We start from the raw sequence: 57671 nt of genomic DNA on the forward strand, positions 1-57671 counted from the left end.
CCGACAAAGACACCCCTCTTCAAATTGAGCATATCGACCCAAAAGCCAACGGTGGCTCGAACCGGATCAGCAACCTGACATTGGCGTGCCGGCCATGCAATCAGGAGAAAGGCAGGCAGCCACTTGCTGATTTCTTTGCATCGTTCAAGCGGCTGAAAAACCACCAGGCCAGGCTGGATCGCATTCTAAAACAGTGCAAAAAGCCCTTAAGAGACGCTTCAGCGGTCAACTCCACCCGGTGGGCACTGCATCAGGCACTGAAGCAGACAGGCCTGCCGGTTGAAGTAAGCACTGGCGGCCGCACGAAATTCAATCGGCATCGACTGGGCATTCCTAAGACTCACGCGCTGGACGCTGCTTGCGTCGGAGAAGTCGAGATCGTAGAAGGTTGGGACGTTCCAACCTTGGCGATCAAAGCCACCGGGCGCGGCGGCTATAAGCGCACACGCTTAACAAAGCACGGCTTCCCCCGAGGCTATCTGATGCGCCAAAAGCAAGTACAGGGGTTTCAGACCGGCGACATGGTGCGCGCCGTAGTGCCGACAGGCACAAAAACCGGAACCTGGTTGGGCCGGGTCGCCGTTCGCAAGACCGGCAGTTTCAATATTCAGACAAACAGCGGTGTCATCCAGGGAATCTCCCATCGCCACTGTGTTTTAACCCAGCGAGCGGATGGCTACGGCTATCACATCCAACCTAACCAACCAAAGGAGGAGGGAGACAGGAAAAACGAGTCGCGCTGACGCACGACGCGCCATCCCTCCCCGACCTGAAGGACGGGGTATCCCGCGCAAAATGATGAAACTTGCCCAACGCACTCTTCATGCTTTACCGATGCAGGCCCTCGTTATGGCCTTCTGTTTTGCCGCTTCCGGTTGGGCTTTTGCGCAGCAGACGCCGACCAGTACCATAGCCGATCCCCACGCGGGCATTGATATGCCGGCCGAACGCGAGCAGCTACCGCTGGACGACCTGCGTAAATTTACCGCCGTGTTCAGTCGCATCAAAGACGCTTACGTGGAGGAAGTCACTGACAGCCAGCTGCTTGAAAGCGCCATAAAAGGCATGCTGTCAGAGCTGGATCCGCATTCCGCCTACTTGGCTCCAAAAGATTATGAAGACCTGGAAGAAAGCACCAGCGGTGCCTTCGGTGGCTTGGGCATCGAAGTGAGCATGGAAAACGGCTTTATTAAGGTCATTACTCCCATAGACGACACGCCCGCTCAAAAGGCAGGCGTGCAAGCCGCCGACGTGATCATAAAACTGGGTGAGCAACCGGTAAAAGGCATGTCTCTGCAAGACGCGGTAGAGCTGATGCGCGGCGAACCCGGCAGCATTCTGCAACTGACGATTATCCGCGACGGCGAAACAGGGCCGCTGGTCATTCCGGTGGAGCGCGCCATCATCAAGGTCACCAGCGTGAAATCCCGTATGCTGGATGACGGTTACGGCTATGTACGCATCACCCAGTTCCAGGCCGAAACAGGCAGCCAGTTCCGCAACGCTCTGAAGGCCCTGAAAAAAGACGCCGGTGGTGCGCTAAAAGGTGTCATTCTGGATGTACGCAACAACCCGGGCGGCGTGCTGCAGGCCGCAGTAGACACCGTTGACGCCGTGCTAGACGAAGGCCTGGTGGTCTATACCGAAGGCCGCATACAGAGCTCACGCCTGCGCTTCAGCGCCACAGAAGGCGACATACTGGCCGATACGCCCATGGTGGTTCTGATTAACGGCGGTTCCGCGTCTGCATCAGAAATTGTCGCGGGCGCCTTGCAGGACCATCGCCGCGCCGTGGTGATGGGCACCCAGTCATTCGGAAAAGGCAGCGTACAAACCGTGATTCCGCTGGATGAAACCCACGCCATAAAAATGACCACAGCCCGCTACTACACCCCGGACGGCCGTTCCATTCAGGCCACCGGCATAAAACCGGATATCGAAGTCAAACCGGCAGAGCTGAAAGAACTGGACAGCCAGCCGATGTTTACTGAAGCTGATTTAAGCGGTCACCTGGAAGGCAAGAACGAAGCCGAAAACCGTAAAAACGAAGCTCAGAATGAAAGCGCTAAGGATGTAAGCGATAACACCAAGGAATCCGCTGAAGCGGTTCTGGATCGTGACTACCAGTTGCGCTCAGCACTGAACCTGCTGAAGGGGCTGAACATCATCAGCCGCACCGGCACATCCAGCAGTGCTCAGGAATAAGTTGCTTTCCATGAGGCACTTTCCAAGGGGCGCTTTCCATGAGGCACTCCCCAAGAAGCACTTTGTGAAACCGCGGCTATCGAATACTTCGATTCGCATGTTGCTGACCATGCTTCTGGGCATGGTCAGCAACATAGCGCAGGCAGGGCCACCACCCACCATCGCCATCATCATTGATGACATGGGCCACAACCGGCTGGAAGGGGAACGCCTGGCGCGGCTGGAGCAGCCTCTCACCCTGTCGTTTCTGCCCTACCGCCGCCATACCGTAGAGCTGGCCAAATTGTCACACAGCCTGAATAAAGAAATCATGCTGCACGCGCCCATGGCCAATACCCAGCATTTCGGCCTGGGACCAGGCGGCCTGACCGAAGATATGGACCAAGCCCAACTTACCCGCACATTGCGGCGGGCTTTGCAGTCGGTGCCTCACGTTCAGGGTGTCAATAACCACATGGGCAGCTTGCTAACGCAGCGCCTGCAACCCATGGATTGGGTGATGACAGAACTGGGCCAGTACCCGCTGTACTTCGTTGATAGCCGCACCATCGCAAGCTCGATAGCCGGTGATGTCGCCCGTGCCCACCGCATCCCCAGCTTTACCCGCGATGTGTTTCTGGACCACGAACAAACCGAAGAATTTATTGACCGGCAATTCAAACTGTTGATTCAACGTGCGCGGCAACAGGGCACGGCCATCGCCATCGGCCACCCCCACAAGATCACTGTAGATTATCTGGAAAAGCACCTACCCCTGCTGGATGAGCAAGGCATTGCAATAGCAACTGTCAGCGGCGTTTGGGCCATTCGCAACGACAACAGAACCATGTTTGCAAACGAAAAAAAGCAGGCCATCGTGCCTGCTTACGCGAGAAAACCGGAATCGGACAGCAGCGCTGCCCAATTGTAATTGCTTGGCAGGCTAATCCCGCACTTCAATTCCCTGGGCTTTCATGAACGCTTTTGCCTCTGGAATGGTGTGCTCGCCGAAGTGAAATATCGACGCCGCCAGAACCGCATCCGCGCCACCGATGGTTACGCCATCGGCCAGGTGCTGCAACTCGCCTACCCCGCCAGACGCAATCACCGGCACCGTTACCGCATCGCTGATGGCGCGGGTAAGGCCCAGGTCAAAGCCAATTTTGGTGCCGTCGCGGTCCATACTGGTTAGTAGCAATTCGCCGGCACCCAGCGCCACCATCTTCTGCGCCCATTCCACCGCATCCAAACCTGTTGGCTTGCGGCCACCATGGGTAAAAATCTCCCACCTGGGTTCTTCGCCCTCGGCACTCACCCGCTTGGCATCAATCGCCACCACAATGCACTGGCTGCCAAAACGCTCGGCCGCGGTTCTTACAAATTCAGGATCAAACACCGCCGCGGTATTGATGGCCACCTTATCGGCACCGGCATTCAGCAGTTTGCGAATGTCTTCCACCGTGCGCACACCGCCGCCGACGGTCAAGGGAATAAACACTTCCGCCGCCATTCGCTCAACGGTTTCATAGGTGGTGTCACGGCTTTCGTGGCTGGCGGTAATATCCAGAAAGGTAATTTCATCGGCGCCCTGCTCGTTGTAACGGCGGGCCACTTCCACCGGGTCGCCAGCGTCGCGGATATGCACAAAGTTCACGCCTTTCACTACCCTGCCCTTGTCCACATCCAGACAGGGAATAATGCGCTTGGCCAGTGCCATGGAAATGCTCCGTTCAGTCAAAAAATCACAGTATCAGAAGATCAAAAAATCAGGCGTTCAGGCTGTCGCAGTAAGCCTGAGCTTCGGCTACATCCAGGGTGCCTTCGTAAATCGCACGGCCGGTGATAGCGCCCAGAATGCCCTGATCGGCCACAGCGCCCAGGCGCTTCAAGTCGTCCATATTGGTCACGCCGCCAGAAGCAATCACCGGTATGCCGCAAGCCTTGGCCAGCGCCGCGGTGGCTTCTACGTTCACGCCCTGCATCATGCCGTCGCGGGCAATGTCGGTGTACACAATGGAATCTACGCCGTCGTTCGCAAAACGCTGGGCCAGATCGGTTGCCATAACCTCAGACACTTCGGCCCAGCCGTCGGTGGCCACGTGGCCGTCTTTGGCGTCCAGGCCCACAATAATGTGGCCGGGGAAACGTTTGCACATTGCGGTTACAAATTCGGGTTCTTTCACCGCTTTGGTGCCAATAATCACCCACTGCACACCGGCCTGCAGGTAGGTTTCAATAATCTCTGCGGAGCGGATACCACCGCCAATCTGAATCGGTAAATCCGGATACTTGCACGCGATGGCCTTCACAATTTCACCGTTAACCGGCTCACCGGCAAACGCACCGTTCAAATCCACTAAGTGAAGGCGCCGCGCACCGGCCTCTACCCAGCGGGTTGCCATATCAACCGGATCGCCGCCGAACACGGTGGAATCGTCCATCCGGCCCTGGCGTAGGCGTACACATTTGCCATCTTTCAGATCGATAGCGGGGATAATCAGCATAGCGTTAGTTTTTCCTGAATATTTTAAATAGTTTGCCGGTGATAACGGGGTAGTTTGGGTGCTGCGGTTTCTGCCGACTTAAGCTCCGGTCCAGCTCACAAAATTCTTAAGCAATTGCAGGCCTGCATCGGCACTCTTTTCCGGGTGGAACTGCACCGCAAAAATATTGCCTTTGGCGACCGCCGCCGCAAGGTCAACACCGTAACGGGTGCGGCCGGCTATGTCGGCGTTATCTTCGGCTTCGGCGTAATAACTGTGCACAAAGTAAAAGCGCTCATCGTCAGCGATTTTGTGCCACATGGGGTGATCTTGTACCTGCTGCACCTGATTCCAGCCCATGTGCGGCACTTTTAGTCGTTTGCCATTTTCGGTCAGCTCATGGCCGAAAAAGCGAACGTGAGCGGGGAATACATCAATGCAGTCAACGCCCCCGTTTTCTTCGCTGTGGGACATCAGCGCCTGCATGCCTACGCACACACCCAGCAAAGGGCGATCGCGGGAGACTTCTTTCACCAGTTCATCCACGCCCAACCGACGGATTTCCGCCATGCAATCGCGAATCGCGCCCACACCGGGGAATATCACCCGGTCGGCGCTGCGGATAAGGTCGGCGTTGTCGGTCACCAGCACCCGGGTATTCGGGGCTACGTGTTCTACGGCTTTGCTCACGGAATGCAGGTTGCCCATACCGTAATCAATGATGGCAACGGTTTTCATAAATTCATCAGTCCAGCAGTTGGGAACAGTCTCGGGCGCCTCGGATCAGAGCGTGCCTTTGGTGGAGGGCATAATACCGGCCATGCGGTCGTCCAGCTCAATGGCCATGCGCAGCGCGCGGCCAAAGGCTTTGAATACCGTTTCAATTTGGTGGTGGGTATTTTTGCCCTTCAGGTTGTCGATATGCAGGGTAATCAGCGCATGGTTCACAAAGCCCTGAAAAAACTCGGCGAACAGGTCTACATCAAAGCCACCCACGGTTGCCCGGGTGAAAGGAACATCCATATGCAAGCCGGGGCGACCGGACAGGTCCAGCACTACCCGCGACAAAGCTTCGTCCAGCGGCACGTAGGCGTGGCCGTAGCGGCGGATGCCTTTTTTGTCGCCCACCGCTTTAGCGAACGCCTGGCCCATGGTAATGCCCACATCTTCTACGGTGTGGTGGTCGTCAATATGCAAATCGCCATCACACACCACATCCAGGTCTACCATGCCGTGGCGGGCAATCTGATCCATCATATGGTCCAGAAATGGCACGCCGGTCTGAAAGTTGGTTTTACCGGTGCCATCAAGATTTACTTCAACACTGATCTGGGTTTCAAGGGTATTGCGTTCAACCCGAGCCTTGCGTTCGACCATGTGAACTCCGTAACTAACTGTTTAAAATAATTTTAAAAAATTTTCGGTTTCAAAGACGCCAATGAATAATTGCGCCAAGTATACCGCTTATTCGTACCGGAGTCCTGCCGGTGGATTCATCGCAACCATTGCCCTGCGCTATGCAAACACTTTCTTCAGATTGCGCATGTACTGGTCTACCAGCGAGTTGAACTCGTGCTTGATAATCGGGCTGATGGCCAGTTTCAGCAGGCTCGGCAGCGGCAGCGTCAATTTTGCATTGGTCTTGAACTTCAGGGTGGACATGGTATCGCCCTTGGCGGTTATAACCCAAGACCCGCTCACCACGCCATTGCCCTGGCCCGTAACAGGCTCCCAGCGAATGGTGCCGGCATCGCGGTCAGACACATAATGGCAGGCGTACGCCGTTTGGATGGAGTACTTGTCAACGCCTACCTTCTCCATTTCCCAGAGGTAGCTGTTATCGCCCAGGTCAGTCAACTTATGCACTTTCGGAAAGTGGCTGACAGACCGGGGCACATCCGCCAGCAGGTCAAACACTTCGTCGTAACTGCCGTCAATTTCCAGCTCGCGGCTGAGTTCTATTGATACGTTGATGGCCATTGCCAACTCCTTGTTGTCATTATTAGAGGCTCTTGTTCTCATTACTAGAGACTAAGATCGTCACAGAAATACGGCGGTATTTTGGCCTAACACTACGGCATTGTCATACACTCACGCTGTTAATTTGCTAACCCTGCGTTATCCTTTGAACTATCGCACACTGATCTGAACGAAGATCTGAACGAACAGGACTCACCCAATGAAAGCACTACGTTACCTGCTCCTTACTATTGTGGCACTGATTTTACTGGCCGTAGCGGCAATAGCCGTCGCCATGCTGGTGATTGATCCCAACACCTACAAACCGCAAATTGAGCAGGCCGTAGAAAAGCAAACCAATCTCGACCTGATTCTAGACGGCGACATCAGCTGGTCGTTCATTCCCATCGGCCTGGAGCTGAATAACGTTGAAGCCAAACTCGACGGCGAACGCTTCATCGCGCTCGATCGCCTGGTCGCAGAGATCGATTTCTGGTCATTGGTCGCCATGTCGCCCCAAGTGAACAACTTTGTACTGAACGGCCTGGATGCGCATCTAAGCGTTAACAAAGAAGGCCAGGCAAACTGGCCCCGCATATTGCCGGAGAAAGACGCGCAGCAAGCCGCCCCCAGCGAACCGGCTCCGGACGCGACTGCTACAGAAACAGCGAGTGAGGGCTCGTCAGAACCACTGAACTTCAACGTCAGCAACGTCGAAATCGCCAACGCCCGGGTGCACTACACCGACGCCACCACCGGCCAGGAAATTACTCTGGAAGATTTCACTCTAGGCGCCAGCAACATCACTCTGGGTTCCGAGTTTCCGTTAGACATTAGCTTCCGGGTAGAAACCGCCGAGCCGAAAATGAGCGTAACCGGCAGCATTGCAGCCCGCCTGTCGGCCAACCAGGCGTTAGATGCATTTAGCGCATCGGGCCTGGACGCAAGCTTCGACATAGGAGGCGATGCATTCGCCGGTAAAACCGTCACCGCTAAAATCAGCGGATCACTGGCCGCCAATCTGGCTAACAAAACCGCGAAGTTCAAAGACATCAGCTTCAGCTTTGCCAACCTGAGCGCCAACACCAATCTGAATGTAGAAGGCTTTGGCGACAAACCAAAATTGGCGGGCAACATCGCCATCAACGAATTTTCATTGAAAAAACTGCTGGAGAACCTGGGCCAACCCGCTATTGAAACCAGTGACGGCGACGTGCTCACCGCCCTGGCCTTCAGTACTAACATTGGCGGAGCAGCGGGCAAGCCGGAGCTAACCGACTTAACCCTGAAACTGGACGACACCACGTTCAACGGTTCAGGCAGTTATAACCTGGCCAGCTCCGCGCTTGTTTTTCGCCTGGCCGGTGACGAGCTAAACGCCGATCGCTACCTGCCGCCACCATCGGACACCCCGGCGACTGAAAGCGGCACTGGTTCTAATTCTGGCTCTAGCACTGCGGCAGCTCAAGCAGACCCGGACTCGAAATTGCTGCCCCTGGACACCCTGCGTGCGCTGTTATTAGACATTGATTTGGGACTGAACAAGCTAACCGTCAGCAATCTCCAGATTAATGAGGTAAAAGCTAGCGCCCTGGCCAAAAACGGCCTGCTGGAAATCGATGACTTCAGCGGCAAACTCTACTACGGCAGCTTTAACGCCAATGCCAGCATCGATGCCCGCTCCGACACTCCGAAATGGAGCATAAACACCGACGTGGCAGACGTACAAACCCTGCCGCTGCTGAACGACCTGGCGGAAGTAGACATGCTCTCTGGCGGAGCAAACCTCAAAATAACCGCCAAATCCACCGGCAACACCATGGCCGCATTGCGCGGTAACGCCGATGGCAAAATTACCTTTAACCTGGCAGAAGGCGAGTTCCGCCGTATGAACCTGACCCGCCTGGCATGTCAGGGCATTGCGCTGGTGAATCAGGAAACCCTGGGTACGACCGACTGGGGCACTACCACACCGTTTAATGACATGCGCGGTACCCTGGACATTAACGGCAACACGCTGAACAACACCGAACTGCTGGCGTCGCTTGCCGGTATGCAGCTGGAAGGCCAGGGCAGCGTAGACATGCAGCAAACCCTTGTCGACTACGAACTCGGCCTGCGTATTGTGGGCGAAATCCACCGCGACCCAGCCTGCCGGGTAACCGACATTGTGAGAAACGTGGTTATACCTCTGGAGTGCCGCGGCAACCTGAGCGATGACCCAGCAGGGCTCTGCTCCTTCGACGGTTCGCGCTTCCGCGACAGCCTGCAAGACATCGCCAAAAACGCAGCCAAGGCCAAAGCAGAGCAAGAAATAGACCGCGCAAAAACCAAAGCAGAAGACAAAGTAAAAGAGAAGCTGCAGGAAAAACTGGGTGAAGGCGCCGGCGACAAAGTGAAAGACGCACTCAAAGGTTTCTTTAACTGATGACTGACAGCTTTGCCCCAGCCCTTTTGAAGTGGTTTGATGAACACGGCAGGCACAACCTGCCGTGGCACCACAACCGCACCGCATACCGGGTGTGGGTGTCGGAAATTATGCTGCAACAAACCCAGGTAGCCACGGTTATACCTTACTACCAGGCGTTTATGCAGCGTTTTCCAGACGTTCACTCACTGGCGTTAGCCCCTACAGACGACGTGCTCAGCCACTGGTCCGGCCTGGGTTATTACGCCCGCGCCCGCAACCTGCGAAAAGCCGCGCAAGCCGTGGTGCAGGAACACAACGGCGAATTCCCCCGCGACCAGCAACAACTGGAAGCCCTAAGCGGCATCGGCCGTTCAACCGCCGCCGCTATTCTGGCCCAGTCCTGGGATATAAAAGCCGCCATACTGGACGGCAACGTCAAGCGGGTGCTGGCGCGCTACCACGTTGTAGCCGGCTGGCCAGGGCAGACTGCTGTGCTACAGAAACTTTGGCAATTCGCCGAACAGCACACGCCCAACGAGCGTATTCGCGACTATACCCAAGCCATTATGGACCTGGGCGCACTGGTATGTACCCGCAGCCGCCCAGGCTGCGAACGCTGCCCGGTGCAGCAAAACTGCCTGGCCTACGCCAACAGTGAAACCGCACTTTACCCCGGCTCGAAACCGAAAAAAGCCAAGCCCGAAAAAACCACCTGGATGCTGATACTGGAAGACAGCGACGGCCGCATACTGCTTCAGCGCCGGCCACCCAGTGGCATCTGGGGCGGCCTATGGAGCCTGCCAGAGCTTGACCCAGCATTGGGTGAAGACGAACTGCAGCAGGCCTGCGAACAACAGCTAGGCCTAAGCTGTGGTGATCCACAACGCATCAGCGGCTTTCGGCACACCTTCAGCCATTACCACCTGCACATACAGCCAGCGCGAATGAGCGCCGAACCCCAGAGCCGCGTTGCCGACGACAATCACCGCTGGCTGCACCGTGATCAAGCATTGAGCCTGGGCTTGCCAGCCCCCATACGCACACTGCTGACAGACCCCGAACAGACCACGCTGCTGTAGCAGCCCGGCAGCCTTATTACTGATATGATGCGTAAAATCTGATTTCCCGCTAAACATACTAAAATCCCCACAGGAGCCCCCATGAGCCGTAACATTTTCTGCCGTAAACACCAGAAAGAAATGGAAGGTCTGAACAACCCGCCCATGCCCGGCGCCCGCGGCCAGGACATCTACGACAACATATCCAAAGCCGCCTGGGACGAATGGCAAAGCCAGCAAACCATGCTGATTAATGAAAAACACCTGAGCCTGATGGACCCGAACACCCGCAAATACCTACAGGCGCAGATGGAACGCTTCTTTAACAACGAACCCTTCGACAAAGCCGAAGGCTACGTACCACCTGAGAAGTAACCCCTAAACGCGGCCTAACGGGCAGCACTGAAAACTTTAACAAATTTTCAAAAGCCCTCTTGACTCAGTGCAGCCAAACCGGTTTAATAGCGCCCCGTTGCAGAGCAGTATTGCAACATGCCCGGATAGCTCAGTCGGTAGAGCAGAGGATTGAAAATCCTCGTGTCGGTGGTTCGATTCCGCCTCCGGGCACCATTAAGAATTCAGATGAAACCCGCCTAGTGCGGGTTTTGTTTTTTCTAAAACCTGAAATGTAAGCAATATGTAAGCAGATTTGGTGAATACCCATCAGGTGCAAACCGCTGTTGCCTCCCTGAACCTCGATAACGAAAAACATTAACAGCCGCTATACACTACACGGGGTTTTGGGTCCTTTCCACCGGGTCTAGCCACCGGGGGAAGCGCGGAGCGCGGTATTTGGCTGTTTTCAAAATCTCTATAGCACCACAATTCGAGTTTTATCACCGGTGGGGTTTAGTACGATACGGCAGTACGGTGCATCCTTGGATTCATAGAATAAGAACAGCGATTAATGGTGCTGGTATTTTCTTACTCATAGGCAACCCGTATCAAGAAGTAATGATAACGCTAAAATAACAGCGATCCGACAGGGACGCCCGGTGGAGGCTCGGAGAGGCGAAACGGATTTAATAGCTTTTTATGTTCTACGGCAAACCCCAACACCTTGGGGCCTTCTGCGCTATTTTCTGGTTCGAAAAAATTAGTTACCTGCAAAGACACAAACTCGGCATTGAACGCGGTTCTATTCCGTCATTGGCGGCCACTGCCTAGCCGCGTGAAGGACACGTAGCACGCGCACCAGATCCCCGAGCAAGTCATAGATCAGGATATAGTTCTGATGTGCAACCAGCTCGCGGGTATCGGCTAAACGGCCAGGCGACCAAGGTTTGGATGATCGACCAAGCTCAACGCTCTCTCCGACAACAGCTCATCAAGAGTTAAAGCGCCGACTGGATTGTCGGCCTCGATGTAATCATAAATATCGTCGCGGTCTTTTATCGCCTCTGGAGTCCAGAACAATTCCATCATTCAGATGCGTCAAGTCTAAGGCGCGTTGCAGTTCGCCGGGCTGCAAATTTGGCCTCTACCTCGGCGGCGGGGATCAAGTTGCCGGCATTAGCCGAATCCAGACCATTTTTCACTTGGCGACGAAACCAAACGTCATGCCCAGCGGCTTCCTCTTGCTGACGCACAAAGTCACGCATGAAGTCGCGCAAAAGTTGCGCCCCGGTGCGGTCGCGGGACTTGGCAGCTGTGGCGAACTCGGCTTTTAGACCTTCATCCACCCGGAAGGTGAAGGTTGCTGTTGCTTCAGTCATGGTTGAGCCCTTTTGTGTTACAAGAAAAGTACATAGTAACACTCGGAGGATAAAACTCAAGAGATCTCGTTTTGTCGCGTAAGCCCAAAGGTATGGAACTCCCTCTGTAAGCTATCGCCTGCCAGATTTTTGCCTGTATAAACGTAATTCTCGAAGCTCACCATCAGCTTCCTTCGCTTCGGAAGCAACTGGCCCCGCTTGAATGCAGTTCGGGCTGATGACGTGTCGAACCTCGACAGTGCAAGCTTCAAAACATGGCCCTCGACGTGTGCTTCTTCAATCGCGAAATCCTTAAATGCCGTACGCATCCCATGAGCGGTGGCCATACGCCCGGATTTCGGATCAACAAACCCTGGGCCACCGTTTCTCAGGTCTGCGTGGTGGATCTCTTTCACAGTCAGGTTGAGCGCATTCTCGCTCATCATTTCCTTGCCACGAACCCAGCTAATTCGCCATTCCGACCAATTAGCCGCAGTTCGGCATAATTTTTAATGCTTTTCCGAATTCACAATTGCAGAGACATACTTCTCAAAGCTGTTCATGAGCTTCCGACGCTTAGGAATCAGCTGCGCTCGCTTGTATGCCCCTCGGGCCGACGATGTTTCGAGGTGCGACAGCGCAAGCTCCGAAACATAGTCATCAACATGACCTTCTTCAGTAGAGAAGTCCTTAAAGGCGGATCGCATGCCGTGGGCAGTGCCTGCTTTGTCGGACTACACGTCTACAGACCTGCCCGGCCTTCTGCATCCCGTCTAAATACGCTACTCTGAAGCCATAAAACTGCGGAAAACCATACGGTTGAAAACGAGATGTATAGGCGGCGAGTGCATGGACAAGAAAAAGCTCACAGAGCGGGATATCTGCACCAAGTTTATCAATCCAGCTTTAGAACAAGCCGGCTGGGATATGCTGAAACAGGTACGGGAAGAAGTGTCATTTACTGCTGGCCGAATCATCGTGCGGGGCCGCTTGCACACCCGGGGCAAACGCCGCCGCGCGGATTACGTTCTCAGCCACAAGAAGAACATGCCCATTGCCATCATCGAGGCCAAGGACAATAACCACAGTCTTGGCGACGGCATGCAGCAAGGGCTGGCCTACAGCGATGCTCTGGACGCCCCCTTTGTGTTCAGCAGCAACGGCGACGGCTTTCTGTTCCATGACCGCACCGGGCTATTCGGCCAGACCGAAACCACTCTGCAACTGAGCGAGTTCCCTTCGCCAGAAACACTTTGGAATCTGTATTGCCAGTACAAAGGCATTAGCAGCCAGGCGCGGAAAATTGTGGAACAGCCCTATTACGATGACGGCAGCGGACGCACGCCGCGTTACTACCAAACCGTGGCCGTTAACCGCACCGTAGAGGCCGTTGCCAAAGGCCAGAACCGTATTCTGCTGGTAATGGCCACGGGCACCGGTAAAACCTTCACAGCATTCCAAATTATCTGGCGGCTTTGGAAGGCAAAACAAAAGAAGCGCATCCTATTTCTGGCCGACCGAAACATCCTGATCGACCAGACCAAGAACAACGACTTTAAACCCTTCGGCCAGGCGATGACCAAGGTCACCAATCGCACGGTAGACCCGTCTTACGAGATTTACCTGTCTCTTTACCAAGCGGTGACCGGCAGCGAAGAAGAGCAAAATATCTACAAACAGTTCTCGCCGGACTTTTTCGACCTTATCGTCATCGACGAATGCCATCGCGGCAGCGCCTCGGTCGATTCCGCCTGGCGCCAGATTCTTGATTACTTCTCCACCGCCACCCACGTTGGCCTGACTGCGACGCCAAAAGAAACCAAAGAAGTGTCTAACACCGATTACTTCGGCGAGCCGGTATACTCCTATTCGCTCAAACAAGGCATCGAAGACGGCTTTCTGGCGCCCTACAAAGTGGTGCGGGTAGACTTGGACAAAGACCTGCAAGGCTGGCGCCCATCCAAGGGCCAAACTGACAAGCACGGCGAGCTGATAGATGACCGCATTTATAACCAAAAAGATTTTGACCGCCAGCTGGTGCTGGTAAAGCGCACCGAAGTAGTCGCTGGCAAAATCACAGAATTTCTGGAAAGCTCTGACCCATTCCAGAAAACCATCGTGTTCTGCGAAGACATCGACCACGCCGAACGCATGCGCCAGGCACTGGTGAATCTGAACCCGAAGCGAGTGCAGGAAAACCGCAAATACGTGATGCGCATTACCGGTGACGAACAGGAAGGCAAAGCTGAGCTCGACAACTTCATCAACCCGGAAGAACGCTACCCCGTTATTGCCACCACCAGCAAACTGATGACCACCGGCGTGGATGCCCAAACCTGCAAACTCATCGTGCTGGACCAGCGCATACAATCCATGACCGAGTTCAAACAAATCATCGGCCGTGGCACCCGCATCAACGACGACTACAACAAGCACTGGTTCACCATCCTGGACTTCAAAAAAGCCACCGAACTGTTTGCAGACCCGGATTTTGACGGCGACCCGGTGAAGGTTTACCAGCCCAAAGCCGGCGACCCAATTAATCCAGACGCGGATGAAGCAGACGACGGTTCAGAACCCGACGAACACCCCTGCGCTGAAGACGCGGAAGGCTATGAAGTAGACCCAGCGTCAGGTTGGGAAAACGACGACGGCAATACCTCTGGCGGTGAGGAGGACGAAACAGGTAAGCCAAAACGGATAAAATACGTGGTCGGTAACGTTGAAGTCGCCGTTATTGCAGAGCGAGTCCAGTACCTGGGGCCGGATGGCAAGCTCATCACCGAAAGTCTGAAAGACTTCACCCGCAAACAGGTAAAAGAACAATACGCCTCCCTAAACGACTTCCTGCGTCGCTGGCACCAAGCGGACCGCAAGCAGGTCATTATCGACGAACTGACGGAACAGGGCGTTATCTGGGACGACCTCATAAAAGACGTCAGCAAGAAGTTGGGCGCCGAGCCAGACCCCTTCGATGTTATCTGCCACATCGTTTACGACCAGCCACCGTTCACCCGCAAAGAACGCGCGGAACAGGTGCGCAAGAACAACTACTTCAGTCAGTACGAAGGGCCCAGCCGGCAGGTTCTGGACGCGCTACTGCAGAAATATACCGATACCGGCATTGAGTCTATTGAGGATGTTAAAATCCTCACCCTCGCGCCCTTCAGCCAGATTGGCGCGCCGATGGAACTGATTGATGCTTTCGGCGGCAAACCTGGCTACACCGAAGCGGTAAGAAGCCTCGAACAAGAGCTGTACCGGAAAATCGACTAATCACCGGCTTTCGTAACCCCCCTATTTTTTACATCTCAGGAATGCATTACCTATGTCTATCAGCAGCACCATTAAATCCATTCAGGACATCATGCGCAAAGACGTTGGCGTGGACGGCGACGCCCAGCGCATAGGCCAGTTGGTGTGGATGCTGTTCCTGAAGATTTTTGACGACCGCGAACAAGAATGGGACGTCCTCTACGACGACTACAAATCCCCGCTTCCAGAACAACTGCGCTGGCGTAACTGGGCAGCCGACCCAGAAGGCATGACCGGTGACGACCTGAAGAACTTTATTGATAACAACCTGTTTCCCGGCCTGCAAAACCTGGAACCCGCCGGCGACGATTACCGTGGCGTGGTTATCCGCAACGTATTTGAAGATGCCTACAACTACATGAAATCCGGCCAGCTAATGCGCCAGGTCATCAACAAGTTGCAGAGCGGTGTGAATTTCAACAAATCCGCCGAGCGTCACGAGCTTGGCGATATGTACGAACAAATCCTAAAAGACCTGCAAAGCGCAGGCAACGCCGGCGAATTCTATACACCCCGCGCGGTTACCCAGTTCATGGTCAATCGGGTAGACCCAAAGCTAGACGAAAAAGTGATGGACCCTGCTTGCGGCACCGGTGGCTTCCTGACCTGCACCATAGACCACAAGCGCACACGCTATGTAAAAACACCGCAGGATGAGCAGACCCTGCAACACACCATCATGGGCGTAGAAAAAAAGCCCCTGCCCCACCTGTTGGCCACCACCAACCTGATACTGCATGGCATCGAAGCACCAGACCAGGTCAAACACGACAACACCCTGGCTCGCCCGTTGATCAGCTGGGGCTCGAAAGAACGGGTAGACGTCATCATCGCCAACCCACCCTTTGGCGGTATGGAAGAAGACGGCATAGAAACCAACTTCCCCAGCGCCTTCCGCACACGGGAAACCGCCGACCTGTTCATGACCCTGTTTATCCATCTGCTGCGCAGTGGTGGCCGCGCTGCTGTGGTGCTACCAGATGGTTTCCTGTTCGGCGAAGGCATGAAAACCCGCCTGAAAGAAAAGCTGCTAAGCGAGTGCAATCTGCACACCATCGTACGCTTGCCCAACGGCGTGTTCAGCCCTTACACCGGCATCAAAACCAACCTGCTGTTCTTCACCAAAGGCAAACCCACCGAAAACGTGTGGTTCTACGACCACCCCTACCCGGACGGCGTGAAAAACTACAACAAAACCAAACCCATGCGGTTTGAGGAATTTCAGACAGAAATCGACTGGTGGGGCAGCGAAGCCGACGGCTTTACCAGCCGCGAGGAAACCGAGCAGGCGTGGAAAGTGTCCATCGACGACATCAAGGCTCGCAACTACAACCTCGACATCAAGAACCCTCATCAGGGTGAGCTGGTCAATCACGACCCAGAAGAACTGCTGGCCAAGTACGAGCAGCAACAGGCCGAGATTCAGGAAATCCGCCACCAGCTGCGGGACATCCTGGCCAATGCGCTCAGTCACGACAGTGCCGGAGGTGAGGCGTGAGTGGGCGTGAACTAATTACAGAACGCCTGGACTTGTGGACTGGGGCGGTCACCAAAAAATCCAGCAGTGGCCGGGGGAGTAATGGCAAGATTGAGTTGACTGGGATTAAGAAGCTGCGGGAATTGATTCTAGAGTTGGCGGTGCACGGAAAGCTCGTTGACCAAGACCCAGGAGATACCGCTGCGTCAGAACTGCTCAGCCGAATCACTGACATTCGGAAAGATTTGATTATCGGAAATAAAATAAAGAATTCCAAACCACTGCCGCCGGTACTTCACGAGGAAGCTCCTTCTAGACTCTCAGATGGCTGGGCATGGACCCGTTTGGGAACAATCGCCGAAATCAATCCGCGCAACACCGCCGCGGACCTGACAGAAGCCTCGTTTATACCGATGCCTCTGGTGACTACCTCCTACCATGGCGAACATGGAGATGAATCCAGAGCTTGGGGTGAGATAAAGAAGGGCTATAGTCACTTCGCTGATGGCGACATTGGATTAGCCAAAATTACACCGTGCTTCGAAAACAGCAAAGCCGCGGTTTTCAGAAGCCTGAGAAACGGAGTTGGTGCAGGCACGACGGAACTGCATGTTGCTCGACCGCTATCCACGGCCATAAACCCATACTTCATCCTCTTGTTCCTGAAGTCACCAAAGTTCCTAGCTGAAGGTAAAAAGGTGATGACCGGCTCCGCTGGACAAAAGCGTGTTCCAAAAGACTACTTCGCGCAGACACCATTGCCGCTGCCACCGGAGGACGAACAGTACCGCATCGTCCAAAAAGTCGATGAACTCATGGCCCTCTGCGACCGACTGGAGCAGCAAACCAGCAACCAGCTCGAAGCCCATGAAACACTCGTGGACACCCTGCTCGGCACCCTCGCCCAATCCCAAAACGCCACCGAACTGGCCGACAACTGGACTCGCCTCGCCGCCCACTTCGACACCCTGTTCATCACCGAACAGAGCATCGACAAGATCAAGCAGACTATTTTGCAACTGGCAGTGATGGGGCGATTGGTGGAGCAGGATGCGGGAGATGAGCCTGCAAGTGAATTCATGAAAAGGCTTGAAATCACACAGCAGGAACTCAGCAGCGAGTCTAAGCAGAGAAAAACGAAGCCCCTGCCCCCTATTGAAGAGTCCGAAGGACCATTTCGGCTTCCACCAGGCTGGTTTCTCTCGCGCCTCGATGACATTACAGACATCCAAGGCGGTATTGCAAAAGGCAAGAAGCTATCTGACAAAAAAATGCGCTCCCTACCTTACCTGCGTGTCGCTAATGTTCAGCGTTCGTCACTGGACCTTTCCGAAATAAAAGATATTGAAATAGCCGAGAACGAGGTTGAGCGTTATCTGGTTCATCCTCGAGACCTGCTCATAACAGAAGGAGGCGACTGGGATAAGGTAGGCAGAACCGCAATTTGGGACGGCAGCATCAATCCGATGGCTCACCAGAACCATGTATTCAGAGCCCGACTGATAATGGACGAACAGAACGAACGGTGGTTCGAGAAGTATCTGAATTCACAGTTTGCGCGGGACTATTTTGCCGGCTCAAGTAAGCAGACCACCAACCTGGCCTCCATCAACAAAACCCAGTTGCGGAGCTGCACTATTCCACTGCCACCACTGGAAGAGCAGGCCCGAATCGTCGATAAATTCGATGAACTCATGGTTTTCTGCGACCAACTCAAGGAATGCCTGTCCCAGGCTAACAAAACCCGTTCCCAGCTGGCTGAAGCAGTCGTGGAACAAGCAATCAGTTAAGGACAACGCAATGCCGGTTTTAGATAAAAAGTACGACAAGCTTACGTTGAACGGCGACTACCTTAACGATCCACTGCTCATGGCGCTCGCGTGGAAGAAGGCACATGACTATATCCGTACAGCCAACTGGTACGCGGATAACTTTGAACTCGATGTGTCATCTATCGATTTGCCGAATCGCTGTAACGAATGGGTCAACGATATTCAGGAAAAGCTTGAGTTCAAACCACTCGAGCTCGTTCCAGCTCCAAAATCCCATCCATGGGAATTTGTTAAGCCAGAAGATCCGTTTAAGGTAGCGGAGTACAAAGTGATTTGGCAGCCCAAAGTCACTCTCAAAGTTGAAGGGGGTTCTGCTCGTGAGCAGAAGGATGGCGACAAAGACCTATTGAGACTGAGACCTTTAGCCCACATAGGCATTCGTGAACAAGCGATTATGACACTTGTCATGATGTGCTTGGCAAACGAAGTTGAGTCCATGCAAGGTGACCCATCAACTGACTACGAGAATGTTCATGAAAAAGGCGTAGCCAGCTACGGCAATCGACTCTACTGCCGCTATAAAGATGACAAGGCTGAGCACAGCTACGGCGCAACGACCACCTACAGCAAATACTTCACTGATTACCGAAAATTCCTCGAACGCCCATACCATTTTGCTAGAAAAGAGTTGCAAGAAAAATCGGAAGAGGAAGAGGTATACCTGTTGGAGCTGGACCTGTCTCAGTTTTTCGACTGTATCAACCGAGAGATACTTGTCGAGAAAATTGAGACACTGGCAAATCAGCAAGAGCCCAATGAAGAACTCGATAGATTAGCCAGTAAAAGCGTGCTTAGCGCGTTTAAGGACTGGGACTGGTCACAGTCAGCGAAAGATAGATACAAGAAATTGTGCTCCTCGGATGAGGTACGTGAAGCACCGCCAGGACTCCCCCAGGGACTTGTTGCGTCTGGCTTTTTAGCCAATATCTATATGGCAGAGTTTGACGGCTATATGAGAAAACTCATAGGTCAAGCCATAAACGAGCTAGGCGACATAAGACTTTCTGATTACTGCCGTTACGTTGATGACATGCGCCTTGTATTGGTTGGCCCCAACCGGGAAAAGCTAGAACGCGCGCCCCATGAAGAAAGCTCCCAAGACCAAACTCATTTGGACATAATCAAGTCAGCATTACTTGGTAAAATAATGCCTGAGCTAAAAGCTCTGAATCTTAAAGCTAATAAAAAGAAAACAAAAATTGAAGTTTTCAGAGGCAAGTCTGTTGGTATTTCGCACACACTGGAGGATATTCAGACCAGTGTGTCAGGTCCGGTATCAAATGAGGATGCGGAGATTCACCTTGGTCAGCTTGAGTCACTACTCGTTCTATCGAGCAGTGATGCTGAGGATCAAACTGAAGGCTCAGGGCGCTTTAACCGGCTTGCTGCAATAGAGAAAGGCATATTTGATGTCCGCGAGGACACGTTGAAACGCTTCGCAGCCAATAAAATATCGAGCTTACTGAACAATATACGCCATTTTACTTCACGCAAAACCGATGAAGACGGCCAAGCAAGGCCAGGTGACTGGGACTACTTGCAGGAGAGGCTCGCTCGGCGATTCATAGCCTGTTGGAGCCGAGATCCCGCATTGGTTTTATTGCTCAAAAAAGGACTCGAGCTCTTCCCAAGCACTAAACTACTTGAGCCGGTACTGGATCAACTTCGCTACCTCAAAGGGTTACCGTACTCCTTCGAGCTTGAGGCAGATGACCCGCAAGCCATGCGGCAGGCCGCCATTGGGAAGTATTGCCTCGCCGAGGTTTTCCGGCATACGGCTACCATCATTCATCGTAAAGATAGACAGGCAATTCCTGCCCACGCAGACATTGATGGATTTTTCGAATTACTACAGACCTCCGCGATAGCAGTTATCTCCAGACCCGCAGGGTTAAATGACACGGGAAGCATTGAAAAGGATGCAAAGTTCGCCCCACTGGCATCGCTCCGGCAAGAGGACTTTGAGTTTTTAGCAGACCAAGCCAGATTCCTGCTGTTAGTGCGGTTAGACACCACTCTGGAAGCAAGCTCTGGCTCACCGTTCCACGACTTTATTTTTAAACTGGCCAAAGGATTTCGGAACACCCCCCTACCCGCCGAAGTAGATAATCGTGATATCGCTACCGCAATACTAATTGCCAGTCAGTTGATAGATGACTCGAAACCACTCCTCCGTTCGACTGCGAGCCTACTGGAAACTCATGGTGAGGCAGCAGAGATACTAGAGCTGATTGCGATACAGGATACAACGCTTTTCCATGCTCTTATTCTTCATGCTCGGGTATTACCGTATACATGGCTCGAGAAATCAGGTGTGTCTGAGCTGGTACAGAAGCTCTATATAGGAGTCAGACCGTCAGCTAAAGCGCTTTCTGAGATTAAAACTCGCATCTCGCTATATAAACTTATCTCGCGCCCGGACAATCCCTTTGGCAATGAAATCATGGCGCTCAAGCTCATGCAGGCGTTGCTGGATAAAGAGGCCGAGTTCGCCAAGGCAAATCGGGAAGATATCATTGACTTGGCGAAGACAAAAGTAACGTTTGAGAAGTTTTCAGCCCCACCTATCTTCGACGTTTTTGAACACAGCCTCACCATTGAGCTAGAATTTCATCCAACTTTCAAGAAAGCGGCGAAACACCTTCACCCCGAACACGACGAGACCTTTGTACTGCAACGCACCGCTCTGTGCTTACGTGCCGCTTTAGCAGGCTCTGGCGACCCTACAGGTTTTGGGCAAACTATTTCCCCGAGAACTGGCTACCGTGGTCTAAAAACAACACAGTACAAAAGACAAATTGGTCTTCTCACGACGCCCGAATCTCTTGCTGGTGAATCTGCTCAGTTCTCTGGCTGGCTTACCACTCTGCTCTCAAAGCTACTCAAGTGGCCAGGTATTCGCGTAAACGACCAAGGCTATCCCTGGCCTGCTGAACTCACTATTGAAAATGTCAGAAAGTTAGTTGAAGAGCGGCTCACCAAACTCAAGGAATGCTACTGCCAACAATCCCACATGCCCGGCCTTTCCGAGTTGATTTCACCGGACTGGGACGCAGCCAAAAGAAGTCTGATTGTAGCCATGGTTCAAACCAAAATGCCGCAACAAAAGGACTTCGTTGAGCATGGCTTATTTCTGGATGACCCCGAATACCGCGCAAGTCACAGGCGACATTTGGCACGGGTCGCGAAACTGGTAACCAAGCATATTGAGGCCCAACATCTTAAGAAGCCAACCAACGGTGACCGTGAACAGGATATAGATCTAATAGTGCTACCTGAGCTGGCCGTCCACCAGGACGATATGGATATCCTGATTCACCTATCCCGAAAAACCCACGCAATTGTCGTTGCCGGCCTTGGTTTCATTAATCAGTCAGGTGTGAAAGGCCCAAATAACTGTGCCATCTGGGTAGTGCCCAGAAAACACAATGGCAATCGGAACGAAATCCAAAAATTTCAGGGCAAACACCACATGACTACTCCTGAAAAACAGATGAATATTCAACCGTGGCGGCCCTACCAGCTATTGCTTGAACTTGCCCATCCGGCCTTTCCGAATGCTCCGGGCTTTACTCTCACGGCGGCCATCTGCTTCGACTCCACGGACATAGCGCTGAGCGCAGACCTGCGCGACAAGTCCCATGCGCTTTTGATTCCAGCACTCAACCGAGATGTAAACACCTTCGACTCCATGGTTGAAGCACTCCATTATCACATTTACCAGCACGTTGTTCTCGTCAATACTGGCGAATATGGCGGCTCTTACGCTATGGCACCGTATGACGAGCGGCACAACCGGTTGATTGCTCATTCGAACGGCAATGACCAGGTGACAATAAACACCTTCAAGATGAATATGTTTGATTTCCGGCGTGACGGGGTTGGCTCGGGCATGCAGTCAGGCATAAAACAAAAATCTGCCCCGGCCGGTGTTGCCATCAAACAAACAGGGAGCAAATAGGGATGGCAATCGAACAAGGCATCTGGCGCATTGGCGACCAGCCAAAAAAGCTCAAACCCGCCGCCCTGGCAGACGAAGCGTTGCTGGAAGACCAGGTGATGAAGGACATGTCCATTCTGAATTCGGACTGGCTCCTCATCGGCCGTCAGGTGCGCACCAGCTACGACAAGCTCATCGACCTGCTGGCCATGGATGCCAACGGCTCCATCATCATTGTTGAGCTCAAGCGAAATAAGACACCTCGTGATGTGGTTGCGCAGACCATCGACTATGCCTCCTGGATAGCCAACCTCTCCGATTCGGACATCGTGGACATCTACCTTAACTTCGCGAAAACCTACCAGCTTAAACACCAAACGCTGGATGAAGCCTTCGCCGCTAAGTTCCGAACGTCTCTCTCGGACATCACCATCAACGACAGTCACCAGATGGTTGTCGTCGCGACCTCGCTGGATGCGAGCACCGAGCGCATCATCAACTACCTGAACGAATACGCTCAGATATCTATCAACGCACTCTTCTTCGCAGCCTTCGAAGACAACGGCCAGCAGTATCTGAGCCGCGCTTGGATGATTGACCCGGATGAAAATCAGGAGCGTGCCGTGACTAAGGGTAAGAAGGAGCCCTGGAACGGCGAGTTTTATGTCTCTTTTGGTGATAACCGCCCATGGGAGCTTGCAAGAAAGCTCGGTTTCATCGCCGGCGGTGGTGCCAATTGGTACTCCAAAACCCTATCGATGCTCTCAGAGGGCGACCGAGTGTGGGCAAACATCCCGAAGACCGGCTACGTTGGCGTGGGCATAGTCACCGGCGAGCGTGAACGAGCGGATCAATTCGAGTTTGATACCCCCGATGGCCCGCTCACCCTTCAACAAATGGAAGACACTGGGATCTATAGTCACCTGGATGGAGAGGCTGACGATGAAACGGCAGAATATCTCGTCCCGGTGCGTTGGCTGAATACCGTTCCGAAAGACCGAGCCTTTAGTGAAGTTGGGCTCTTTGGCAACCAGAATACGGTCTGCAAACCGACAACGCCGAAGTGGAGTCACACTACCAATCGACTTAAACAGGCTTGGCATATCCAGTGAGCAAAGAGGTCACGGTGGCTCATCGAAGGGGTGCATAAGCTCAAAACCGTCGTCCGGCAACTTGGCGCCACTATAGCCCAATAAGGCGAATTCACTAATGTCGGCGTCAGCCGGAATAGCCCGAAGCTCAAGATAACGGCTAAAATCTCGCCTGGTGCGCGGCGGCAGGCGGCGCGTGAACGCCTCCATCACTTGATGACGGTGCTCTACCTGCTTCAGCGGAAAGGCCGGATAACCCTGGAACCCTACCTCTTTGGCGCGAGCCATCTCAGTTCCAACACTGTACTGGAGCACCACATGGCCACCTTGCTTTACCAATTGCCCAACACGATACCGGGAGCGCTTTTGACTCTCTCGTGCCTGCCAAAAAAGCAGCAGTCGTTGTGGTTCAACCAGATGTTCAATCAAGCGGGTCATGTCAGTTCTCCAGGGCCTGCAGTAGGCGTTAAACTCGTTCGGATCACGCACCATGCGTTGCATTTTCTCGGGTTGCAACTCATGGCCGAGACTGGTTCCGTTGTCAAAATATGGTGCAAACCTCGCGGTAGGGCTGTCTTCTGTCCAAATCAGACCCCAGTTCTCTTGATGCCTGTCGGTATTACCAATTAAGGCGTCAAAACAAAGACCTAGCCCCCAGTAAAGTCGCCAATCATGAGAGAGCCATCCGCCTCGCTCCAGTACACGGCTTAACGTAATGATAGTGGATAGATTGTGTCGCTTGCCTTTCTCCCGATCGTAGTCAGGAATGCGGCGTTGCATGCAGTCTCCGCCTGGGAAAAAACGCTCATCGTTTTCGTCGTTGTACCCTAAAAACCATTCGTTTACGGTGAGTATCTGGTTGGGGAAGACCAGGGTCAGTATGAGTTTCGCTCCGAACAAGAGTTAGTGGGCGAATTTGCGAGTATTCGTAAGGTCAAATGGCGAGGGCGCGTTTCCCGAGACCAGCTTTCTACGAAGCCGAGCAAGCAACCATACCCGTCACGCTCATCGACATCGATCTATTGGCGGACTTGGTAGTGGCGAATTATGAGCAGTTCGACATAGAGGGCCAGCGACTTATGCCGCTGATGAAAGTCTACTGGCCAGCAGAGTGAAGTGAGTCGCACTTTAAAAAGTCGATTTCCGTGGATACCAAGCCTGGATACCCGAGCCCAGCTACTCAAAGCTTAACAGCTGAAAATGCCTAATCGTAAGGCCTGCCGCATCCAGTACGAACAACCCGCAGATGGTTACAATAATGCAAACTGGCCAGAGATGATCCAGTGGTTGGTTGAACACATGACCCGGCTAGAGCAAGCCCTGAGCGGCCCACTGGAGAAGATTCGACAGCAGTTGAGAAACACCGATCTGAGCAGTGGGTCATCTGACCAGAATACAGAACTACTAAGAAATGCTTAGTAGTTCGCTGAAATAGCAGGAATAGCTGTCTGGCCGGGCTCTAAGTACACGCTATACTGTGTTATTTGAGTAAAACGACAAGGAGATGTCATGACTGAACAACAAATACGGATTTTTACCTCAAACGATGGCCAAGCCCAGCTTGAAGTGGCGCTGGAACAGGAGACGGTTTGGCTTCATCAAAGTCAGATGGCTGCATTGTTCGACACCTCAACGGATAACGTCGGTTTGCACCTGAAGAACATCTATCAAGAGGGTGAACTGAAGGAAGTTCCAACTACCGAGGATTTCTCGGTAGTTCGGCAGGAAGGCAAGCGACAGGTTCGCCGGAGCATCACACACTACAACCTGGATGCCATAATATCCGTTGGCTACAGAGTCAGCTCAAAGCGCGCTACTCAGTTCCGGCAGTGGGCCACGCAGGTACTGAAAGATCACCTGGTTCAAGGCTACACCCTGAACCAGCGCCGGCTCACCGAGCGCGGCATAGAGTTCGAGCAGGCCGTTAATCTGCTAAGCCGCACCCTGACTAATCAAGGCTTGGTTTCCACCGAAGGCGAAGCCGTTGCCCGGGTAATCAGTGATTACGCCCGTTCATGGAGCCTGTTGCAGGGCTATGACGAACAGCAGTTGGCTGAAGTGGGTATCAAGCAACTTGATATGCTGGCACGATCAGGCGTTTCTGGTGGACTTCGTTAAACAGGAACCCGTGCAGGCAGACGACCGGGACAAATTGCGCCAGCTGCTGGCTGAACGTGAATTCGCCGGAATCATCTTCACCACAGCACAGAAGTTCGCCTTACTGAATAACGAAAACTTCATAATAAACCGGCCAATTATCCGGCCAAAATCACTTCGCATCATGCCAAGAAAAAATAATAAAAATGATCTACAATAAACAGATAGCAGTACTTATCTTATAAATACAGTGGTTATAAAACCGGCCAAACCATGACATCGAAACTTGCCATCACTCCCTTTACCCCCCAAGAATCCGCGCTTCAACAGCATGGAATTTTTGACCTGGTGACTCAATTGGATCGCCAAGCAGCAAAGCTGACGGGGATGATACCGACCCAAAGTGCCGATACAATCCGTTGCCACATGGCCGTCATCAATTCTTATTACTCCAACCTTATCGAAGGAAACCGAACCCTTCCCCATGAGATTCGGGCGGCTCAGCGCGGGCACTACAGCGACGATCCGGTTAAACGTGATCATCAAATAGAGTCGGTCGCGCACATTAGGGTTCAGAAATGGATTGAAGGCCAGGAACTGACACTGAAAACAGTTTGTTCTACGGCGTTTATTCTCACGCTTCACCGTCGGTTTTATGAGGGGCTTCCAGAGTCCTTGCGACAGCTACGCGATGAAAACGAAATCGTTGCAATGGTTGAGCCGGGACAATGGCGGCAACAGAATGTGAAAGTCGGGCGGCATGTTCCTCCTGATGCCAAAGGTCTGGCGAGTTTGATGGAGGGGTTTTGTGATGAATACCGATCTGCCCGCTATCCAGGCAACAGCCGGCTGATCGGCCTTGCTTGTGCTCACCACCGATTTTTATGGATTCATCCGTTTATGGATGGGAATGGTCGAGTCGTTCGGTTATGGACCGATGCCCTCTTTCGGGCGGAAGGTTTGGAGAGCTACGGTATCTGGAGCCTCAGCCGAGGCCTGGCTCGCCAATCTTCAGACTACAAAGCAGCTCTGGCACAGGCAGACTATCCAATGCAGGGCACGAATGATGGTCGCGGCCCTTTGAGTCAGGAGCGCTTAACACTGTTCTGCAAGTTTATGCTGGAAACCGCGCTGGATCAGGTGAACTACATGTCGGACATGCTTGCCTTGGATGGATTGCTTACCAGAATACGGGGCTATATCGACGCTCGAAACGATGGCCGCGTTCCTGGAATGACCGGGAAGTACAAACCGGTTACAGCTCTATTGCTCTACAATGCGTTCCTGGCAGGATCTCTGGAACGGGCTGATGCCATCGATCTAACGGGGATGCCTGAACGAAGTGCTCGACGATTGCTTGCGCAATTAAAAGAGGAAGGCCTGCTCAGCGAAACCAGCAGCCGATCACCTCTAAAATGGGAGATCCCCGAGCATGCAGAGCCATTTTATTTCCCGCAGCTTGCACCAGGTGCCTAGCATTAGCCACGCGTACTAAAGAACACTGCATAATCAAGCGCCAACATTGAGCACGCGATTGTCCATTTTTTAAAAACTACACTCTGAGGTTTTCATGTTTTCTGGATTGAGCTCTGTTTTCCGATCATTAATGCGGCTGAGTCTTGTTTCTCAGATTACCATCGGCATTGCTGCCGGTGTACTGTTCACCGCGGCTGCCTGTCGACGGGCGGAAGCCCGGCAAGAAGGGTAAGTGTTGAAGATTGAAGGTTGAGCGATATACAAAATCAGGGTGCACGACATGCTAGCAGAGTCCCATAACCTCATTTTTGTTGGTATGCCCGGCAGCGGTAAAAGCACGGTGGGTGTGCTGGTTGCCAAGAGACTCGGACTGGGCTTTATCGACACCGATTTATTGATACAGCAAGAAACCGGCCGTACGCTTCAGAACATCGTTGACCAGGATGGATACGTTGCCTTGCGGAAAGCAGAGGAACAGATGCTGTTGAACTTGAATGTGCAACAGCACGTCATCAGCACGGGTGGCAGCGCCGTCTACAGCGATGCGGCCATGAGGCACCTCAAGACCGGAGGCACCGTTGTCTTCCTCGATATCTCTCTGGATACAGTGTTTGCGCGGATTGGTGACTATAGCTTGAGGGGTATCTCAAAAAGGCCTGACCAATCGCTTCTTGAGCTTTATGAGGAGCGCTCCGCCCTGTATTCCCGCTATGCAGACCTGACGGTCCGGGGAGATTCTCTGAGCCAGGAGCAGGTTTGCGACGCTTTGATAGCCAGCCTGCACAGCATTAAGAACCCGGCGGCCCCAAACAGCTAAGTCGCTGGCGTCACGGCACCATGTCATCTGGATCAACTAGCTGGGAATATTTAAGCTCCAGAATCACATTGTCTCGATCAGCATTGGGCGAATGGTACTCAGCAATCCCCTCGTCCAGACAAACAAGACCGCGGGACAAGCCAAATCTGGCAGCAACCAGAGGTGTAATTGCAGAGATACCCCGCTCTTCCAGCGGGTCACCTTGTGTGATGAGGAGCTTTGGCTTTTGTATCTGCTTTTGGCCCCAGTACGACATGAGTCGTTCTGAGACCTCAGCTGCGACATAAGCAGGATCCTGGGGGTCGCCCAAACCAAGACCGAACTATTTTTAAGCCGGCTCCACCATCACAAGAATGCGCCTGACCATGCCTTTATTGATTCTTACCGGCAGATAACGCGCATTCAGCCAAACACCCTGCCCGCTTGCATCAAGATTCAGAAAGCGCCCATTCTGTGCAACGCCAATAACCAGACTTCGCCAGAACACGATGTATTCTTCGCTACGGGTATAGGCGCTCTCGCATAGCACACGGTGATGCTTCCCGGTTAACTCTTCAGCCTTGTATCCGAGCAGCGCAAGGAATGCGTCGCTTACCCGGCCAATCAGGCCATCCGGGGTAAGCACCAGAACGGCCGAGGATTCTTTAATGGCCTCGAAATCCGCCTCCAGCTCGATAATCCGCTTTTCGGCAACCTCAAGCTTGTCGAGAGCAGCCTGCAGTTCTTGTTTTTTCCTACCAAAAAATGCCATCAGATAGCCTCTTCATGCAAAAGGAGAGCTTTGGAGAACGGGCGCAGCTGGCGGTTCGCATTAAACGATGCGTGTTAGAAGATGTGCGATCAAATGGTGATGAGAATGCCGCCGCTTGCCAGGATGATCACCACCGCCGCCCAAGCCGGTAATTTCCATACGCTTAAAAGAAGAAAGCCGGTCAGTGCCAAAGCAAATTCGTAGGGGCCCAGAATGGCGCTGGTCCACACCGGCTGATAAAGCGCCGCGCCCAAAATGCCCACCACGGCTGCATTGGCACCACTCATCACCGCGCGCGCGACCCCAGCGGCGAAACCGATTCCAGTGCGGCAACACCGCTACCAGCAGCAGCATTCCAGGCAAAAAGATCTTGACATCCTCCCCGCCCTGAAGGACGGGGATTCCTGCTGCGCTCAGGCATGGCATTGAGCCATCCCTGAGTCGCTTCGGTGGGTTCCTGTTGCTGACGGCATTACCGCACCGTTCACTTCACAGGCTAACCGGGCATGACCTGCCCTTAGAATATTGATTGCGGCGTTGAGGTCTGCATTTTCAGCATACCCACATTCAACACAGTCGAATTGCGATTGAGTCTTGCGATTCTCTGCGGAAATATGACCGCAGGCCGGACACGTCCGGCTGGTGTTACGAGGGTTGACGGCAAACACTTCACCGCCCAGCCACGCCTGCTTGTATTCCAACTGGCGGCGGAACTCGCCCCAGCCCTGATCGAGAATCGACTTATTAAGGCCGGATTTGGCTTTTACGCTTCGTCCTGGTGCCTCAAGTGTGCCGCTTGCTGACTTGCTCATATTCGTGACTTTCAGATCTTCGATTACGACCATCGCGTGGTTTTTGCTGATGATGTTCGAGGTCTTGTGGAGAAAGTCATTGCGGGTATGAGCAACCCGTTGATGCAACTTGGTGATACGGGCCTTCGCCTTTTCCAATTGCGGCTGAATTTGACCTTGCGGCTCATGCGTCGCTGATACTTTGCCATCTTCGCAGCGCGGGTACGCAGCGCATTGACCGGCTCGAACATCGTGCCGTCAGAGAGCGTCGCGAATAGCGTGATACCCGCATCGAGGCCGACTATCGACGTTGATGGATGTATTGGCTGCCCAACTTCGCGCCCGGTCTGAATGCTGGCGTACCACTTGCCAGCCACACAGGAAACGGTGATGTTCTTTGCCAGTCCGATGATGCCACGGCTTTTGGTATTCCCTTCGGATCACAAGACGGAAACGGCAGGGGCGCAAATCGCTCGGCTAGGTCGGTGCCAATAGGGTCACGAAGCTTGGACGACACGGAGCAGGCAAAATAAGGCGGGATCGACTGAATATCGCGATCAAGCTCTTCAAGAGTTTCCTGAATGAATAACTGATGCTGCCTTGAAACGTCTGGCTGCTGAATCAGCTCAGGCTCATGACAGTAAAGAGGGAGCACTTTTCCCTTGTTGCGGAAGGCTCGCATGCTTTCAAAAAAAGGCTCTGAGTCCTGAAGCCTCAGGTTGCGTTTAAGCCAGAATATCTGCACCCATCAATTCCCGTAAGGCGTTACTCTGCTAATCAAAGGCAGGTCAGAAAATGGATCTGTCCCGCCTCTGAAACGAAGGACGTTGAAACGGAGGACTTTCGTAAAACAGCCGGTCAGGCCGCCTTGCGAAAATCCTCCATCCTTGTGGTTTTGTCACGGCTGCGGCGGTATTTACTTTTGTTCTCCACTACCCGCATCTGGTACTTCGGGGTTCTGAGTTCGCGCTGAACCGCGCTGTGTTTTGTCGGCTGTGCTTTCTTTTTCGCCATCGCTATTTCTCCATTGGTTTTTTCTGGTTGAACGGTCTAATCATAACACCCTCCGGTTGTTGCGCGGCATATGGGTTATTACGATGAGCCTGTTACTGAGTCGGATTAATTGCCATAGCAATCCAAACCCTTTTTTCTTGCAAACTGGACATGAATGAACGACTAATGAGGGCCTGCTTCCGCAACGGCGAGCGATCATCTTATGGATTACCTTACCTACCGCGAAAAACTGCAAAGCCACTTCCCCGAGCCCGTACTGGCGTTCAAGCCGGACGAATACGAGGCAAGGCTCGCCTCTGTTCGTCAGAGAATGGCCGAAGCCGAACTTGACCTGTTACTACTGACCGAAGCCAGCGAACTGTGTTATCTGACCGGATACACGACCTTCGAGGTCTCGGTCCAGTGCGTGCTGCTAGTCACGTTTGATAGAACCGTGCTGTTCGTGCCGGCCATTGAGATGGGTCCTGCCGTGTATCTGAGCCGGGTGGACGACGTTATCGGCTATCCATGGCAGGCGCCCGAAACAGTGGCAAGCGATCTGGCTGTTCAGGTGCGCCGCACGGCGGGAAGCACAGCGCCGCGAATCGGCTTTAACCCCTGGGCGGGCTCTTTTCGGCCGGGACTGCTTTCGGCGCTCAAGAACACGTTAGACGCCGCCACATTTATCGATTTCGGCGCACTGATCGACCGTGTTCGACTGGTTAAGTCATCCGCCGAACTGGCTTATCTTGCTGAAAGCGCCGCCATTACCAACGCCGGTCTAAACGCAGCAACAGCCGTGACAAAAGCGGGCGTGGTCGACCATGAAATTGCCCGGGCTGGTGCCAGCTCCATGCTGGGGGCGGGCAGCGAATTCATGAGCATGCAACCAATTGTGACGACTGGCGCGCGCAGCGGCATCATTCATACCAATCATGCGGGTTATGAAGTTGCACGCGGAGATGTGGTGTTCACTGAATTCGGTGCGGTTCGCAAACGCTACACCGCGCCTATGATGCGTACCGCCGTCGTTGGCGAAGCTTCCGCCGAAATTCGTGAATTTCATGCGGTCTGTCTTGAAGTTCTGGCAGCAGTGATGTCAGCCGCGCGCGCCGGGGCAAGCTTCGCCTCGGCAGCCCGTGCAGGCGAACTCGCGCTAGCGCCAATCGTCGACCGCGCGTTTTTCTCCGGCGTGTTTGGCTACCCGGTCGGTGCGTCATTTCCGCCATCCTGGGTCGCCGGCTCCATGTTTATTACCACAGACAACCCGGCAATTCTGGAGCAAGACATGGTGTTTCATCTGCCAATCTGCCTGCGCAAGCCGGGCGAGTTTGGCGTCGGTTTCAGCGAAACGGTCCGCATTACAGCCACCGGGGCCGAACGCATCACTAACAATACGCTGTCTCTCAGGGAAGTCTTCCTGTGAAGGCAAAACCGTATTCCGGTTTCTGCCTTCTTGATAGTACCTTGCAGTGTTCTTGACCGGCATCAATCAGCGCATCCTCAGAGGACCTACACTGAGTTTGAGCAAACAACTCAACAAGCTGCCGTTAGCTTGGGGTTGAGGGTTCGGGTAACACAGCGGCACCGGCAACAGCTTCGTTTTTTGCAACCTCGCGGCGAACCGCCCGCGGCGCACCGAATGCCAGTATGGCCGCCAGCATTGAGCACACCGCCATCACAATCACTACGTTCAACACAGACTCTTCCACCACCGTGGTAGAAAACGCACTGATGGCGCCGGCCAGGGTGAATTGAGTAGCGCCCAGCATCGCCGCAGCCGTGCCTCCCAGGTGCGGAAAAAATTCCAGAGCATTCGCCATATTATTGGGAATGATGGAACCCATAAAGCCCACGGCCGTCACAATGCAGCCGGCAATGACCCACCAGGGAGCCCCAACCCAAGCCAGCGCAACTAATACCAGCAACGCGATGAACTGCAACAATACCGATACCCGCAAAATCGATACCGCCTCGAAATACCTTAGCAAATAACGGTTAAATATGTTCAGGCTGGCCATTAACACAATATTGGCGGCAAACAGCGCAGAAAACAGGGTATTGGAGAGGCCAAACCATTCCTGATAGATAAAGGATGCGTGAGTGATAAACACCATCATAGCGCTGAAACACAGCGCTTGTATGGCAACAAAACGCATGGTCACCCAATGCCTCAGAACCAGACTGTAATTTGTAACCAGAGTGGATACCGGAGTTTTGACCCGCTCTTTGGCAGGCAGCTGGCGAAACAGGCGCAGCTTCAGTACAACGGCTAGAAACACCGCGTAACCCGTCAGCATCAGGAATATCGCCGGCCAGTCGGCCACTGCCAACAAAATTACCCCGAGAGTGGGCGCCGCTGCCGGAGCTATAAACATAACCAGGCCAATCAGACCAAACAGCCGAGCTGCATCTTTGCCGTGAAACTGGTCGCGCACAATAGCCGGCACAGACACCGCGCAAAAGGCGCCCCCCATGCCCTGCACCAGTCGCCAGCCCAGCATTTCGTTCAGGCTGCTCGCTTGTGCAACCATGGCTGCGGCAACGGCGAACACAAACAGGCCGCCGAGCAAAATAATCTGTCGACCGTAGCGGTCAGACAACGGTCCACCCACCAATTGCGAAAGACCCAAAGCCCCTACATAAACGCTCAGGGTAAGCCCGACATCAGTGTGGTCAACGTTCAAATCCGTGGCAATCTGCGGGAACGCAGGCAGGTAAGCATCTAAGGCTAGGGGCCCGAGCGCCACTGTCATTCCCAATAAAATTGCCAATTGTAATTGTGACACGCGCATTTGCCTTTTCAGTAGTGCCAGCCCTCACGCGGACTGGTCGGTATTTTCGGTAACAAACTCGCTCTGGACACAGTGCCAGTTTGGCAAACTATCGAGCATTCAAAGGGCACGCAGCCGTAAATTATAGCATGCTCACGAAAATGCGTTATTGCGAAACCAGAGTGTGTCCTTAAAGTGTTTGCATTAAGGCAAACCAGACCGTATAAAAAGTGTTGATTTACACTGGCACAGTCCGTAAAACAGACGCCTTTGATGTGTAGCCTCAGGAGCCACCGATGGCGGACCAAGCGCCCTTGATCTGTAGGGATATTTGCAAAACCTTCGACAAGCTTGAAGTGCTAAAAGGCATTTCGCTGGAAACTCAAAAAGGCGATGTTGTATCGCTGATTGGCAGTTCAGGTTCCGGCAAAAGCACCTTTTTGCGCTGTATTAACCTGCTGGAAACGCCAACGTCCGGCGAAATTATTGTGCAAGGCGACCCAATCCGCTTTGCGCAGAATCGCAAAGGCGAGCGCATTCCCGCCGACAACCATCAGGTAGAACTCATACGCGCCAAACTGTCGATGGTGTTCCAGGGTTTTAATCTTTGGTCACACATGACCGTACTGGAAAACATTATTGAAGCGCCCATTCACGTGCTGAAGGTACCCAAAAAGGAAGCCATCGAGCGCGCGGAAGGCTATTTGCACAAAGTAGGCATTTACGAGCGCAAAGACTATTACCCGGCGCAGATGTCTGGTGGCCAGCAACAAAGAGCCGCGATTGCACGAGCCCTGGCGATGGAGCCGGACGTCATGCTGTTTGACGAGCCTACCTCGGCGCTAGACCCGGAACTGGTGGGCGAAGTGTTGCGGGTTATGCAGAGCTTGGCTGAAGAAGGCCGCACTATGATTGTGGTTACCCACGAAATGGCCTTCGCCAAAGACGTTTCAACCAAGGTGCTGTTCCTGCATCAGGGCGTCATTGAAGAACAGGGTTCACCGACGAAGGTATTCGACAACCCGGAATCTGAGCGGATGCAGCAATTTCTGGCTCCCAAGTTCGGATAACCGGTGTTATCGTGTTTTTCGTACTTCATTTTCTGTATCGTGTTTTTGTACCATTTTTCTGTAATTCGTGCTGTATGCGGCGTAGTGATAAAAAAGCCATTAAAGGCAAACCACTGGAGAGTTCACCCATGAAAAAAATTCTGATTGCCGCTAGCTGCGCGCTGGCCATGCTGACGGGTTCTGTACAAGCCGAAGACAGCATCCGCATTGCTTTCGACGTGCCCTACGAGCCGTTCGAATACAAAGATGAAAACGGCGAACTCACCGGCTTTGAAGTCGAGCTGGCTGCAGCCATGTGCGAAGAAATGAACGCCAAGTGCGAGTTTGTCATCCAAGCCTGGGACGGCATGATTCCTGGCCTTTTGGCGCGCAAGTTTGACGCCATCATGTCTTCCATGTCGGTCACCCCGGAGCGCGCCGAGCGCGTACTGTTCTCCAAGCCTTACTACAACACACCGGGCGGCTGGTTTGCGGCGGAAGGGTTTGATATCGACGTAACCGACATGGACGCCATGAAAGACAAGTCTGTAGGCGTACAGCGCGGCACCACCATGGATACATTTGTCACTGAAAACATGACCGGCGTTGTAAACATCAAGCGTTACAACACCGCCGGCGATATGGTTCTGGATCTGGAAGGCCAGCGCCTTGACGTGGTATTTGTAGACTACCCGGTGGGCGAACAGACCATCAAAAACAAAGACGGTTTTATTGAAATTGGCGAGTCAGTGAAGCTGGGTGAAGGCGTTGGCGTTGCCATGCGCAAGCGCGACACAGACCTGGCCAAACGTGCCAACAAAGCGCTGGACACCCTCAAGGAAAACGGCACTTACGATGCCATCATGAAGAAATACTTCGCTTACGACATCAAGGTTTAATCATGCCTTCGGGGTGGCCGCTCTGGCCACCCCGGATTACCGGAATATTTCATGCTTGATCTGAAGGGTTACGGCCCGGAACTGCTTGCCGGCGCGATGGTAACCATGGAACTGGCGTTCTTGTCGCTGGCCGTATCGCTAATCCTAGGCCTGGTTGGAGCCTCTGCCAAGCTGTCGGACAACCGACCATTGCGAGCCATAGCGACCACCTACACCACCTGCATTCGCGGCGTCCCAGACATAGTGATGATGATGCTGTTCTATTACGGCGGTCAACTGGCGGTGAACAGCCTGTCTGATGTGTTGTGGGAAGCCTACGAAATCGACTTCTTTTTTCAATTCGACCCTTTTATTTCCGGCGTGGTCACCATCGGTCTTATCTTTGGCGCCTACATGACCGAAACCTTCCGCGGTGCATTTCTAGCTGTAGACACTGGCCAGATAGAAGCTGCCCGGGCTTATGGATTTTCACGCTGGCATACCTTTCGACGTATTATATTTCCGCAAATGCTGCGCCATGCTCTGCCTGGCATTGGCAACAACTGGCAGGTATTGCTGAAAACCACCGCTTTGGTATCCATTATCGGCCTGACCGACATGGTGAGAGTGGCTGAAGAAGCCGCCAAAGCCGAGCGCATGCCGTTCCACTTTTTCATCCCCGTGGCCTTTGTTTATCTGTCGCTGACAGCGGTTTCCGAGCTGTTCATCAAGTGGCTGGACATTCGCGCCAATGTTGGCGTGGTGCAAAGGAGCTGATTTATGCCAGACCTCATCAGCCAGTGGCTGAACCAGAACGATATCTTCACCGTCATGACCCTTCTGGAATACTGGAATGGCCTGGTAACCACCGTACACCTGGTGTTTTTGTCGTTGCTGATTGGCCTGGTGATTGCCTTACCGCTGGCGATTCTGCGCACCGTGCGCAATCCGTTCGTGTCTGGCCCGATCTGGGTCTTCACCTACCTGTTTCGCGGCACGCCGCTGTTGATTCAGCTGTACATTATTTACTACGGCATTGCCCAGATTCCCGGTATTCAGGAAACCTTCTGGTGGCTCATCTTCCGCGAGCCTTTTTACCCGGCCCTGCTGGCATTCACCCTTAATACTGCGGCCTACACCACCGAAATTATCCGCGGTGCCATTATCGCCACGCCGGTGGGTGAAATTGAAGCGGCCAAAGCCTACGGTATGAGCTGGATGCTGCGTATGCGCCGCATCATTCTGCCCAACGCGGCACGCCGTGCGGTTCAGGCCTACTCGAACGAAGTGATTTTTATGCTGCACGCCAGCGCTATTGCAAGCGTAGTAACCATGGTGGATTTGACCGGCGCCGCGCGCAATATATACGCACGCACCTACGCACCCTTTGACGCATTCATATTCGTCGCGCTGATTTACCTGATGCTGACTTTTATACTGGTGTTTGTGTTCCGCAAACTGGAAAACCACCTGCTACGGCATCAGCGCCCGGTAAACTCCTGACGAGGAATTCCTGCTAAAGAGCAACCAATGACCGCCAGCAGCGCATTTTTTAACAGCAAACAAGACTGGCTAAGCCACACTCTGGAAAACGCCAGCAAAGCCCTTCCCCAATGCCGCCATGGGTTGCTGGGCGGGGGAGAACTGGTGCAACTGGGCACCGGCATTTTACAGGTTAGCCCGCCAGTAGGCCGCCAAAACACCCATCAAGACGCGATGATGATTTCTGCCGGTGTTCACGGCAATGAAACCGCGCCCATCGAAGTGCTGAACCAGCTGGTTAACGAACTGCTTAGTGGCGCCTTACAGCCTGCCTGCCCCGCCTTGCTGATACTCGGCAACCCGCAGGCCATGGTAACGGGCAAGCGCTTTATTGACGCCAACCTGAACCGACTGTTCAGCGGCGCACACCGGCGTGACGAAGTCCGTCAAACACCAGAAGCCGAGCGCGCGCTGCAGCTGGAACAGCTGTGCCAGACATTCGCCGAGCAAACGCAGGCACGGGGCCTGGCGTTGAGCCACTACGATCTGCACACCGCCATACGTTCTTCTCAACGGGAGAAGTTCGCACTCTATGCGTTTGTGGCCGGCCGCCAGGTACCTAATGAGCAGTGCGCCTTTTTACTGGAAGCGGATGTGCATGCCCTGTTGCTGCAACACAAAGCGGGCACCACCTTTGCTTCATTTTCGTCATCCGCTCTGAACGCCCAAAGCTTCACGGTAGAGCTGGGCCAGGTAAAACCCTTCGGCCAGAACGATCTGAGCCGTTTTCAAGGGTTTTATAACGCACTGGAACGGCGCCTGGCCGGATTACCAGCGCCAGCTTCTGCAGCCACAGCAGGCGGCCTACAAGAGCTGGCTGTATTTCAGGTGGTTCACGAAATCCTGAACAGCGGAGAGGGTTTTCAGTTTCACGTGCCGGATGACGTGGCAAACTTCACCGAATACGCCCCGGGCACTGTCATTTGGGAAGACAGCAATCAACGCTACTGCGTAGGCGGGAAGCCCGAAGCCATTGTGTTTCCAAACCGCGATGTGCCCGTTGGCCAGCGTGTGGGATTGCTGGTGTCCCGACTGGCTGTTTGAACGTTCCATAAATTCAAACAGCCAGCCGGAAAACGAATCAGGCCGGTGAGTTGTCCGGTTCGGCTACCGGCACTTTGATCAGCAGCGAGCAGACCGCAGGAATCATCAGCAGGGTCAGCACGGTAGACGCCAGCAAGCCGGAGATAATGGCCCAGGCCATGGGTGGCCATAGCGTAGAGCTGCTGAACGCCAGCGGCAGTAAACCCGCCACCGTGGTAGCGGTGGTCAACAGAATGGGCCGGGTGCGTTGTTCTACGGCCTTGCGCACGGCGTTAAAAATGTCGTGGCCGTTATCCAGTTCCCTATCCATCACGTCCAGCAGCACAATGGCGTTATTCACCACAATACCCACCAGAGCAATCACCCCCAACAATGACTGAAAACCAAAAGGCGAACCGCTCAGCACCAGCCCCGGGAATATACCCACGGTGGCCAACGGCACGGTCAGCAGAATAATCCCCACCCGGCGGAAGGAATTAAACTGCAACAGCAGAAAGAATAACAACAGCAGAATACCGATGGGCGCAGCCTTTAGCAGCGCGCTGTTAGCGTCGCCCGAACCTTTGGCATCACCGCCCAGCTCCAGCCGCGTACCCGGCGGCAAAGGGTCGGATTCCAGCGCACGATTCATGCCGTCCAAAGCCTGGCTAAAGCTGAACCCGGTGACCAGGTTCGCCGCTACTGTATTGATTGGTACACCATTGCGGGAATACATCACCGCCGCTTCCCAACGGGTGTCTACCGAGGCCAGCGCCGCCAGCGGTATGGCGTCACCCTGGCGGTTGTAGATGTTCACCGACAGCAATCGTTCCAGGGAAATGGCCGTGCCCTCGCGGGAACGCAACACCAGCGGAATAGGGTCGTCTTCCAGCGCCAGGGTAATCTGTTCATCGCTGTCGCCGTCTAGCTCAACCCGGGACAAGCCGCTGATATCACCCAGGTTCTGTTTTAGCCTCTCGGCCACTGCGGTCAGCTCGGTAACAGAGGGCGACCCCGCCACTGCTAGCACAATCGCCGGAATGTCAATCAAACGGTCGTCTAGCGCCATCAATCCAACATCGTCAGGAAAATCCCGGCGTGCCCGGTCCATCGCCCGGCGCACACGGTCCCAAGCCGGATCGGTTTCATATATCGTGTCTTTCAGGCGCAAGCTCAGCAGCGCTACGCCGGTGCGAGCAATGCCCTGGCTGTAATCCAGTTCCTCCACTTGCCGCAATTCGTCGGTCAGCGGTTGCAGCACCAGGCGCTCTATATCCGCGGCGCTGGCACCGGGATAAACCACCGACACAAGGCCCGCTCGATAGGGGAACGATGGGTCCTCCTGGCGCGGCATGGTGCTGTAAGCGGCAATGCCCAAAAGGCACAGCATGGTAACAACCATGCCCAGCAGGCGTTGAAAACTCAGCAGGCGGCGGGTGGTCAAGGCGTTGCTATCCTTCTACAGGCTGAGTGCGCACAGCTTGCGCCGCTTCAATTACGGTGTCACCGGAACTGGCAGCGGCGTTTACGTTACGTATCACCGCCAGCAGCGGCACGGTTAAGGCCGCGGTGGTTTGCGGGGTTATGCCCACTTCTACCGGCATACCTGCATTAAGGGTGTTAGCCGGAAGGTTCACCAGCAGCGGTTGCAGCTCGCCACGAATGGCACCGGCCTGGGCGGTGGCAACACTGGCCTTGAGGCAATCTGTTCCAGCGCCTGTTCCGACACCACACCGCGCTCGCGCAGGCTGCTAGCGCGCTGCCATTCGCGTTGTGACTGTTGATAGTTGGTGGCCAATTCATCCAGGCGAGCGCTGGCAGAATCCCGCGCGGGCACCAGGGCGGGACTGTAAATACGCGCCAGCACATCGCCGGCCTCTACGGTTTGGCCCAATTCCACTTTACGCTCGGTAAGGGTTCCGCTGAGCTGAAAGGTTAACGTTGCGCGCTGGCTGGCACGCACTATGCCGGCAAAGCGCAGAGATACCGCGCGAGCATCGCCGCCTTCAACCGCCGCGGTGCGCACATGCACAACTGCCGGGCCTGAAGCTGTTGTTGTAGTGACAGTCTCACCCGTTGATTTTGAACACGCCGCAGCCGTTAAAGCCGCAACCATCAGCAACGCCATACGCAAATAAGGTCGCACCATGGGTGTTTTTTATCCCCGTTGAAAATCGTAAATCGACCCCAGGCTCAGAATGCCGGTAAGTTCGTCCAGCGCTTTTTGTACTTCCTGCAGCAACATGGGATCGGCCAGATCCTGTTGGCTGAGCCTGTCACGATAATGGGCTGCTACCCAGTGAGTCAAACGCTCGTATAAAACATCCGTTAGAATTACGCCCCGGTGCATGGCCGCCCGCTCTTCATCATTCAGTACTATCCGCAAGCGCAGGCAAGCCGGCCCTCCGCCGTTACGCATAGACTGCTTTACATCAAACACTTCCACCGCGGTAATCGGTCCGCCGCTGGCCACCAGTTTGTCCAGATACTGGCTCACGCTAGCCACTTCGCGGCACTCGCCCGGCACCGCCAGCAGCATGCCGTTGTCGGTGTTGAGGAGTTGGCTGTTAAACAGGTAAGACGAAACTGCATCGGCCAGAGGCACTTCACTGTCGCTCACCCGCACCGCTTGCAGCTCACATCCGGTCAGGCGCTCGCGAATTTCGTTGAGCGTGGAGTTTTCATTCAGAAACGCCATCTCGTGATAAAATAAGGTGTTGCCATTACCGACCGCAATCACGTCGTTGTGGAACACACCGGCGTCAATCGCCGCCGGGTTCTGCTGGGCAAATACCACGCCTTCATCGCGCAAATTGTGCAGCCGGGCAATGGCGTGTGACGCCTCAAAGGTCTGCCGCGCAGGGAAGCGCTTGGGCGCCTTCGCCTTATCATTTAACGCACGCTGGCCATACACGAACAACTCCACCCCGGGAGCACCGTAATCGCTGCAAAGACGGGTGTGGTTGGCCGCGCCTTCATCACCAAAATGACTCACCGCTGGCAGCGCCGGGTGGTGGGTAAAATGGCTTTGGTCGCTGAATATGGACTTTAAAGCACGGCCGGTGACCACGTGCTCAATGGAGCGATGGAACTTGGCACCCAGGTTGGCCGGGGTGAAATGCACCCGCCGGCCGCGGGTGTCGGCGCTGGGCGAAACCGTGGCTGCATTCGCTGTCCACATGGCCGCAGCGGAAGACACCGCCGCCAACAATTCCGGAGACTTTTTTAGCACCTGCGCCAGAACGTCTGCGTCGTTGCCGCTAAAGCCCAAAGCACGCAAGGTCGGCAAGTGCGGGCGTTCGTGGGGCGGCAACACGCCTTGCACATAGCCCCGGTCAGCAAGCTGCTTCATTTTCGCCAGCCCCTGCAGGGCCGCTTCTTTGGGATTAGACACCGCACTGACGTTGGATTTCGATGCCACGTTGCCCCAGGACAACCCGGCATAGTTGTGGGTGGGCCCCACCAGCCCGTCAAAGTTGGCTTCTCGGGCATGATTTATCATTTTCAATGATTCCATAGCAGATGGCCCTGAACGGGCCTTGAATAAACGTCGATGTGCTACCCGGATCAGTCGAAGTGAAGCCCTGGTGCCAGAGTGCCTGGCAGCTCGCTAGCGTTGGCTTCTAGCGACGCCATGGGCCAGGCGCAATAGTCCGCTGCGTAATAAGCGCTGGCGCGGTGGTTGCCACTGGTTCCAATGCCACCGAAGGGCGCTGCACTGCTGGCGCCGGTTAACGGCTTATTCCAATTCACAATCCCGGCTCGAGTTTCTTCCAGCAGGCGCTGGTACAGTTTTTTGTCGTCCGTCAAAATACCCGCCGCCAAGCCAAAGTGGGTGTTATTGGCCAGTTCCAGAGCATCCTCAAAGCTCTTGTAACGATATACGGTCAGTAATGGCCCAAAGTGCTCGCCATCCTCCAATTCCAGACCGGTAGCGTCTATTATGCCAGGCGATAACAGACCGGTACCGGCTTTAAGCTGCTTCATTTCCAACAGTATTTTTGCGCCCTGCTCAACCATCTGCGCCTGCGCTGCCAGCAATTTCTCTGCCGCCGCGGGCGAGATAACAGCGCCCATAAAGGGCTGGGGCTCGGCGTCAAATTCAGCCACCGACAACCGGTCGCTTACGTCCACCAAACGCTCAAGGAACAAATCGCCTTTGCTGCCTTTCGGTACCAGCAGGCGGCGGGCGCAGGTGCAACGCTGGCCGGCGGATATAAACGCCGAGTGAATGGTGTGGTGCACGGCGGCGTCCACGTCGCTTACATTCTGCACAATCAACGGATTGTTACCGCCCATTTCCAGCGCTAGAATTTTCTCCGGCTGGCCGCCATGCTGTTCGTGCAAGCGATGGCCCACGGCGGAACTGCCGGTAAAGAACAGGCCATCCAGCCCCGGGTGCGCGGCCAGTCCTTTTCCAGTCGCGGCGGCGCCTTGCACCAGGTTGATCACGCCGTCTGGCAGCCCGGCGTTTTGCCACAGGCGTACCGTGAGTTCAGCCACCGCCGGGGTCAGTTCGCTGGGTTTGAAAATCACCGTATTACCCGCCAGCAAAGCGGGCACAATGTGGCCGTTAGGCAGATGCCCGGGGAAGTTGTAGGGGCCAAATACCGCGACCACACCGTGGGGCCGGTGGCGCAGCACCGCATGGCCAGCGGCCACCTCAGATTCACGGGTGCCGGTGCGCTCGTTGTAAGCCTGTTCTGAAATACCGATTTTACCGATCATCGCCGCAACTTCGGTGCGCGACTCCCACAGCGGCTTGCCGGTTTCCCTGCCTATTAATGTGGCTAAGGCCTCTTTGTTGTCTTCAAGCAATTCCCCAAAGGCTTTTACAATGCCAAGGCGCTCATCAAAGCGGGTGTTGCGCCATACACGGAAGCTTTTGTGGGCGGCGCGCACGGCTGCGTCTACGTCTTCTATGCCAGCGGCGCTGCCGTTCCAGATCGTTTCGTCCGTTACCGGGTGCAGGGATTCAAATTCATCGCCGTGGCCGACGTGCCAAAGGCCATCAATGAACAGTTCACCTGTCAGGTTGATCATGGTTTTGCACCTCACTTAAACAATGTGTGTTCGCTATTGGGGGGCTTTTAATGAATGTATGGGCAGCGGGCCGCTGTCTTTCAAAGGCGCCAGGCGCACTGTGTCGCCGGCCTGAACCTGAAGTGCTGCAGCAACGTCTTGCGGCAACGCAATGGTGTCGGCGTCTACGCAGGTAAGCGGCAGTGTGGTCGCACGGAAATGTCGCATCGAACGGTTAGCCACAATAACGCGATCGGTAACGGGCACGTCGGTGGCCACCGGTGTGTCAGTAATGGTGACCGTGCGCTCAACCGCTTCGCGTACCGTGCGGATATTGTCGATAAATGTTTCCACCACCGGGCCTCCGTCAAAAATATCCACCAGCCCGTTGAAATTAAAACCCTCCGCCTGGAGCATATTCAACGCCGGCGCCGTATTAGCGTGCACGCAGCCAATCACCGAGCGGGCGGTGCTTGGCAGCATCGACAGATAAATCGGATATTTCGGCATCAACTCGGCAATAAAAGATTTATTGCCCATGCCAGACAGACGGTCGGCTTCGCTGAACGCCATATCAAAAAACTTGCTGCCCAAAGCGTCCCACAGCGGGTTATTGCCCTCGGCATCACTCACACCCCGCATTTCCGCGAAGATTTTCTCAGAGAACTGTTTGCGAAAGTCGTCCAGAAACAAAAATCGGCAGCGGGACAGCAGCAGGCCGTTGCCACCGCCTTTGTGGGTATCCGCCAGCAACAGCGAGCAAATTTCGCTTACGTCGGTCATGTCATTGGACAGTTGCAGCGTTGGCGTTCGCACGTGTACACCCAGCTCCCGCGAGGCATTCACGGTAACGCTCAGGCGATAGTTGTAAAACACCTCATCGCGGCCAACTCTGGCCTGTATACCGCTTATTCCGACCGCTTGGCCTGTTGTGGTGTCTTCAAGAGCAAACAGATACAGCGCCGCTTCGGGGGCGCAACGCTGGTTAAAACTGTTTCCCGCCAGATCGATTTTCTTCTGCAACAGGCCACGGTCTGCCGGCAGCGAGGTCAGGCCCTTGCCCGCCTGTTCCGCCATGGCGTACAGGGCATCAAGGTCGCGATCAGCCAATGGGCGTATCAGCAGCATGGTCGCAGCTCTCCATTAATAAATGGCACTCATGACGGCGTTCACAATGACACTCACAAGGGTGCTCATAATGGCAATCCGCGCACGCTGTCACCGGTGTTGCCACCCAGGCGGCGCCAGGTGTCTATCGGAACTTTCAAGGCGGCGTCCAGCATTTCCCCAACCGGGGTCAGCGTGCAACAAAAGCGCTGGCCTTCGCCTGCCGCCAATAACCATAACGGGCCGTCAGCATCGACGCTGCCGCGAAGAATTTTTCGGCGGCTGGCCGCAATACTGTGCAGGCTGTCGGTGCGCGCTTCAAACACCGGACCACCGTCAAAAATATCCACGTAGTGGCCGGCACTAAAGCCTTCTCTTTGTAACAGCTCCAGATTGCCGACCGTTGCCGGATGGGCTTCGCCCAGAGCCTGCTGCGCGGCTTCGCTGAGCAGAGTTACATAAATGGGGTTGGGCGGCATCAGCTCGGCAATAAACGTTTTGCTCAGCTGCGCGGAGTGCCGGTCGGCGGTGGCAAAATCCATATTAAAAAAGTGCCGGCCCAGGCTGTCCCAGAATGGCACAGTGCCGTCGCTGTGCTGTATGCCTTGCAGCTCTACCACGGTGCGCGCCGCAAACCACTCTCTATGGCCCGCTATAAACAGTAAACGCGCACGGGAAAGCAGTTCGAATGCCTGGGTGCCGCGAAGTTCCTCGGCGATCACCAGAGAACACAACAGGGTGCAATCGGTCAGGGAGTGGGATGGGTAAAGCGCTTCCACCCGCCGGGAGATACCCAATTCGTGGGAAGCGTGAATCAGCTCGTCGCGGCGGTAATTGTAGAAAGGTTGACCATTGCCGGCACGGGCATCAATACCGGCAACGCCTTTTATTTCATAACTGTTCACTTGTTCCAACACAAACAAAAATCGCGCCGGGTGCTTTGCGCTGTGTTCGCCGGCGAACACAGCGCAGGAATCTTTTATCCGGCCCGCCAGCGCCTCGCGCTCACGGGGCAGCGTAGAGGGCAGCGCCCGCGTGTGCGTCTCGGCGAAAGCCAGTACGGGCTCGATATCTTCCGCTGTTACCGGGCGCACCAACCACATAGGACCTCCGCATTGTTTGATTAGGCGGTGAGTTTCTGCACGGCAGCTTCAAAACGTTTCAGGGCTTCGTCTATATCGGCTTCCGGAATAATCAGCGACGGCGCCAGGCGCACCACGTTGGCGCCCGCTATTAATACCATCACACCTTCGTCCAGACCGGCATTAAGAAAGTCTTTCGCCCTGCCCTGCCATTTTTCGGTTAACACGCAACCCAGCAACAAGCCGGCGCCGCGCACTTCACTGAACACGCCATAACGCTCGCCGATGTCCATCATGCCTTTGCGCAGGTGATCAGATCGTAACTTCACACCTTTCAGAATTTCAGGCTGGGTAATGGTGTCCATGACTTTTTGCGCCACGGCACAAGCCAGCGCGTTACCACCATAAGTACTGCCGTGTGTGCCAACTGGCAAACTGGCCGCGACCTTTGCGGTGGTCAGCATAGCGGCTACCGGGAAGCCGCCACCCAAACCTTTGGCGCTGGTTAGAATGTCTGGCACCACGTCATACATTTCGTAAGCGAAGACGTAACCGGTGCGCCCTGCTCCGCTTTGCACTTCGTCAAACACCAGCAGCGCGTCGTTCTCGTCGCACAACTGCCGCAGGCCTTGCAAAAACTCTTTTGTGGCCGGCATCACACCGCCCTCACCCTGAATGGGCTCAACCACAATTGCGCAGGTTTTTTCTTTGGAGATCCGTTTTTTTACCGATTCCAGGTCGTTAAACTCGGCGTGCTGAATGCCGCCAGGTGCAGGCTCGAACCCTTCCAGATACTTGGGTTGGCCACCTACGCTAACGGTAAACAGGGTGCGGCCATGAAACGCATTTTTGAACGCGATGATTTCATGTTTTTCAGCACCTGTGTGTTCCCAGGCGTAACGCCGCACCAGCTTAAAGGCAGCTTCGTTGGCTTCGGCGCCGGAGTTGGCAAAAAACACACGCTCGGCGAAGGTGTGGTCACACAAGGTTTTGGCCAGCCGCAACGCGGGTTCGTTGGTCATCACATTAGACAGGTGCCAGATTTTCTGGCTCTGCTCTTGCAGCGCGCTCAGCAGGCCAGGGTGCGAATGGCCCAGGCAGTTAACCGCAATACCGCCTTGCAGGTCGATGAATTCGCGACCTTCCTGATCCCATATTCGCGACCCTTTCCCGCACACCGGCACAATCGTTCCGGGGGCGTAATTGGGCACCATAACGTCGTCAAACAACTCGCGGGATACACGGTCTTTGTTCATTGGTTCTCTCGATGGTATTCGCAATTAACTAACGCATAAGTTAGCACGAATACACGGCTGAAATAATACTACGCCGGTTACGGCATCAGCACATCAGGCTGCGCTAAAGCCGGCAGCGGCTGTATACGGAATTGCCCGCTGTCTTTACCCAACAGGGCTTTGGCCAGAAGTTTGTAAGAATCCAGATCAAAATTGACCGCCTGACCGCCCAGCGACAGCGAATCCAGTTCATGGTCATCGTGAACCGTGGCAACGTGCACCCAGTTGTACACCACCAGCACGTCGGTTTTATGGCTGATTTCGTTGCGCTCGATAATCGCCACCGGCCCTTTCCATGGCCAGGTTTGCAGGCGCAGGCTGTGAAACGCAATTTGCATGCGCAAATTATAACGCAGAGGATCTTCGCGGCCTTCGCAGGCACCCTGGCAGCGGCCAAGCGCACGCTGAAAACAGGGGCCGCTGTGCTCTGGTTCCAGGCCTAACAGGCGATTGCACAGTTCGTTTTTTGCAGCAATACCCGCTAACGCCCGCTCGGCGTCGCGTTTGCTGCGAAACAGGCCGTAATAGTCGCCCAGCCGGCCAGGGTCTATTTCCCGTATCAGCCGCGCTTGCAGATAGCCTTGGGCGTTTGTGGTCAGCTCTATGCTCACCAGATTCTTGGCCGCCCGCGAGCGTCGGTTGAACAACGGCTTCAGACCTTTGATCTGCTTCAACTCCAGCAACAACGCCCCCAGCTCGCCGGCGGTTTCGGTCCAGTCAACACGGCGCAGGCTTTCGGAAATTCGCACACCGCGGGTTGAATTGTGATCGCCGGAAAAGTGCGAGGCCACCCGCTGCGCGATGTTGGTGCTTTTGCCCACGTACAAGAGCGCATCGTTCTCGCCGTAAAACCTATAAACACCGGGCCCGCGAGGCAGTTCCTGCAATGTGTCTAAAGGCAGGTGGGAGGGAATGCTCGGCCGCTGTAGCAACTCGCCTATGGCGGTTTCCAACGTGTCTTCGCCTTGCTGCGCCAAGGCATGCTCAAAAAATCCGAGCATAGCAGCAACGTCTCCCATCGCCCGGTGGCGCTGCACCTGTTGCAAGCCATGGCGCTCAATCAGCGCGTCCATATTATGGCGCCGAAACTCCGGGTATAGCCGGCGCGACAGCTTCACCGTACACAACACTTTGGCCACAAACATTCGCCCCAGCCGGCGAAATTCGCCTTTCACAAAACCGTAATCGAAGCGCGCGTTATGGGCCACAAACACCACGCCGTCCAGGCGTTGCTCCAGCTCGTCAGCAATGTCCTCAAACAGAGGGGCATCCGCCACCATGGCATTGGATATGCCGGTCAACTGTTCAATGAAGGGTGAAATGCGGGTTTTCGGATTGACCAGGGTTTGCCACTGGCCCACACATTCACCTGCTCGCCAGAACTGGATGCCGATTTCAGTGATGCGATCAGTAGCCACGCTGCCGCCGGTGGTTTCAAGATCCAGAAAGGCGAAAGTGGTGGTTTTCAGGTGCTGTGATGGTTGGGGCATAGGCTCTCGAGTTATTTACGAATTCACCGGTCTTTCAAGCTGTGCGAACCCACTCTCAGCTGAGGCCGGTCTTCATCAATTTCAACCAAGGGCGCACATTCTTTGATGGTTTCCAGGCAACGCTCGGTTAACGCCTGATACTCGCGTGTACCGCTTTGCTTCCAGCCCACTTCTTTATCACTCAACTGCCGCAGCACTTTGGCCGGCGACCCCACAATCAATGAGGCTGGCTCACACTCGAAACCCGCTTTTACAAAAGCGCATGCTCCTACAATAGAGCGTGCTGCAATAACAGCCTCGTCCATTATAACGCTATTCATACCCACCATTGCGTCCTCTTCAATGGTGCAGCCGTGCAATATTGCGCCGTGTCCCACGTGACCATTACGACGAACAATCGCGTCTCGGCCCGGAAACGCGTGAACAACGCAACTGTCCTGCAAGTTCGAGCCTGCCTCCATAACAATGCGACCGAAGTCGCCACGTAAAGATGCACAGGGGCCAACGTAACAACTCGCACCCACGTGTACGTCGCCTATAAGCACCGCCGTTGGATGAACGTATGCGGATGGGTGCACCACTGGCGTAACCCCGTCAATTTGGTAACACGGCATAAAACTACCCTCACAAAGTCGTTGTTTTTAACTTACATACTATTTTATGTATCAAAACATGCCGCGAATAAAAAACACACTCACCTGAACGCCAATGTTTATTTTACAAGCGCTGATAGCGAAAGCCGAAACACAGAATACGCATAAAAATCAGAAATCTGTGGATACCACGACACCGATAAATGAAACGTGATACAAAAATTCATCATCTTCACCCTTGACCGGTATCAATTAAAACCTATACTCTTTCGTTAAAACAAACAAGGTAAAACACCGCTGTAAAGAACCGCCCGACAGCTACAGGCTCAGGTTCTGGCAAATCAAAAATAATGAAATACCGAGACCATAATGATGCCGCAGATACTGCTATCAGAAGGGCCAAGTAACGGCGTTCGCCTTCTAACACTTAATCGTCCCGAAGCTCTCAATGCGCTCAATACCGCACTGCTCGAGGCGCTGAGCGAACAACTCGATATTGCAGAAACCGACCCTGAAACCAAAGCCGTCGTTATTACCGGGAGTGAGCGAGCGTTTGCCGCCGGTGCCGATATCAACGAGATGGCCTCCCGCGATGTTGTTGGAATGCTGGAAGACCCCCGTGTCCAGCACTGGGCGCGCATCGACCGCTTTGTTAAACCGCTGATTATCGCCGTGAACGGGTTCTGCCTGGGTGGCGGCTGTGAGCTCGCAATGCGGGGCGACATTCTTATTGCCGGCACCAACGCCCAGTTTGGTCAACCTGAAATCAACCTCGGCATTATGCCCGGCGCCGGCGGGACCCAGCGCCTGGTGCGAGCGGTGGGGCAATCATTGGCGATGCAGATGGTTCTCACCGGGGAAGCTATCGGCGCCCAAAGAGCCCTCGCAGCCGGTTTAATCACCGAAATCTGCCAACCGGAACTTACGGTTGAACGCGCCATGGCGATCGCCACCACGATTGCTTCCAAAGGCCCTATTGCGGTGCAGCTGGCGCGCGAGTCGGTGCGCCGCGGTGCAGATATGGACCTTGCTGCCGGCCTGCGATTTGAGCGTCACGCGTTTACCATTCTGGCCGCAACAGAAGACCGCCGCGAAGGTCTGGATGCGTTTCGCAACAAGCGCAAGCCCCAGTTCAGCGGACGCTGATCTCGCTCAAACAACGATCAAACAACGATCAACTGCCCGATTACACACGGGCGCCAAAGCTACGAAAAGGACTATTCCATGACCGAGCAGAGCGTGCTTCTCGATATTGACCAGGGGATCGCCAAAGTTACCCTGAACCGCCCAGACAGCCTTAATAGCTTTAACGTTGAGATGCACAAACAGATGCGCGCCGCGCTCAAAAGCATTCGCAACGATGCCTCTGTGCGGGTAATGCTGTTGACCGGTAACGGCCGGGGTTTCTGCGCCGGCCAAGACCTGTCTGACCGCACCGTCAAACCGGGCGCGCAAGTACCGGACTTGGGTATATCCATCGAACAGTACTACAACCCGTTACTGCAAGCCCTGCGGGACCTGCCTATGCCGGTCATCTGTGCCGTTAATGGCGTAGCCGCGGGCGCCGGCGCAAATATCGCGCTGGCCTGCGACATCACACTTGCGGCTCGTTCCGCCAACTTTGTTCAGGCCTTTTGCAAAATAGGACTTATTCCCGACTGCGGCGGTACCTGGACCCTGCCGCGCGCGGTCGGAATGGCTCGTGCCAAAGGCCTGGCCTTATTGGGTGGAAAACTGAGCGCCGAAAAAGCGGAACAGTGGGGCATGATCTGGCAGTGCGTAGAAGACGATGCCCTACAAGATGAAGCCATGAAGCTGGCCCGCCATTTCGCCACTCAGCCCACCAAAGGCCTGGCAATGATCAAGCGGGCCCTGCACGCGAGCGCCAATAATACGTTTGAAGAACAGGCATTGGTCGAGCGTGATCTGCAGCGCCTGGCCGGCCGCAGCGATGATTACCGTGAAGGCGTTTCCGCCTTCACGGAAAAACGCGCCCCCAAATTCACAGGAAAATAAACCATGCAGCCACTTGCCACAAACACTCCTGTTGCCGTTATCGGCGCTGGCGCCATGGGCTCCGGCATTGCTCAGGTAGCCGCGCAGGCGGGCCACCAAGTGTTTTTGCTTGACCAACGGGAAGGTGCTGCCGAAGCAGGCCGTCAAAGCATCGTTAAACAACTTCAGCGTCGGGTAGATAAAGGAAAGATGGAGCAGTCCGCGTTGGATGCCCTCATCAACCGCATTACGCCGGTTAACGAACTCGACGATCTTGCCAGCGCCGGCCTGGTCATCGAAGCCATCATTGAAGACCTGGACATCAAGCGCAGCTTACTGACCAGCCTTGAGAAAGTCTGCGGCGACGACACCATTCTGGCCACCAATACGTCGTCCATCTCGGTAACGGCACTGGGCGCAAAAATGAAGCACCCCTCACGCTTGGTAGGCATGCACTTTTTTAATCCGGCGCCTTTGATGGCACTGGTGGAAGTGGTCAAAGGCCTGGCCACCAGCGATGACGTTGCCCAATGCGTTTACGCCACGGCGGCCCAATGGGGTAAGAAACCCGTAACCGCAACGTCTACCCCCGGCTTTATTGTGAATAGAGTCGCACGGCCGTTTTACGCAGAAAGCCTGCGGCTGCTTCAAGAACAGACAACAGACAGCGCCACCCTGGACGCCATCATACGCGAGGCCGGCGGTTTCCGAATGGGCGCGTTCGAGCTGACAGACCTGATCGGGCACGATGTCAATTACGCAGTGACCTCCTCGGTGTTCAACTCCTATTATCAGGACACCCGCTTTTTACCTTCGCTGGTGCAGAAAGATCTGGTTGACGCCGGCCGTTTAGGCCGCAAGACCGGCCAGGGCTTTTACAACTACGCCGAGGGTGCGCAAAAACCCCTGCCTGCCACCGCCGAAAAAGCCAACTCCGCTGCCGATACCTTGATTGTAGAAGGCGACCCCGGCCCGCTGGCACCGTTGGTAAAACGACTGGCTGCCAGCGGCTTGAACATCATAGAACGCGATGGCCCCGGCCGCCTGCGATTTGGCGATGCCGTGCTGGCATTAACTGATGGCCGTATGGCCACCGAACGCGCGGCGAACGAAGTCTGCAACAATCTGGTACTGCTCGACCTGGCGTTTGATTACGCCAACACCACCCGCCTTGCCATTGCGGTTGCTGCGCAGGCGTCTGAGCAAGCCAGAACCGATGCCTGCGCCCTGTTGCAAAAGGCCGGCCTGGCAGTCAGCCAGATTGCCGACCGGCCAGGCCTGGTTGTTATGCGCACAGTGGCTACCCTGGCCAATGAAGCCGCAGATGCCGCGCTGCAGGGTGTAGCGTCTATTGGCGATATTGACCTTGCCATGAAAGCCGGCCTGAACTACCCGGAAGGCCCTCTGCGCTGGAGTGACAACCTTGGGTTCAGCCTGGTGCATACCGTACTGACACACATCCAGCAGAGCTACGGCGAAGAGCGCTACCGGCCAGCCTTGCTGCTGCGGCAAAATCGTTTCGCCGAAAAAGGGTTCTATTCATGAGCAACCAACCGAACACACAAACCCCGCAGCAGTTGGCACAAAGCTGTGCCGACGCCATGTACCAGCGGGACGAAGCCAGCCGCAATCTGGGTATGGAAATCACCCAGGTTTCCCCCGGCAAAGCCACCGTTACCATGCCCGTGAGCAGCATCATGATTCAGGGCCACGGCTCCTGCCACGGTGGCTATCTGTTCACCCTGGCGGATTCTGCCTTTGCGTTTGCCTGTAACAGCTACAACAAGGCCACCGTAGCATCCGGCTGCTCCATCGATTACATGCTGGGCGCCCGCGAAGGCGACTTGCTGACCGCCAGCGCGGTTGAGCAGTCCCGCGGCAATCGCACCGGCGTGTACGACATAACCATCACCAATCAGAACGGCCATGTGGTGGCCCTTTTCCGCGGCAAGTCCTACCAGGTACGCGGCGAAGTCATCCAGTCGGAGAATAATCAATGAGCCATAATAAACCCCTACAAGACGCCTACATTGTTGACGCTGTTCGCACCCCCGTTGGCCGCTACGGTGGCGCTCTGGCCGCCGTGCGCGCCGACGATCTGGGCGCCATACCCATTAAAGCCCTGAAAGACCGCTATCCGAACCTGGATTGGGCCGCCATAGACGACGTGCTGTATGGCTGCGCCAACCAGGCCGGTGAAGACAACCGTGACGTAGCACGCATGTCACTGCTGCTGGCAGGTTTGCCGGTAGACGTACCGGGCACCACCATTAACCGCCTGTGCGGATCAGGCATGGATGCCATCGGCAGTGCCGCCCGTGCCCTGCGCACCGGCGAAGCCCAGCTGATGCTGGCTGGCGGGGTGGAATCCATGTCGCGCGCACCTTTTGTGATGGGCAAAGCCGACTCCGCGTTCAGCCGTGCAGCCGAAATCTTCGACACCACCATCGGCTGGCGCTTTGTAAATCCTCTGTTGAAAAAACAGTACGGCGTTGACTCAATGCCAGAAACTGCCGAGAACGTGGCCGCCGACTTCAACATTTCACGGGCAGACCAAGATGCCTTCGCCCTGCGCAGCCAACAGCGCACCGCAGCGGCTCAACAGGCGGGGCGTTTTGATTGTGAAATCGTGCCTGTCAGCATTCCCCGCCGCAAGCAAGACCCGCTGGTGGTGGATACCGATGAGCACCCGCGCGCCACCAGCCTGGAAAAACTCGCCAGCCTGGCCACACCGTTCCGCGAGGGCGGCAGCGTAACCGCCGGCAACGCCTCTGGCGTAAACGACGGCGCCTGCGCCCTGCTGCTGGCCAGCGGCGAGGCCCTAAAAAAATACAATCTGAAACCCCGTGCCCGCGTTATAGCCATGGCAACCGCCGGCGTTGAACCGCGAATTATGGGCATGGGGCCCGCACCCGCCACCCGCAAAGTGCTGAAAACCGCAGGCCTGGAACTGGCTGACATAGACGTGATCGAGCTGAACGAAGCTTTTGCCGCCCAGGCTCTCGCGGTACTGCGCGACCTGGGCCTGCCGGACGACGCCGAACACATTAATCCCAATGGCGGTGCCATCGCCTTGGGCCACCCGCTGGGTATGAGCGGCGCGCGCCTTGTTACCACCGCGATGAATGAACTGGAACTCCGCCACCGGCAGGGCCAGAAAGCCCGCTACGCTCTGTGCACTATGTGCATTGGTGTGGGCCAGGGCATTGCAATCATTATCGAACGCGTAGACAGCGCCGACTGATGTATCCGGCGCGCAAACGCGCGCGCCGCGCACAAAAACTGAAGCTAATCCGGTAGCAAACCGGGGCAACAAGAACAACACAGGAAAAGATGATGGACCTACCCATGCAAAGAGTCGGAAAACTGGACCGGATGGAAACTGCCAGCGTGGACGAACTTCGCCACGAACAGCTGCAGCGCCTGCGATGGAGTGTTTGGCACGCTTATACGAACGTGCCTCATTACCGCAATGCGTTTGATGCCATTGGCCTGAAGCCGATGGACATCAACAGTTTGGAAGACATCGCCAGGATTCCGTTCACCGGAAAAGAGGACCTGCGGAATAACTATCCGTTCAAGATGTTCGCTGTGCCCATGCGCAAAGTTGTTCGCGTACACGCCTCCAGCGGCACCACCGGCAAACCCACCGTTGTGGGCTACACCCAAAGCGACATTGAAACCTGGTCTGACATAGTAGCCCGCTCCATTCGTGCCGGTGGCGGCCATGCCGGCGACAAGATTCACATCGCCTACGGCTACGGCCTGTTCACAGGCGGCTTGGGTGCCCACTACGGCGCCGAGCGTCTCGGCTGCACCGTTATTCCCATGTCGGGCGGACAAACCGAGAAACAAGTTCAGCTGATCGCCGACTTTGAGCCTGACATCATTATGGTCACGCCTTCTTATATGCTGAACATTGCTGACGAAATTGACCGCCAGGGCATTGATCTAAAAAAGCTGCCATTACGACTGGGCATTTTCGGTGCCGAGCCCTGGACCAACGAAATGCGCACAGAGCTGGAAGACCGCCTGGGTATTCAAGCGCTGGATATCTACGGCCTGTCTGAAGTGATGGGCCCGGGTGTGGGTATGGAATGCCTGGAAACCAAAGACGGCCCCACCATCTGGGAAGACCACTTCTACCCGGAAATTGTTAACCCGGAAACCGGCGAAGTGTTGCCTGACGGCGAATACGGCGAACTGGTGTTCACCTCGCTCACCAAAGTGGCCATGCCGGTACTGCGCTACCGCACTCGCGACCTTACCCGCCTGCTGCCCGGCACCGCGCGCCCCATGCGCCGCATTGACAGAATCACCGGCCGCAGCGACGACATGCTGATTATTCGCGGGGTTAACGTATTCCCCAGCCAGATTGAAGAGCAGGTATTGAAATGCCGCGCCCTGTCGCCTCATTACGAAATCGAGGTGTACAAAAAAGGCAATTTGGACTGCGTAGATGTTCGGGTAGAACTGAAAGCTGGCGCAGAAGGCGAGAATGTTAAAGAACACACGGCCAAAGAACTGGCCCACCAAATCAAATCGTATATTGGTATCAGCACCAAAATAGACGTGCAGGACGCAGGAAGCATCAACCGCTCGGAAGGCAAAGCAAAACGTGTGTTCGACCGGCGTAAAGACTGACACGGATGTTTAGGCGACGCATCGCGCTCGTCATTTAAATTTTGTTGTTTAAATAATGATCTAAAAGCTACAACGTATCGTCTGACACTTTAGCTAGCAGATTCAGATACTTAGAGCTTTAATGCTTTAACATGATACAGGATATTCAAGCTTGAATTTTATCCAGTATCATATAGTATGAAGACATAGCCCGTGATTCGTCGCGGAGCATTGCTGATCAACTACAACAGACCAACAAGACAGATTCGGAGAGAGTTATGTACGCACAGCTCGTTGACACCGGTACCAAGCGCCTTAAGACCCGTGAAGAGATGTCCCCCGAAGAGCGGGACTTTCAGGACAAAATAGACGCCGAAACCAAAATCGAAGCCAAAAACTGGATGCCGGACGCCTACCGGAAAACCCTGGTTCGCCAGATCTCCCAGCACGCCCATTCGGAAATTGTCGGCATGCTGCCGGAAGGCAACTGGCTTACCCGCGCGCCTACCCTCAAGCGCAAGCTGCAACTGATGGCCAAAATTCAGGACGAAGCGGGCCATGGCCTTTACCTGTACAGCGCTATGGAAACCTTGGGCGCGGACCGCGATGAGGAAGTTCAGAAGCTGCACGATGGCAAAGCCAAGTACTCGAGCATTTTCAACTACCCAACCCTTAACTGGGCTGATATGGGCGCCGTGGGTTGGCTTGTGGATGGCGCGGCTATCGTGAACCAGGTGGTTCTGCAGCGCACATCCTATGGCCCCTACTCCCGTGCCATGGTGCGGATCTGTAAAGAAGAGAGCTTCCACCAGCGTCAGGGCTTCCAGATTCTGCTGGACATGATGCGTGAAGGCACTCAGGCCCAGAAAGACATGGTGCAGGATGCCATCAATCGCCTGTGGTGGCCGGCGCTGATGATGTTTGGCCCGCACGACGACGAATCCCCCAACTCCCAGCAGTCCATGGTCTGGAAGATCAAGCGCAAGAGTAACGACGAACTGCGCCAGATGTTCATTGACCAGACCATTCCACAGCTGGAGTTCCTCGGCTGCACCGCACCCGATCCAGACCTAAAGTGGAACGAAGAAACCGGTCATTACGACTTCGGCGCCATTGACTGGAAAGAGTTTTACGACGTACTCAAGGGCGATGGCCCGTGTAACCGTGAACGCATTTCCACACGCCGCAAAGCCATAGACGAAGGCACTTGGGTACGTGAAGCCGCCGTTGCCTACGCCGCAAAACAAAAACAACGCGCAGCCGCTTAAACAGGCGCGCAAACAGGAGAGTAACTATGTCTGAATGGCGCCTTTACGAAGTTTTCGTGCGCAGCAAGCATGGCCTTAACCACAAACATGTGGGCAGCGTGCACGCTGCTGACAATGAAATGGCCATGGAAAACGCTCGCGACCTGTACACCCGTCGCAGCGAAGGGGTGAGCATATGGGTGGTTCCTTCTGACACCATCACGGCCTCTGCTTCAGACGAGAAAGAGATCCTGTTCGATCCGGCAGAAGACAAAGTGTATCGGCACGCGTCTTTCTACAAACTGCCAGACGAAGTCGGGCACATGTGAGGAGCGACCCATGACTGAACAAAAAGCTCTGCAGGATTACCTGATCCGCCTGGCGGATTCCGACATGATTCTAAGCCAGCGCCTTTGCGAACTGTGTGGAAAAGCGCCGGCGATAGAAGAAGAAATGGCCGTAATGAACGTCGGGCTCGACTTGGTCGGCCAGGCGCGTAACTGGTACGAGTACGCCGCCGAACTGATCGACGACGGCCGTGACGCCGACAAACTGTGCTTCCTGCGGGATGCTCTGGACTATCGCAATCTACTGCTGGTAGAACAGCCGAATGAAGACTACGCGGTCACCATGGCGCGCCAGTTTTTCTTCGACGTATGGCACTACTTCACCTTGAAAAGCCTGGTAGATGCCAGCGATGAGCGCATTGCCAACATCGCTGCGAAGGCGGTCAAAGAAGCCACCTATCACTTGCGCCGCTCGTCAGAGTGGGTCAAGCGCATGGGTGACGGGACTGAAGAAAGCCACCGCCGCATTCAGGAAGCGTTTGATCTGCTATGGCGCTTCACCGGCGAACTGGTAACCCCGGACGATACCGATCACGCCATGTTCAAGGCCGGCATTGGCCCGGATCCAGAGAAACTGAAGCAAGACTGGTTCGGCATGGTGCGTGAAGTCGCGGCCCAAGCCACCCTGAAAACCGGTGCGGAAGACGCCTGGATGTACATGGGCGGCAAAAGCGGCGTTCACACCGAACACCTGGGGCTTATCCTGGCCGAGATGCAGTTTTTGCCTCGCGCCTACCCGGATGCGACCACCTGGTAGATCTTTTTGTTAAAGGGAGCACATCCGGTGAATGAACGTGAACCATCATCTGTAAACCTACTGATTGCCAGCGACCGGGTACCGGCCAACGCCCACCCCGAACTGCTGACAGAAGACGCAATCTGGGCGCTGCTGGATAACGTCAAAGATCCGGAAGTGCCTGCCGTCAGCGTATTAGAGCTGGGCATCGTGCGCAGACTGAGTTGGGATGGCAAACATCTGAGTATTGATGTCACGCCTACCTACTCCGGCTGCCCCGCCACCGAGCTGATCGAAGAACTGATTACCGAAGCCCTGCGCGCCGTTGGCATCTGCGACCCGCACATTAATCGCGTGCTAACCCCAGCCTGGAGTACAGACTGGATAACGGACGTGGGCCGGGAAAAACTCCGGGTATATGGCATAGCACCGCCCCAGGGTAATGCCAGCAAAATGAGCCTGCTGGGCGCTAACGAAGTCATCACCTGCCCGTTTTGTGA

The 57671-nt window shown here is 54.8% G+C and carries 56 protein-coding genes, 1 tRNA gene and 3 pseudogenes (1 of these 60 running past the window's edge); 34 read left to right on the plus strand and 26 right to left on the minus strand.

The window, feature by feature from the left end; translation table 11 throughout:
- From A3OI_RS19755 to A3OI_RS0109520, 3 genes are all read left to right on the plus strand, one after another.
- A partial coding sequence (locus A3OI_RS19755) for an HNH endonuclease (RefSeq protein WP_018404050.1) occupies window positions 1–743 on the plus strand: 743 nt, incomplete at its 5' end.
- Window positions 744–798: 55 nt separating this feature from the next.
- Window positions 799–2205: a S41 family peptidase gene (locus A3OI_RS0109515; protein ID WP_026224115.1), complete on the plus strand. Its 1407-nt coding sequence runs from the start codon at window positions 799–801 to the stop codon at window positions 2203–2205.
- 97 nt (window positions 2206–2302) lie between these two features.
- Window positions 2303–3115 carry a divergent polysaccharide deacetylase family protein gene (locus tag A3OI_RS0109520; protein ID WP_040475002.1) on the plus strand — a complete coding sequence of 271 codons (813 nt, stop codon included), beginning with the start codon at window positions 2303–2305 and terminating at the stop codon, window positions 3113–3115.
- A 12-nt stretch (window positions 3116–3127) separates the two neighbouring features.
- Here the strand turns inward: A3OI_RS0109520 and hisF are convergent, their stop codons facing one another.
- The 5 genes from hisF to A3OI_RS0109545 form a co-directional block, all read right to left on the minus strand.
- Window positions 3128–3901, minus strand: a complete 774-nt coding sequence (hisF, locus tag A3OI_RS0109525; RefSeq protein WP_018404053.1) for an imidazole glycerol phosphate synthase subunit HisF — start codon at window positions 3899–3901, stop codon at window positions 3128–3130.
- A gap of 49 nt (window positions 3902–3950) precedes the next feature.
- Window positions 3951–4688 carry a 1-(5-phosphoribosyl)-5-[(5-phosphoribosylamino)methylideneamino]imidazole-4-carboxamide isomerase gene (gene hisA, locus A3OI_RS0109530; protein ID WP_018404054.1) on the minus strand — a complete coding sequence of 246 codons (738 nt, stop codon included), beginning with the start codon at window positions 4686–4688 and terminating at the stop codon, window positions 3951–3953.
- A 78-nt stretch (window positions 4689–4766) separates the two neighbouring features.
- Window positions 4767–5405, minus strand: a complete 639-nt coding sequence (hisH, locus tag A3OI_RS0109535; RefSeq protein WP_018404055.1) for an imidazole glycerol phosphate synthase subunit HisH — start codon at window positions 5403–5405, stop codon at window positions 4767–4769.
- A 45-nt stretch (window positions 5406–5450) separates the two neighbouring features.
- Entirely contained in the window at window positions 5451–6044 is a 594-nt protein-coding gene (hisB, locus tag A3OI_RS0109540; protein ID WP_018404056.1) for an imidazoleglycerol-phosphate dehydratase HisB, read from the minus strand.
- Window positions 6045–6182: 138 nt separating this feature from the next.
- The gene (locus A3OI_RS0109545) at window positions 6183–6647 is read right to left on the minus strand and encodes an SRPBCC family protein (protein WP_018404057.1); all 465 of its coding nucleotides are present in this window, start codon (window positions 6645–6647) and stop codon (window positions 6183–6185) included.
- Between the two features lie 199 nt (window positions 6648–6846).
- Here A3OI_RS0109545 and A3OI_RS0109550 point away from each other — a divergent pair, with 199 nt between their 5' ends.
- The 4 genes from A3OI_RS0109550 to A3OI_RS0109565 all read left to right on the plus strand — a co-directional run bounded on the left by A3OI_RS0109550 (window position 6847) and on the right by A3OI_RS0109565 (window position 10664).
- On the plus strand, window positions 6847–9054 hold the full coding sequence (locus A3OI_RS0109550) for an AsmA family protein (RefSeq protein ID WP_018404058.1): 2208 nt from the start codon (window positions 6847–6849) through the stop codon (window positions 9052–9054).
- The gene (gene mutY, locus A3OI_RS0109555) at window positions 9054–10115 is read left to right on the plus strand and encodes an A/G-specific adenine glycosylase (RefSeq protein WP_018404059.1); all 1062 of its coding nucleotides are present in this window, start codon (window positions 9054–9056) and stop codon (window positions 10113–10115) included. The genes A3OI_RS0109550 and mutY overlap by 1 nt, the downstream gene beginning before the upstream one ends.
- A gap of 81 nt (window positions 10116–10196) precedes the next feature.
- On the plus strand, window positions 10197–10469 hold the full coding sequence (locus tag A3OI_RS0109560; RefSeq protein ID WP_007349417.1) for an oxidative damage protection protein: 273 nt from the start codon (window positions 10197–10199) through the stop codon (window positions 10467–10469).
- Window positions 10470–10588: 119 nt separating this feature from the next.
- Window positions 10589–10664: transfer RNA gene (locus tag A3OI_RS0109565), tRNA-Phe, on the plus strand.
- A 568-nt stretch (window positions 10665–11232) separates the two neighbouring features.
- Here A3OI_RS0109565 and A3OI_RS19760 read toward each other — a convergent pair.
- From A3OI_RS19760 to A3OI_RS0109580, 3 genes and pseudogenes are all read right to left on the minus strand, one after another.
- Window positions 11233–11519, minus strand: a pseudogene (locus tag A3OI_RS19760) (type II toxin-antitoxin system RelE/ParE family toxin).
- Entirely contained in the window at window positions 11516–11809 is a 294-nt protein-coding gene (locus A3OI_RS0109575) for a CopG family ribbon-helix-helix protein (protein WP_018404062.1), read from the minus strand. The pseudogene A3OI_RS19760 and the gene A3OI_RS0109575 overlap by 4 nt, the downstream one beginning before the upstream one ends.
- A 56-nt stretch (window positions 11810–11865) precedes the next feature.
- Window positions 11866–12234: a hypothetical protein gene (locus A3OI_RS0109580; protein ID WP_177313700.1), complete on the minus strand. Its 369-nt coding sequence runs from the start codon at window positions 12232–12234 to the stop codon at window positions 11866–11868.
- A 403-nt stretch (window positions 12235–12637) separates the two neighbouring features.
- On the opposite strand from A3OI_RS0109580, the gene hsdR reads away from it, so the two are divergent.
- Genes hsdR through A3OI_RS0109610 form a run of 5 tightly spaced genes read left to right on the plus strand, consistent with a single transcriptional unit; the run spans window position 12638 to window position 23464 of the window.
- Window positions 12638–15064, plus strand: coding sequence for an EcoAI/FtnUII family type I restriction enzme subunit R (hsdR, locus tag A3OI_RS0109590; protein WP_018404065.1), 2427 nt, complete (start codon window positions 12638–12640; stop codon window positions 15062–15064).
- Window positions 15065–15116: 52 nt separating this feature from the next.
- Entirely contained in the window at window positions 15117–16601 is a 1485-nt protein-coding gene (locus A3OI_RS0109595) for a type I restriction-modification system subunit M (protein WP_018404066.1), read from the plus strand.
- Window positions 16598–18370 (plus strand): restriction endonuclease subunit S, encoded by a 1773-nt coding sequence (locus tag A3OI_RS0109600; RefSeq protein ID WP_018404067.1) that lies wholly within the window; start codon window positions 16598–16600, stop codon window positions 18368–18370. The genes A3OI_RS0109595 and A3OI_RS0109600 overlap by 4 nt, the downstream gene beginning before the upstream one ends.
- 10 nt (window positions 18371–18380) lie before the next feature.
- Complete coding sequence (locus A3OI_RS0109605) at window positions 18381–22373, plus strand: RNA-directed DNA polymerase (protein WP_018404068.1); 3993 nt, start codon at window positions 18381–18383, stop codon at window positions 22371–22373.
- 2 nt (window positions 22374–22375) lie between these two features.
- Window positions 22376–23464, plus strand: coding sequence for an endonuclease NucS domain-containing protein (locus A3OI_RS0109610; RefSeq protein WP_018404069.1), 1089 nt, complete (start codon window positions 22376–22378; stop codon window positions 23462–23464).
- A gap of 9 nt (window positions 23465–23473) precedes the next feature.
- On the opposite strand, the gene A3OI_RS23150 is transcribed toward A3OI_RS0109610, so the two are convergent.
- Window positions 23474–24223 carry a HipA domain-containing protein gene (locus A3OI_RS23150; RefSeq protein ID WP_177313701.1) on the minus strand — a complete coding sequence of 250 codons (750 nt, stop codon included), beginning with the start codon at window positions 24221–24223 and terminating at the stop codon, window positions 23474–23476.
- A 158-nt stretch (window positions 24224–24381) separates the two neighbouring features.
- Between A3OI_RS23150 and A3OI_RS22725 the strand changes: the two genes are divergently transcribed.
- The 6 genes from A3OI_RS22725 (at window position 24382) to A3OI_RS0109635 (ending at window position 27833) form a co-directional block, all read left to right on the plus strand.
- Window positions 24382–24558 carry a hypothetical protein gene (locus A3OI_RS22725; protein WP_018404071.1) on the plus strand — a complete coding sequence of 59 codons (177 nt, stop codon included), beginning with the start codon at window positions 24382–24384 and terminating at the stop codon, window positions 24556–24558.
- An 85-nt stretch (window positions 24559–24643) separates the two neighbouring features.
- On the plus strand, window positions 24644–24862 hold the full coding sequence (locus A3OI_RS21855; protein ID WP_155903084.1) for a DUF4268 domain-containing protein: 219 nt from the start codon (window positions 24644–24646) through the stop codon (window positions 24860–24862).
- Between the two features lie 90 nt (window positions 24863–24952).
- Window positions 24953–25561 (plus strand): virulence RhuM family protein, encoded by a 609-nt coding sequence (locus A3OI_RS19775; RefSeq protein ID WP_018404072.1) that lies wholly within the window; start codon window positions 24953–24955, stop codon window positions 25559–25561.
- Window positions 25548–25760 carry a hypothetical protein gene (locus A3OI_RS22730; RefSeq protein ID WP_018404073.1) on the plus strand — a complete coding sequence of 71 codons (213 nt, stop codon included), beginning with the start codon at window positions 25548–25550 and terminating at the stop codon, window positions 25758–25760. Before A3OI_RS19775 ends, A3OI_RS22730 begins: the two co-directional genes overlap by 14 nt.
- A 53-nt stretch (window positions 25761–25813) precedes the next feature.
- Window positions 25814–27016 (plus strand): Fic family protein, encoded by a 1203-nt coding sequence (locus tag A3OI_RS0109630; protein ID WP_018404074.1) that lies wholly within the window; start codon window positions 25814–25816, stop codon window positions 27014–27016.
- Window positions 27017–27296: 280 nt separating this feature from the next.
- Window positions 27297–27833, plus strand: coding sequence for a shikimate kinase (locus A3OI_RS0109635; protein ID WP_018404075.1), 537 nt, complete (start codon window positions 27297–27299; stop codon window positions 27831–27833).
- A gap of 10 nt (window positions 27834–27843) precedes the next feature.
- Here A3OI_RS0109635 and A3OI_RS19780 read toward each other — a convergent pair whose 3' ends face one another.
- The 6 genes and pseudogenes from A3OI_RS19780 to A3OI_RS23155 all read right to left on the minus strand — a co-directional run bounded on the left by A3OI_RS19780 (window position 27844) and on the right by A3OI_RS23155 (window position 30389).
- Window positions 27844–28089, minus strand: coding sequence for a hypothetical protein (locus tag A3OI_RS19780; protein ID WP_051078081.1), 246 nt, complete (start codon window positions 28087–28089; stop codon window positions 27844–27846).
- A gap of 72 nt (window positions 28090–28161) precedes the next feature.
- Window positions 28162–28584 carry a PAS domain-containing protein gene (locus A3OI_RS0109645; RefSeq protein ID WP_018404077.1) on the minus strand — a complete coding sequence of 141 codons (423 nt, stop codon included), beginning with the start codon at window positions 28582–28584 and terminating at the stop codon, window positions 28162–28164.
- 89 nt (window positions 28585–28673) lie between these two features.
- A complete protein-coding gene (locus A3OI_RS0109650; RefSeq protein ID WP_018404078.1) occupies window positions 28674–28871 on the minus strand; it encodes a hypothetical protein in 198 nt (65 codons plus the stop codon).
- Window positions 28872–28997: 126 nt separating this feature from the next.
- Window positions 28998–29800: pseudogene (locus tag A3OI_RS19785) on the minus strand (RNA-guided endonuclease InsQ/TnpB family protein); the annotation flags it as partial.
- Window positions 29801–29928: 128 nt separating this feature from the next.
- A pseudogene (locus A3OI_RS24435) lies at window positions 29929–30120 on the minus strand (deoxyribodipyrimidine photo-lyase); the annotation flags it as partial.
- Window positions 30121–30233: 113 nt separating this feature from the next.
- Complete coding sequence (locus A3OI_RS23155) at window positions 30234–30389, minus strand: hypothetical protein (RefSeq protein ID WP_007349376.1); 156 nt, start codon at window positions 30387–30389, stop codon at window positions 30234–30236.
- Window positions 30390–30591: 202 nt separating this feature from the next.
- On the opposite strand from A3OI_RS23155, the gene A3OI_RS0109665 reads away from it, so the two are divergent.
- The gene (locus A3OI_RS0109665; RefSeq protein ID WP_018404079.1) at window positions 30592–31794 is read left to right on the plus strand and encodes a M24 family metallopeptidase; all 1203 of its coding nucleotides are present in this window, start codon (window positions 30592–30594) and stop codon (window positions 31792–31794) included.
- Between the two features lie 124 nt (window positions 31795–31918).
- On the opposite strand, the gene A3OI_RS0109670 is transcribed toward A3OI_RS0109665, so the two are convergent.
- Window positions 31919–33157: a multidrug effflux MFS transporter gene (locus tag A3OI_RS0109670; RefSeq protein WP_040475005.1), complete on the minus strand. Its 1239-nt coding sequence runs from the start codon at window positions 33155–33157 to the stop codon at window positions 31919–31921.
- Window positions 33158–33438: 281 nt separating this feature from the next.
- On the opposite strand from A3OI_RS0109670, the gene A3OI_RS0109675 reads away from it, so the two are divergent.
- The 5 genes from A3OI_RS0109675 to astE all read left to right on the plus strand — a co-directional run bounded on the left by A3OI_RS0109675 (window position 33439) and on the right by astE (window position 37655).
- A complete protein-coding gene (locus A3OI_RS0109675) occupies window positions 33439–34212 on the plus strand; it encodes an ABC transporter ATP-binding protein (protein WP_018404081.1) in 774 nt (257 codons plus the stop codon).
- Window positions 34213–34340: 128 nt separating this feature from the next.
- Entirely contained in the window at window positions 34341–35090 is a 750-nt protein-coding gene (locus tag A3OI_RS0109680; protein WP_018404082.1) for a transporter substrate-binding domain-containing protein, read from the plus strand.
- A gap of 51 nt (window positions 35091–35141) precedes the next feature.
- Window positions 35142–35846, plus strand: a complete 705-nt coding sequence (locus tag A3OI_RS0109685) for an ABC transporter permease (protein WP_018404083.1) — start codon at window positions 35142–35144, stop codon at window positions 35844–35846.
- Window positions 35847–35849: 3 nt separating this feature from the next.
- A complete protein-coding gene (locus A3OI_RS0109690; RefSeq protein WP_018404084.1) occupies window positions 35850–36572 on the plus strand; it encodes an ABC transporter permease in 723 nt (240 codons plus the stop codon).
- A 27-nt stretch (window positions 36573–36599) separates the two neighbouring features.
- Window positions 36600–37655 carry a succinylglutamate desuccinylase gene (astE, locus tag A3OI_RS0109695; RefSeq protein WP_018404085.1) on the plus strand — a complete coding sequence of 352 codons (1056 nt, stop codon included), beginning with the start codon at window positions 36600–36602 and terminating at the stop codon, window positions 37653–37655.
- Window positions 37656–37692: 37 nt separating this feature from the next.
- Here the strand turns inward: astE and A3OI_RS21115 are convergent, their stop codons facing one another.
- The 10 genes from A3OI_RS21115 to A3OI_RS0109745 all read right to left on the minus strand — a co-directional run bounded on the left by A3OI_RS21115 (window position 37693) and on the right by A3OI_RS0109745 (window position 48244).
- A complete protein-coding gene (locus tag A3OI_RS21115) occupies window positions 37693–39078 on the minus strand; it encodes an efflux RND transporter permease subunit (RefSeq protein ID WP_018404086.1) in 1386 nt (461 codons plus the stop codon).
- Between the two features lie 7 nt (window positions 39079–39085).
- Complete coding sequence (locus A3OI_RS23810) at window positions 39086–39271, minus strand: hypothetical protein (RefSeq protein ID WP_026224116.1); 186 nt, start codon at window positions 39269–39271, stop codon at window positions 39086–39088.
- Complete coding sequence (locus tag A3OI_RS19795; RefSeq protein ID WP_228702940.1) at window positions 39268–39666, minus strand: efflux RND transporter periplasmic adaptor subunit; 399 nt, start codon at window positions 39664–39666, stop codon at window positions 39268–39270. Before A3OI_RS19795 ends, A3OI_RS23810 begins: the two co-directional genes overlap by 4 nt.
- Window positions 39667–39792: 126 nt before the next feature.
- Complete coding sequence (astB, locus tag A3OI_RS0109715; protein WP_018404087.1) at window positions 39793–41136, minus strand: N-succinylarginine dihydrolase; 1344 nt, start codon at window positions 41134–41136, stop codon at window positions 39793–39795.
- 65 nt (window positions 41137–41201) lie between these two features.
- Complete coding sequence (astD, locus tag A3OI_RS0109720) at window positions 41202–42677, minus strand: succinylglutamate-semialdehyde dehydrogenase (RefSeq protein WP_018404088.1); 1476 nt, start codon at window positions 42675–42677, stop codon at window positions 41202–41204.
- Window positions 42678–42710: 33 nt separating this feature from the next.
- On the minus strand, window positions 42711–43784 hold the full coding sequence (gene astA / locus A3OI_RS0109725; RefSeq protein WP_018404089.1) for an arginine N-succinyltransferase: 1074 nt from the start codon (window positions 43782–43784) through the stop codon (window positions 42711–42713).
- Window positions 43785–43849: 65 nt separating this feature from the next.
- Window positions 43850–44866, minus strand: coding sequence for an arginine N-succinyltransferase (locus A3OI_RS0109730; protein WP_018404090.1), 1017 nt, complete (start codon window positions 44864–44866; stop codon window positions 43850–43852).
- A gap of 20 nt (window positions 44867–44886) precedes the next feature.
- On the minus strand, window positions 44887–46101 hold the full coding sequence (locus A3OI_RS0109735) for an aspartate aminotransferase family protein (RefSeq protein ID WP_018404091.1): 1215 nt from the start codon (window positions 46099–46101) through the stop codon (window positions 44887–44889).
- Window positions 46102–46178: 77 nt separating this feature from the next.
- Window positions 46179–47630 (minus strand): exonuclease domain-containing protein, encoded by a 1452-nt coding sequence (locus A3OI_RS0109740; RefSeq protein WP_018404092.1) that lies wholly within the window; start codon window positions 47628–47630, stop codon window positions 46179–46181.
- Window positions 47631–47653: 23 nt separating this feature from the next.
- Window positions 47654–48244: a phenylacetic acid degradation protein PaaY gene (locus tag A3OI_RS0109745; protein ID WP_026224118.1), complete on the minus strand. Its 591-nt coding sequence runs from the start codon at window positions 48242–48244 to the stop codon at window positions 47654–47656.
- A 351-nt stretch (window positions 48245–48595) separates the two neighbouring features.
- Here A3OI_RS0109745 and paaF point away from each other — a divergent pair, with 351 nt between their 5' ends.
- The 10 genes from paaF to paaD form a co-directional block, all read left to right on the plus strand.
- Window positions 48596–49369, plus strand: a complete 774-nt coding sequence (gene paaF / locus A3OI_RS0109750) for a 2,3-dehydroadipyl-CoA hydratase PaaF (RefSeq protein ID WP_026224119.1) — start codon at window positions 48596–48598, stop codon at window positions 49367–49369.
- Between the two features lie 78 nt (window positions 49370–49447).
- The gene (paaG, locus tag A3OI_RS0109755) at window positions 49448–50239 is read left to right on the plus strand and encodes a 2-(1,2-epoxy-1,2-dihydrophenyl)acetyl-CoA isomerase PaaG (protein WP_018404095.1); all 792 of its coding nucleotides are present in this window, start codon (window positions 49448–49450) and stop codon (window positions 50237–50239) included.
- A gap of 3 nt (window positions 50240–50242) precedes the next feature.
- The gene (gene paaH / locus A3OI_RS0109760; protein WP_018404096.1) at window positions 50243–51763 is read left to right on the plus strand and encodes a 3-hydroxyacyl-CoA dehydrogenase PaaH; all 1521 of its coding nucleotides are present in this window, start codon (window positions 50243–50245) and stop codon (window positions 51761–51763) included.
- On the plus strand, window positions 51760–52218 hold the full coding sequence (gene paaI, locus A3OI_RS0109765; RefSeq protein WP_018404097.1) for a hydroxyphenylacetyl-CoA thioesterase PaaI: 459 nt from the start codon (window positions 51760–51762) through the stop codon (window positions 52216–52218). Before paaH ends, paaI begins: the two co-directional genes overlap by 4 nt.
- Window positions 52215–53462, plus strand: a complete 1248-nt coding sequence (gene pcaF, locus A3OI_RS0109770) for a 3-oxoadipyl-CoA thiolase (RefSeq protein ID WP_018404098.1) — start codon at window positions 52215–52217, stop codon at window positions 53460–53462. The genes paaI and pcaF overlap by 4 nt, the downstream gene beginning before the upstream one ends.
- Before the next feature lie 92 nt (window positions 53463–53554).
- Entirely contained in the window at window positions 53555–54862 is a 1308-nt protein-coding gene (gene paaK, locus A3OI_RS0109775; protein WP_018404099.1) for a phenylacetate--CoA ligase PaaK, read from the plus strand.
- Window positions 54863–55119: 257 nt separating this feature from the next.
- A complete protein-coding gene (paaA, locus tag A3OI_RS0109780; protein ID WP_018404100.1) occupies window positions 55120–56109 on the plus strand; it encodes a 1,2-phenylacetyl-CoA epoxidase subunit PaaA in 990 nt (329 codons plus the stop codon).
- Window positions 56110–56135: 26 nt separating this feature from the next.
- Window positions 56136–56417: a 1,2-phenylacetyl-CoA epoxidase subunit PaaB gene (gene paaB, locus A3OI_RS0109785; RefSeq protein WP_007349351.1), complete on the plus strand. Its 282-nt coding sequence runs from the start codon at window positions 56136–56138 to the stop codon at window positions 56415–56417.
- Between the two features lie 10 nt (window positions 56418–56427).
- Window positions 56428–57192: a 1,2-phenylacetyl-CoA epoxidase subunit PaaC gene (gene paaC / locus A3OI_RS0109790; protein WP_018404101.1), complete on the plus strand. Its 765-nt coding sequence runs from the start codon at window positions 56428–56430 to the stop codon at window positions 57190–57192.
- A gap of 27 nt (window positions 57193–57219) precedes the next feature.
- Window positions 57220–57671, plus strand: partial view of a 1,2-phenylacetyl-CoA epoxidase subunit PaaD gene (gene paaD, locus A3OI_RS0109795; RefSeq protein ID WP_018404102.1) — the 5' portion only. It continues 106 nt past the right edge of the window; the window shows 452 of its 558 coding nt (coding positions 1–452); the start codon lies at window positions 57220–57222; the stop codon falls past the right edge of the window.

The organism is Marinobacter gelidimuriae (assembly GCF_000372805.1).
Lineage (GTDB): Bacteria > Pseudomonadota > Gammaproteobacteria > Pseudomonadales > Oleiphilaceae > Marinobacter > Marinobacter gelidimuriae.

Coding starts and splice junctions, on each gene's coding strand:
- A3OI_RS23150 (WP_177313701.1), bottom strand. CDS start 24,223: ATGCAACGCCGCATTCCTGACTACGATCGGGAGAAAGGCAAGCGACAC.
- A3OI_RS0109580 (WP_177313700.1), bottom strand. CDS start 12,234: ATGATGAGCGAGAATGCGCTCAACCTGACTGTGAAAGAGATCCACCAC.
- paaH (WP_018404096.1), top strand. CDS start 50,243: ATGCAGCCACTTGCCACAAACACTCCTGTTGCCGTTATCGGCGCTGGC.
- A3OI_RS0109545 (WP_018404057.1), bottom strand. CDS start 6,647: ATGGCCATCAACGTATCAATAGAACTCAGCCGCGAGCTGGAAATTGAC.
- A3OI_RS23155 (WP_007349376.1), bottom strand. CDS start 30,389: ATGGCGAAAAAGAAAGCACAGCCGACAAAACACAGCGCGGTTCAGCGC.
- hisH (WP_018404055.1), bottom strand. CDS start 5,405: ATGAAAACCGTTGCCATCATTGATTACGGTATGGGCAACCTGCATTCC.
- paaB (WP_007349351.1), top strand. CDS start 56,136: ATGTCTGAATGGCGCCTTTACGAAGTTTTCGTGCGCAGCAAGCATGGC.
- A3OI_RS0109665 (WP_018404079.1), top strand. CDS start 30,592: ATGGATTACCTTACCTACCGCGAAAAACTGCAAAGCCACTTCCCCGAG.
- A3OI_RS0109515 (WP_026224115.1), top strand. CDS start 799: ATGAAACTTGCCCAACGCACTCTTCATGCTTTACCGATGCAGGCCCTC.
- A3OI_RS0109735 (WP_018404091.1), bottom strand. CDS start 46,101: ATGAACAAAGACCGTGTATCCCGCGAGTTGTTTGACGACGTTATGGTG.
- A3OI_RS0109575 (WP_018404062.1), bottom strand. CDS start 11,809: ATGACTGAAGCAACAGCAACCTTCACCTTCCGGGTGGATGAAGGTCTA.
- paaA (WP_018404100.1), top strand. CDS start 55,120: ATGTACGCACAGCTCGTTGACACCGGTACCAAGCGCCTTAAGACCCGT.
- astB (WP_018404087.1), bottom strand. CDS start 41,136: ATGATAAATCATGCCCGAGAAGCCAACTTTGACGGGCTGGTGGGGCCC.
- A3OI_RS0109650 (WP_018404078.1), bottom strand. CDS start 28,871: ATGAGTGGTGCCAATGCAGCCGTGGTGGGCATTTTGGGCGCGGCGCTT.
- A3OI_RS0109610 (WP_018404069.1), top strand. CDS start 22,376: ATGGCAATCGAACAAGGCATCTGGCGCATTGGCGACCAGCCAAAAAAG.
- A3OI_RS0109745 (WP_026224118.1), bottom strand. CDS start 48,244: ATGCCGTGTTACCAAATTGACGGGGTTACGCCAGTGGTGCACCCATCC.
- mutY (WP_018404059.1), top strand. CDS start 9,054: ATGACTGACAGCTTTGCCCCAGCCCTTTTGAAGTGGTTTGATGAACAC.
- A3OI_RS0109675 (WP_018404081.1), top strand. CDS start 33,439: ATGGCGGACCAAGCGCCCTTGATCTGTAGGGATATTTGCAAAACCTTC.
- paaF (WP_026224119.1), top strand. CDS start 48,596: ATGCCGCAGATACTGCTATCAGAAGGGCCAAGTAACGGCGTTCGCCTT.
- A3OI_RS0109635 (WP_018404075.1), top strand. CDS start 27,297: ATGCTAGCAGAGTCCCATAACCTCATTTTTGTTGGTATGCCCGGCAGC.
- A3OI_RS0109740 (WP_018404092.1), bottom strand. CDS start 47,630: ATGCCCCAACCATCACAGCACCTGAAAACCACCACTTTCGCCTTTCTG.
- astD (WP_018404088.1), bottom strand. CDS start 42,677: ATGATCAACCTGACAGGTGAACTGTTCATTGATGGCCTTTGGCACGTC.
- paaC (WP_018404101.1), top strand. CDS start 56,428: ATGACTGAACAAAAAGCTCTGCAGGATTACCTGATCCGCCTGGCGGAT.
- paaI (WP_018404097.1), top strand. CDS start 51,760: ATGAGCAACCAACCGAACACACAAACCCCGCAGCAGTTGGCACAAAGC.
- A3OI_RS0109690 (WP_018404084.1), top strand. CDS start 35,850: ATGCCAGACCTCATCAGCCAGTGGCTGAACCAGAACGATATCTTCACC.
- A3OI_RS19780 (WP_051078081.1), bottom strand. CDS start 28,089: ATGTCGTACTGGGGCCAAAAGCAGATACAAAAGCCAAAGCTCCTCATC.
- hisF (WP_018404053.1), bottom strand. CDS start 3,901: ATGGCACTGGCCAAGCGCATTATTCCCTGTCTGGATGTGGACAAGGGC.
- astE (WP_018404085.1), top strand. CDS start 36,600: ATGACCGCCAGCAGCGCATTTTTTAACAGCAAACAAGACTGGCTAAGC.
- A3OI_RS0109520 (WP_040475002.1), top strand. CDS start 2,303: ATGTTGCTGACCATGCTTCTGGGCATGGTCAGCAACATAGCGCAGGCA.
- paaG (WP_018404095.1), top strand. CDS start 49,448: ATGACCGAGCAGAGCGTGCTTCTCGATATTGACCAGGGGATCGCCAAA.
- A3OI_RS0109605 (WP_018404068.1), top strand. CDS start 18,381: ATGCCGGTTTTAGATAAAAAGTACGACAAGCTTACGTTGAACGGCGAC.
- hisB (WP_018404056.1), bottom strand. CDS start 6,044: ATGGTCGAACGCAAGGCTCGGGTTGAACGCAATACCCTTGAAACCCAG.
- A3OI_RS0109595 (WP_018404066.1), top strand. CDS start 15,117: ATGTCTATCAGCAGCACCATTAAATCCATTCAGGACATCATGCGCAAA.
- A3OI_RS0109560 (WP_007349417.1), top strand. CDS start 10,197: ATGAGCCGTAACATTTTCTGCCGTAAACACCAGAAAGAAATGGAAGGT.
- hsdR (WP_018404065.1), top strand. CDS start 12,638: ATGGACAAGAAAAAGCTCACAGAGCGGGATATCTGCACCAAGTTTATC.
- hisA (WP_018404054.1), bottom strand. CDS start 4,688: ATGCTGATTATCCCCGCTATCGATCTGAAAGATGGCAAATGTGTACGC.
- A3OI_RS0109730 (WP_018404090.1), bottom strand. CDS start 44,866: ATGTGGTTGGTGCGCCCGGTAACAGCGGAAGATATCGAGCCCGTACTG.
- A3OI_RS0109680 (WP_018404082.1), top strand. CDS start 34,341: ATGAAAAAAATTCTGATTGCCGCTAGCTGCGCGCTGGCCATGCTGACG.
- pcaF (WP_018404098.1), top strand. CDS start 52,215: ATGAGCCATAATAAACCCCTACAAGACGCCTACATTGTTGACGCTGTT.
- paaK (WP_018404099.1), top strand. CDS start 53,555: ATGGACCTACCCATGCAAAGAGTCGGAAAACTGGACCGGATGGAAACT.
- A3OI_RS22725 (WP_018404071.1), top strand. CDS start 24,382: ATGGCGAGGGCGCGTTTCCCGAGACCAGCTTTCTACGAAGCCGAGCAA.
- A3OI_RS21855 (WP_155903084.1), top strand. CDS start 24,644: ATGCCTAATCGTAAGGCCTGCCGCATCCAGTACGAACAACCCGCAGAT.
- A3OI_RS19775 (WP_018404072.1), top strand. CDS start 24,953: ATGACTGAACAACAAATACGGATTTTTACCTCAAACGATGGCCAAGCC.
- A3OI_RS0109685 (WP_018404083.1), top strand. CDS start 35,142: ATGCTTGATCTGAAGGGTTACGGCCCGGAACTGCTTGCCGGCGCGATG.
- astA (WP_018404089.1), bottom strand. CDS start 43,784: ATGCTGCTGATACGCCCATTGGCTGATCGCGACCTTGATGCCCTGTAC.
- A3OI_RS0109645 (WP_018404077.1), bottom strand. CDS start 28,584: ATGGCATTTTTTGGTAGGAAAAAACAAGAACTGCAGGCTGCTCTCGAC.
- A3OI_RS0109630 (WP_018404074.1), top strand. CDS start 25,814: ATGACATCGAAACTTGCCATCACTCCCTTTACCCCCCAAGAATCCGCG.
- A3OI_RS0109550 (WP_018404058.1), top strand. CDS start 6,847: ATGAAAGCACTACGTTACCTGCTCCTTACTATTGTGGCACTGATTTTA.